This window comes from Burkholderia sp. AcTa6-5 (assembly GCF_017815075.1).
Taxonomy (GTDB): domain Bacteria; phylum Pseudomonadota; class Gammaproteobacteria; order Burkholderiales; family Burkholderiaceae; genus Burkholderia; species Burkholderia sola.
Genome location: NZ_JAGIQE010000009.1, coordinates 1 through 56362, shown reverse-complemented (window position 1 = coordinate 56362; position 56362 = coordinate 1). Strand labels below are relative to the sequence as shown.

52 protein-coding genes and 1 pseudogene (1 of these 53 cut by a window edge) are annotated in these 56362 nt (G+C 69.7%); 37 read left to right on the top strand and 16 right to left on the bottom strand.

Features of this window, described 5'->3' with window-relative positions; translation table 11 throughout:
- Both J8I33_RS14250 and J8I33_RS14245 read left to right on the top strand, forming a co-directional pair.
- Positions 1–230: the 3' portion of a xanthine dehydrogenase family protein molybdopterin-binding subunit gene (locus tag J8I33_RS14250; RefSeq protein WP_209937159.1), read on the top strand. The gene continues 2095 nt to the left of window position 1, outside the view; the window shows 230 of its 2325 coding nt (coding positions 2096–2325); its start codon lies beyond the left edge, outside the window; it ends in the stop codon at positions 228–230.
- A 329-nt stretch (positions 231–559) separates the two neighbouring features.
- The gene (locus J8I33_RS14245) at positions 560–1540 is read left to right on the top strand and encodes an NADPH:quinone oxidoreductase family protein (protein ID WP_050013732.1); all 981 of its coding nucleotides are present in this window, start codon (positions 560–562) and stop codon (positions 1538–1540) included.
- A 159-nt stretch (positions 1541–1699) separates the two neighbouring features.
- Here the strand turns inward: J8I33_RS14245 and J8I33_RS14240 are convergent, their stop codons facing one another.
- Positions 1700–2251, bottom strand: a complete 552-nt coding sequence (locus J8I33_RS14240) for a PadR family transcriptional regulator (RefSeq protein WP_179233129.1) — start codon at positions 2249–2251, stop codon at positions 1700–1702.
- 153 nt (positions 2252–2404) lie between these two features.
- On the opposite strand from J8I33_RS14240, the gene J8I33_RS14235 reads away from it, so the two are divergent.
- The 6 genes from J8I33_RS14235 to J8I33_RS14210 all read left to right on the top strand — a co-directional run bounded on the left by J8I33_RS14235 (position 2405) and on the right by J8I33_RS14210 (position 10165).
- The gene (locus J8I33_RS14235) at positions 2405–4429 is read left to right on the top strand and encodes an NADPH-dependent 2,4-dienoyl-CoA reductase (protein WP_209937151.1); all 2025 of its coding nucleotides are present in this window, start codon (positions 2405–2407) and stop codon (positions 4427–4429) included.
- Between the two features lie 46 nt (positions 4430–4475).
- Positions 4476–4916: a nuclear transport factor 2 family protein gene (locus J8I33_RS14230; RefSeq protein WP_050013735.1), complete on the top strand. Its 441-nt coding sequence runs from the start codon at positions 4476–4478 to the stop codon at positions 4914–4916.
- Positions 4917–5251: 335 nt separating this feature from the next.
- Positions 5252–7342: a TonB-dependent siderophore receptor gene (locus J8I33_RS14225; RefSeq protein ID WP_209937523.1), complete on the top strand. Its 2091-nt coding sequence runs from the start codon at positions 5252–5254 to the stop codon at positions 7340–7342.
- Between the two features lie 20 nt (positions 7343–7362).
- Positions 7363–8139, top strand: a complete 777-nt coding sequence (locus J8I33_RS14220) for an ABC transporter ATP-binding protein (protein WP_050013788.1) — start codon at positions 7363–7365, stop codon at positions 8137–8139.
- Complete coding sequence (locus J8I33_RS14215; RefSeq protein ID WP_209937144.1) at positions 8136–9128, top strand: ABC transporter substrate-binding protein; 993 nt, start codon at positions 8136–8138, stop codon at positions 9126–9128. Before J8I33_RS14220 ends, J8I33_RS14215 begins: the two co-directional genes overlap by 4 nt.
- Positions 9125–10165: an iron ABC transporter permease gene (locus J8I33_RS14210; RefSeq protein ID WP_209937136.1), complete on the top strand. Its 1041-nt coding sequence runs from the start codon at positions 9125–9127 to the stop codon at positions 10163–10165. Before J8I33_RS14215 ends, J8I33_RS14210 begins: the two co-directional genes overlap by 4 nt.
- Positions 10166–10210: 45 nt before the next feature.
- Here J8I33_RS14210 and J8I33_RS14205 read toward each other — a convergent pair whose 3' ends face one another.
- Both J8I33_RS14205 and J8I33_RS14200 read right to left on the bottom strand, forming a co-directional pair.
- On the bottom strand, positions 10211–11593 hold the full coding sequence (locus tag J8I33_RS14205) for an ATP-binding protein (protein WP_209937129.1): 1383 nt from the start codon (positions 11591–11593) through the stop codon (positions 10211–10213).
- Positions 11594–12319: a response regulator gene (locus J8I33_RS14200; RefSeq protein WP_089488636.1), complete on the bottom strand. Its 726-nt coding sequence runs from the start codon at positions 12317–12319 to the stop codon at positions 11594–11596. It abuts the gene before it with no gap.
- 244 nt (positions 12320–12563) lie between these two features.
- Here J8I33_RS14200 and J8I33_RS14195 point away from each other — a divergent pair, with 244 nt between their 5' ends.
- Together J8I33_RS14195 and J8I33_RS14190 are read left to right on the top strand one after the other, a co-directional pair.
- Positions 12564–13310, top strand: coding sequence for a MipA/OmpV family protein (locus J8I33_RS14195; protein WP_209927672.1), 747 nt, complete (start codon positions 12564–12566; stop codon positions 13308–13310).
- A gap of 281 nt (positions 13311–13591) precedes the next feature.
- Positions 13592–13927 carry a hypothetical protein gene (locus J8I33_RS14190; RefSeq protein WP_050013741.1) on the top strand — a complete coding sequence of 112 codons (336 nt, stop codon included), beginning with the start codon at positions 13592–13594 and terminating at the stop codon, positions 13925–13927.
- A 143-nt stretch (positions 13928–14070) separates the two neighbouring features.
- Here the strand turns inward: J8I33_RS14190 and J8I33_RS14185 are convergent, their stop codons facing one another.
- A complete protein-coding gene (locus J8I33_RS14185; protein ID WP_209927670.1) occupies positions 14071–15282 on the bottom strand; it encodes a transglycosylase SLT domain-containing protein in 1212 nt (403 codons plus the stop codon).
- A 405-nt stretch (positions 15283–15687) separates the two neighbouring features.
- The gene (locus tag J8I33_RS14180) at positions 15688–16848 is read right to left on the bottom strand and encodes a porin (RefSeq protein WP_209927668.1); all 1161 of its coding nucleotides are present in this window, start codon (positions 16846–16848) and stop codon (positions 15688–15690) included.
- A gap of 89 nt (positions 16849–16937) precedes the next feature.
- On the opposite strand from J8I33_RS14180, the gene J8I33_RS14175 reads away from it, so the two are divergent.
- Positions 16938–17990, top strand: a complete 1053-nt coding sequence (locus J8I33_RS14175) for an RNA-guided endonuclease TnpB family protein (RefSeq protein WP_209927666.1) — start codon at positions 16938–16940, stop codon at positions 17988–17990.
- A gap of 446 nt (positions 17991–18436) precedes the next feature.
- A pseudogene (locus tag J8I33_RS34460) lies at positions 18437–18646 on the top strand (hypothetical protein); the annotation flags it as partial.
- Here the strand turns inward: J8I33_RS34460 and J8I33_RS14170 are convergent.
- Positions 18619–19509 (bottom strand): LysR family transcriptional regulator, encoded by an 891-nt coding sequence (locus J8I33_RS14170; protein ID WP_209927664.1) that lies wholly within the window; start codon positions 19507–19509, stop codon positions 18619–18621. The pseudogene J8I33_RS34460 and the gene J8I33_RS14170 overlap by 28 nt on opposite strands.
- 119 nt (positions 19510–19628) lie before the next feature.
- Between J8I33_RS14170 and J8I33_RS14165 the strand changes: the two genes are divergently transcribed.
- Complete coding sequence (locus J8I33_RS14165) at positions 19629–20054, top strand: VOC family protein (protein WP_006481570.1); 426 nt, start codon at positions 19629–19631, stop codon at positions 20052–20054.
- Positions 20055–20186: 132 nt separating this feature from the next.
- The gene (locus tag J8I33_RS14160; protein ID WP_050018259.1) at positions 20187–20771 is read left to right on the top strand and encodes a flavin reductase family protein; all 585 of its coding nucleotides are present in this window, start codon (positions 20187–20189) and stop codon (positions 20769–20771) included.
- A 33-nt stretch (positions 20772–20804) separates the two neighbouring features.
- Here J8I33_RS14160 and J8I33_RS14155 read toward each other — a convergent pair whose 3' ends face one another.
- Positions 20805–21701: a LysR family transcriptional regulator gene (locus J8I33_RS14155; RefSeq protein ID WP_050018258.1), complete on the bottom strand. Its 897-nt coding sequence runs from the start codon at positions 21699–21701 to the stop codon at positions 20805–20807.
- Between the two features lie 97 nt (positions 21702–21798).
- Here J8I33_RS14155 and J8I33_RS14150 point away from each other — a divergent pair, with 97 nt between their 5' ends.
- From J8I33_RS14150 to J8I33_RS14130, 5 genes are all read left to right on the top strand, one after another.
- Positions 21799–23097, top strand: a complete 1299-nt coding sequence (locus tag J8I33_RS14150; protein ID WP_209927662.1) for a citrate:proton symporter — start codon at positions 21799–21801, stop codon at positions 23095–23097.
- A 39-nt stretch (positions 23098–23136) separates the two neighbouring features.
- Entirely contained in the window at positions 23137–24498 is a 1362-nt protein-coding gene (locus J8I33_RS14145; protein ID WP_209937121.1) for an acyclic terpene utilization AtuA family protein, read from the top strand.
- Positions 24498–24809, top strand: a complete 312-nt coding sequence (locus tag J8I33_RS14140) for a hypothetical protein (protein WP_050018256.1) — start codon at positions 24498–24500, stop codon at positions 24807–24809. The genes J8I33_RS14145 and J8I33_RS14140 overlap by 1 nt, the downstream gene beginning before the upstream one ends.
- A 138-nt stretch (positions 24810–24947) precedes the next feature.
- A complete protein-coding gene (locus tag J8I33_RS14135; protein WP_348522282.1) occupies positions 24948–25706 on the top strand; it encodes a hypothetical protein in 759 nt (252 codons plus the stop codon).
- Between the two features lie 51 nt (positions 25707–25757).
- Entirely contained in the window at positions 25758–26570 is an 813-nt protein-coding gene (locus J8I33_RS14130) for a topoisomerase IV (RefSeq protein WP_209927657.1), read from the top strand.
- 40 nt (positions 26571–26610) lie between these two features.
- On the opposite strand, the gene J8I33_RS14125 is transcribed toward J8I33_RS14130, so the two are convergent.
- The 3 genes from J8I33_RS14125 to J8I33_RS34455 all read right to left on the bottom strand — a co-directional run bounded on the left by J8I33_RS14125 (position 26611) and on the right by J8I33_RS34455 (position 28557).
- Complete coding sequence (locus tag J8I33_RS14125) at positions 26611–27540, bottom strand: phosphatidate cytidylyltransferase (RefSeq protein ID WP_006481850.1); 930 nt, start codon at positions 27538–27540, stop codon at positions 26611–26613.
- Positions 27541–27578: 38 nt separating this feature from the next.
- Entirely contained in the window at positions 27579–28211 is a 633-nt protein-coding gene (locus J8I33_RS14120; RefSeq protein WP_209937113.1) for a lysophospholipid acyltransferase family protein, read from the bottom strand.
- Positions 28212–28323: 112 nt separating this feature from the next.
- The gene (locus J8I33_RS34455) at positions 28324–28557 is read right to left on the bottom strand and encodes a hypothetical protein (RefSeq protein WP_235356322.1); all 234 of its coding nucleotides are present in this window, start codon (positions 28555–28557) and stop codon (positions 28324–28326) included.
- A gap of 123 nt (positions 28558–28680) precedes the next feature.
- On the opposite strand from J8I33_RS34455, the gene J8I33_RS14110 reads away from it, so the two are divergent.
- The 4 genes from J8I33_RS14110 to J8I33_RS14095 are packed head-to-tail and all read left to right on the top strand — an operon-like array spanning position 28681 to position 32983.
- Complete coding sequence (locus tag J8I33_RS14110) at positions 28681–29286, top strand: CDP-alcohol phosphatidyltransferase family protein (protein ID WP_050018037.1); 606 nt, start codon at positions 28681–28683, stop codon at positions 29284–29286.
- A gap of 57 nt (positions 29287–29343) precedes the next feature.
- A complete protein-coding gene (locus J8I33_RS14105) occupies positions 29344–31113 on the top strand; it encodes a bifunctional alpha/beta hydrolase/class I SAM-dependent methyltransferase (RefSeq protein WP_124556693.1) in 1770 nt (589 codons plus the stop codon).
- Positions 31110–32531 carry a phosphatase PAP2/dual specificity phosphatase family protein gene (locus J8I33_RS14100; RefSeq protein WP_209937105.1) on the top strand — a complete coding sequence of 474 codons (1422 nt, stop codon included), beginning with the start codon at positions 31110–31112 and terminating at the stop codon, positions 32529–32531. Before J8I33_RS14105 ends, J8I33_RS14100 begins: the two co-directional genes overlap by 4 nt.
- A complete protein-coding gene (locus tag J8I33_RS14095; RefSeq protein WP_209937098.1) occupies positions 32531–32983 on the top strand; it encodes a hypothetical protein in 453 nt (150 codons plus the stop codon). The genes J8I33_RS14100 and J8I33_RS14095 overlap by 1 nt, the downstream gene beginning before the upstream one ends.
- 16 nt (positions 32984–32999) lie before the next feature.
- Here the strand turns inward: J8I33_RS14095 and J8I33_RS14090 are convergent, their stop codons facing one another.
- Positions 33000–34022 (bottom strand): sensor domain-containing diguanylate cyclase, encoded by a 1023-nt coding sequence (locus J8I33_RS14090; RefSeq protein WP_209937091.1) that lies wholly within the window; start codon positions 34020–34022, stop codon positions 33000–33002.
- Between the two features lie 476 nt (positions 34023–34498).
- Between J8I33_RS14090 and bcsB the strand changes: the two genes are divergently transcribed.
- The 11 genes from bcsB to J8I33_RS14035 all read left to right on the top strand — a co-directional run bounded on the left by bcsB (position 34499) and on the right by J8I33_RS14035 (position 50659).
- Positions 34499–36835, top strand: coding sequence for a cellulose biosynthesis cyclic di-GMP-binding regulatory protein BcsB (bcsB, locus tag J8I33_RS14085; RefSeq protein ID WP_209937084.1), 2337 nt, complete (start codon positions 34499–34501; stop codon positions 36833–36835).
- A gap of 3 nt (positions 36836–36838) precedes the next feature.
- Complete coding sequence (gene bcsZ, locus J8I33_RS14080; protein ID WP_209937077.1) at positions 36839–38059, top strand: cellulose synthase complex periplasmic endoglucanase BcsZ; 1221 nt, start codon at positions 36839–36841, stop codon at positions 38057–38059.
- A complete protein-coding gene (locus tag J8I33_RS14075; RefSeq protein WP_209937070.1) occupies positions 38044–41952 on the top strand; it encodes a cellulose synthase subunit BcsC-related outer membrane protein in 3909 nt (1302 codons plus the stop codon). Before bcsZ ends, J8I33_RS14075 begins: the two co-directional genes overlap by 16 nt.
- Before the next feature lie 9 nt (positions 41953–41961).
- On the top strand, positions 41962–43941 hold the full coding sequence (bcsE, locus tag J8I33_RS14070; RefSeq protein WP_209937062.1) for a cellulose biosynthesis protein BcsE: 1980 nt from the start codon (positions 41962–41964) through the stop codon (positions 43939–43941).
- The gene (locus J8I33_RS14065; protein ID WP_209927642.1) at positions 43938–44183 is read left to right on the top strand and encodes a hypothetical protein; all 246 of its coding nucleotides are present in this window, start codon (positions 43938–43940) and stop codon (positions 44181–44183) included. Before bcsE ends, J8I33_RS14065 begins: the two co-directional genes overlap by 4 nt.
- On the top strand, positions 44180–44959 hold the full coding sequence (gene bcsQ / locus J8I33_RS14060) for a cellulose biosynthesis protein BcsQ (RefSeq protein WP_050018047.1): 780 nt from the start codon (positions 44180–44182) through the stop codon (positions 44957–44959). Before J8I33_RS14065 ends, bcsQ begins: the two co-directional genes overlap by 4 nt.
- Complete coding sequence (gene bcsA, locus J8I33_RS14055) at positions 44956–47493, top strand: UDP-forming cellulose synthase catalytic subunit (RefSeq protein WP_209937054.1); 2538 nt, start codon at positions 44956–44958, stop codon at positions 47491–47493. Before bcsQ ends, bcsA begins: the two co-directional genes overlap by 4 nt.
- A 27-nt stretch (positions 47494–47520) precedes the next feature.
- A complete protein-coding gene (gene bcsG / locus J8I33_RS14050; RefSeq protein WP_050018049.1) occupies positions 47521–49077 on the top strand; it encodes a cellulose biosynthesis protein BcsG in 1557 nt (518 codons plus the stop codon).
- A complete protein-coding gene (locus J8I33_RS14045; protein WP_050018050.1) occupies positions 49059–49256 on the top strand; it encodes a hypothetical protein in 198 nt (65 codons plus the stop codon). Before bcsG ends, J8I33_RS14045 begins: the two co-directional genes overlap by 19 nt.
- A gap of 196 nt (positions 49257–49452) precedes the next feature.
- Entirely contained in the window at positions 49453–49773 is a 321-nt protein-coding gene (locus J8I33_RS14040) for a hypothetical protein (RefSeq protein WP_050018051.1), read from the top strand.
- 130 nt (positions 49774–49903) lie between these two features.
- Positions 49904–50659 (top strand): hypothetical protein, encoded by a 756-nt coding sequence (locus J8I33_RS14035; RefSeq protein ID WP_050018052.1) that lies wholly within the window; start codon positions 49904–49906, stop codon positions 50657–50659.
- Between the two features lie 43 nt (positions 50660–50702).
- On the opposite strand, the gene J8I33_RS14030 is transcribed toward J8I33_RS14035, so the two are convergent.
- From J8I33_RS14030 to J8I33_RS14015, 4 genes are read right to left on the bottom strand one after another with little or no spacing between them, the layout of a single operon-like run.
- Positions 50703–51584 carry a pirin family protein gene (locus J8I33_RS14030; RefSeq protein WP_209937046.1) on the bottom strand — a complete coding sequence of 294 codons (882 nt, stop codon included), beginning with the start codon at positions 51582–51584 and terminating at the stop codon, positions 50703–50705.
- 44 nt (positions 51585–51628) lie between these two features.
- Positions 51629–52021 carry an OsmC family protein gene (locus J8I33_RS14025; RefSeq protein WP_050018054.1) on the bottom strand — a complete coding sequence of 131 codons (393 nt, stop codon included), beginning with the start codon at positions 52019–52021 and terminating at the stop codon, positions 51629–51631.
- Positions 52022–52069: 48 nt separating this feature from the next.
- Complete coding sequence (locus J8I33_RS14020; RefSeq protein ID WP_209937039.1) at positions 52070–53650, bottom strand: sodium:proton antiporter; 1581 nt, start codon at positions 53648–53650, stop codon at positions 52070–52072.
- Positions 53651–53675: 25 nt separating this feature from the next.
- Entirely contained in the window at positions 53676–53936 is a 261-nt protein-coding gene (locus J8I33_RS14015; protein WP_050018056.1) for a XapX domain-containing protein, read from the bottom strand.
- A 277-nt stretch (positions 53937–54213) separates the two neighbouring features.
- Here J8I33_RS14015 and J8I33_RS14010 point away from each other — a divergent pair, with 277 nt between their 5' ends.
- Positions 54214–54900 carry a hydrolase gene (locus J8I33_RS14010; RefSeq protein ID WP_209937031.1) on the top strand — a complete coding sequence of 229 codons (687 nt, stop codon included), beginning with the start codon at positions 54214–54216 and terminating at the stop codon, positions 54898–54900.
- Positions 54901–54970: 70 nt separating this feature from the next.
- On the opposite strand, the gene J8I33_RS14005 is transcribed toward J8I33_RS14010, so the two are convergent.
- The gene (locus tag J8I33_RS14005) at positions 54971–55894 is read right to left on the bottom strand and encodes a LysR family transcriptional regulator (RefSeq protein ID WP_050018058.1); all 924 of its coding nucleotides are present in this window, start codon (positions 55892–55894) and stop codon (positions 54971–54973) included.
- Between the two features lie 99 nt (positions 55895–55993).
- On the opposite strand from J8I33_RS14005, the gene J8I33_RS14000 reads away from it, so the two are divergent.
- A complete protein-coding gene (locus tag J8I33_RS14000; RefSeq protein ID WP_050018059.1) occupies positions 55994–56161 on the top strand; it encodes a DUF1427 family protein in 168 nt (55 codons plus the stop codon).
- Between the two features lie 19 nt (positions 56162–56180).
- A partial coding sequence (locus tag J8I33_RS13995; RefSeq protein ID WP_148093456.1) for a hypothetical protein occupies positions 56181–56362 on the top strand: 182 nt, incomplete at its 3' end.

Below are 56362 nucleotides of genomic sequence, written 5' to 3'. Positions count from 1 at the left end.
AGCAGAGCAACTTCAACGGCTTCCAGGTGCTGCGGATGAACGAGGCGCCGCGCGACATCCGCGTGCATCTCGTCGCGCCGGACGACTACGCGACGCCGCTCGGCGGCGTCGGCGAACCGGGCCTGCCGCCCGTCGCGCCGGCGCTGACCAACGCGATCTTCGCGGCGACCGGCACGCGCATTCGCAGCCTGCCGATTGCGGATCAGCTTTCGAAGCCGCAGGCGGGTTGACGCGATAGCTGTCCCGCGCCGGGCCGCCTCGTGCGGCCCGGCCCACTTCCCGGATACGCATACTGGCTGGCGTGTATATCGTTGTCGTTTGTGAACGACCGTGCTAAATTCCTGCCAGCACTTGGCGCCACCCAACCCTTCATTCGGCTGACACGGCCGGCACCTCGGGAGGCAGCACGATCAGCCTGTCGATGTCGCGACGCGATCTCGCGTTCTGACGATGTTGCCGATGCCGTAGGGCATCGCATATGCGTCGTGAACCGGCCACGGGGAGATGTCCCGCACACCGTACCGATGCCCGGCCACGCCGCGCAAGGAGACAGAAGCGCATGAAAGCCCTGTTGTGTACCGCATTCGGCCCGATCGACCGTTTGCGCATCGAGGACGTCGCGATTCCAGAACCGGCTGCCGGGCAAGTCCGGATCCAGGTGAAGGCGGCGTCGCTCAACTTCCCCGACGCGCTGATCGTCCAGGGGCTGTATCAGGTGAAACCGGCGCTGCCGTTTTCGCCGGGCGCCGAGTTTGCCGGCGTGATCGACGCGGTCGGCGACGGCGTCACCGCGTGGCGGCCCGGCGATTCGGTGATGGCGTTTACCGGCCACGGCGGGTTCGCGCAGCAGTGCGTGGCCGACGCGCACCAACTCGCCGCGCTGCCGCCGGGCATGACGTTCGAGCAGGGCGCCGCGCTCGTGCTTGCGTACGGTACGTCGCTGCATGCGTTGCAGCAGCGGGCGCGCCTGCAGGCGGGCGAGACGCTGCTCGTGCTCGGGGCGGCCGGCGGCGTCGGCATCGCCGCGATCGAGATCGCGAAAGCGCTCGGTGCGCGCGTGATCGCGGCGGCGTCGAGCGCGGACAAGCTCGCGCTGTGCCGCGAAGCGGGCGCCGACGAGACGATCGACTATGCGACCGAAGACCTGCGCCGCCGCGTCGACGAACTGACCGGCGGGCGCGGCGCCGACGTCGTCTACGATCCGGTGGGCGGCGCATACAGCGAGGCGGCGTTGCGTGCGACCGCATGGCGCGGCCGGTTCCTCGTGGTCGGCTTCGCGGCCGGCGAGATCCCGAAGCTCGCGCTGAACCTCGCGCTGCTGAAGGAGCGCGACATTCTCGGCGTGTTCTGGGGCGATGCGGTGCGTCGCGATCCGGCGCAGCATGCGGCGAACATGCGGCTGCTCGCCGAATGGTTCGCGGCCGGCAAGGTGCGGCCCACGATCACCGAACGCGTGTCGCTGGACGGCGCGGCCGATGCGATCGCGCGGATGGCGAACCGGCAGGTGAAGGGCAAGGTGGTGATTTTGCCGGATGCGTGATCCGGGTTCGCCGCGCGGCGATTCAACGCAGGCTGCGCGGCCTGTGCTTCACGAAAGCGGGCGCGGTGCGACCTGCTGTAAAGGCGTCGCGATTACGTAGTCGGGCGCACGAGGCCGAGCGGCGGTGAAACGACCGCCGGCCGGCCTTCGCCAGCGGCTTCAATCCTTCGGCAAACGCAGCGTGTCGAGCGCGTGCTGCGAAAACTCAACCCAGAACCGTTCGTTTGCGATCCCGGCCTGCAGCACCAGATGCTGCAGGCGCTTCGTGCGTGAATCGCCGTCCGCCGAATCGCCGTCCGCCAAAAAATCACGCGCCTCGATCTGCAAATACAAGTCCAGCTTTTCCTGATGCAGCGCGATGCGCCGCCGGATCTCGTGCTCGAGGCCGGCCGGCCCGAGCACGGCTTCCGCGCGCAGGCGCACCATCAACGCCTCGCGCAGCGGCGTCGGATCTTCCGGTTCGGCGATCCAGCGGCGCAATTCCTTCTTGCCGGCCGGCAGGATCCGGTACGCGCGCTTGCGGCCGCGGCCGGACTCGGCGGGCAGCGATTCGACCCAACCCATTTCCTCGAGACGCCCGAGTTCGCGATAGATCTGCTGATGCGTCGCCTGCCAGAAATAGCCGATCGAGCGATCGAAACGGTCGGCGAGCTCGGACCCCGAACCAGGGCGTTCGGCGAGGGCGGTGAGAAGCGCGTGAGGCAGGGACATGTCGGATCGAGGAAGGCTGCGCAATGAACCGAATCTTGCCATATCGGGGCCGCAGCACAAACGGCGTGGGTATGTTTATGCAACATGTTGCACAAACGAAGTCGACGCGCTACCATCCGTGCAATTTGTTGCATAAAAGATGGAGACGCCCCGATGACCTCCCGTTATCCGCATTTGACGACCCCGCTCGAACTCGGCTTCACGTCGCTCAGGAACCGCGTGTTGATGGGCTCGATGCACGTCGGCCTCGAGGAAGCGCCGAACGGCTTCGAGCGGATGGCCGCGTTCTATGCGGAGCGCGCACGGGGCGAGGCCGGCCTGATCGTCACGGGCGGATTCGCGCCGAACGAGCGCGGCCGTCCGGCGCCGGGCGGCGCGATGCTGACGACCGAAGCGGAAGCCGAACGTCACCGCGTCGTGACGCGTGCGGTGCACGCGGAAGGCGGCAGGATCGCGTTGCAGATCCTGCATTTCGGGCGCTACGCGTATCACCCGGCGCTCGCGGCGCCCAGCGCGCTGCGGGCGCCGATCAACCGGTTCACGCCACATGCGTTGACGAGCGACGAGGTCGACGAGACGATCGCCGATTTCGTGCGATGCGCGGCGCTCGCGCAGCATGCGGGCTACGACGGCGTCGAGATCATGGGGTCCGAGGGCTACCTGATCAACGAATTCATCGCCGCGCGCACGAACCATCGCGACGATGCGTGGGGCGGCGCGTACGACAACCGCATTCGCTTCGCGGTCGAGATCGTGCGGCGCGTGCGCGAGCGTGTCGGCGCGAACTTCATCGTCATCTACCGGCTGTCGATGCTCGATCTCGTCGAAGGCGGCTCGACGCTCGACGAGGTGATCCGGCTCGCGCAGGCGATCGAGGCGGCCGGCGCGACGATCCTCAATACCGGCATCGGCTGGCACGAGGCGCGCATTCCGACCATCGCGACCAAGGTGCCGCGCGCAGCATACGCGTGGGTGACGCGGGAACTGATGGGCAAGGTCGGCATCCCGCTCGTCGCGACGAACCGGATCAATACGCCGGAAGTCGCCGAGCAACTGCTCGCCGACGGCTATTGCGACATGGTGTCGATGGCGCGGCCGTTCCTCGCCGATGCCGAGTTCGTCCGCAAGGCGCGGGAAGGGCGCGCGGACGAAATCAACACGTGCATCGGCTGCAACCAGGCATGCCTCGACCATACGTTCAGCGGCCGGATCACGTCGTGCCTCGTGAATCCGCGTGCGTGTCATGAAACCGAACTCGTGATCCAGCCGGCGCCGCGCCGCAAGCGGATCGCGGTGGTCGGCGCCGGGCCGGCGGGCCTCGGCTTCGCGGTCACGGCGGCCGAGCGCGGTCATGCGGTCACGCTATACGAAGCCGGCGCCGAGATCGGCGGCCAGTTCAATATCGCGAAGAAGGTGCCCGGCAAGGACGAGTTCAACGAGACGCTGCGCTATTTCCGCCGGCAGATCGAATTGCGCGGCATCGCGCTGCACGTCAATACGCGTGCGACCGCCGAGATGCTGTTGCAGGAAGCATTCGATGAAGTGGTGATCGCGACGGGCATCGTGCCGCGCACGCCGCCGATCGACGGCATCGGGCATCCGAAGGCGCTCGGCTATCTCGACGTGCTGCGCGACGACAAGGCGGTCGGTCGCAACGTCGCGATCGTCGGCGCGGGCGGCATCGGCTTCGACGTCGCCGAGTATCTCGTTCATCGCGACGGCGCCGAGCGTGTCGATGCGGACCGGTTCTTCAGCGAATGGGGCGTCGACCGGTCGTATGCGAATGCCGGCGGCCTGGGCCAAGCGCGGCCCGAACCGGCGGCGCGGCACGTGCATCTGCTGCAGCGCAAGGCCTCGAAGGTGGGCGACGGGCTCGGCAAGACCACCGGATGGATACACCGTACCGCGCTGAAGGCGCGCGGCGTCGGGATGTCGTCGTCGGTCACGTACCGGCGCATCGACGACGACGGCTTCCACGTGACGATCGACGGCGTCGACCGGACGTTGCCGGTGGACAACGTGGTGATCTGCGCGGGGCAGGAGCCGTCGCGCGAGCTGGCGGAGCAACTGCAGGCCGCCGGATGCCGCGTGCACCTGATCGGCGGCGCGGACGAGGCCGCCGAACTCGATGCGAAGCGCGCGATTCACCAGGGCACGACGCTGGCCGCGACCCTTTGATACCGATTCGTTTCTGTTCCGTCCCACCACGATGCTGGAGACTTCGATGACACATTCCCCGCTGCATCTTCATCCCGCCGTCGCGAAATCGCTCGACGCATGGCATGCGATGGTCGAACGCAAGGATTTCGGCGCGCTGGAATCGATCGTCCATCCGGACGCCGTGTTCCGCTCGCCGATGGCGTTCAAGTCGTACGGGCCGGCGCCCGCGCTGCTGATGGCGCTGCGCACGGTGATCACGATCCTCGAGAATTTCACGTATCACCGCCAGTTCGCGGCCGACGACGGCAAGAGCGTCGTGCTGGAATTCGGCGCGACCATCGGCGACAAGGCGCTGAAGGGGATCGACATGATCCGCTTCGACGACGACGGGCGAATCGTCGAGTTCGAGGTGATGATCCGGCCGTTCAATGCGCTGCAGGCGCTCGGCGCGGAAATGGGCGCGCGGCTCGGGCAGCAGTTGCCGGCGTTCAAGACCGGCGGTTGAGCGCGGTGGCGGCTAGCGTGCAACCGGCTTGCGGCCGCGTTGCGGGGCCCCGCGCGCGAGGGGGTGCGCAGCGTTGACGAGGCGCGCGGCAACGCAAGCTGTCAAAATCCTGACGGACCAAGTTGATATATTGTATCATCTGACGTTTTCGTCGCCGGTCGGCCGGCTGCCCGGGCCGCTCGCGTGCGACGACATTCAACGAAGATCGATACGACGTGACGAGAATCGGACCCACCCCGGCGCGCGGGGAGCGGCGCCATGCCGCGCCGCGCCGGCACGCGAGCGCCTGGCGCACGCGCGCGGCACGCAGTTGCACGACCCTGGTCGGCTGCGCGATCGCGACCACCGGCGCGCTGGCCGCCGAAGCCGTTGCATCGTCACCGGACGACCGGCACGCGCTGCCGGCGATCAACGTCACGGCTTCGTCCGCACCGACCGACCCGCTGACGCAACCGCTCGAAACCGGCTCGCGGCTCGGGCTCGCGAGCCTCGACACGCCCGCGAGCGTCGAAGCCGTCACGGCCGATACGATAGACGCACGCGGCGATCGCACGGTGCTCGATGCGGTCACGCGCACCGCCGGCTTCGCGAGCGCGATCGCGCCGGGCACCGGCGGCACCGCGTTGAGCGTGCGCGGCTTCAGCGGGCAGGAATCGGTGATGACGCTGCTCGACGGCGTGCGGCTGATGCCGGCGGCCGGCACGAGCACGTTTCCGTTCGACACGTGGTCGGTCGAGCGCATCGAGGTGTTGCGCGGCCCGGCATCGGTGTTGTACGGCGAAGGGGCGATCGGCGGGGTCGTAAACGTGGTGCCGAAGCGGCCGCAGCGCACGCGCGAGACGACGCTGCAGGCCGGCATCGGCCCCGACGGCGCGAAGCGCTTCGCGTTCGATACGACGGGCGCGCTCGGCCCGCGGCTGTCGTACCGTTTTTATGCGAGCGATGCGCGCGCGAACGGTCTCGCCGAGCGGGCCGATACGCATACGACGGCCATCGGCGGCGCGCTGACATTCGACGTGAGCCCACGACTCACGCTGACGCTCGACTACGACTACGGGCGCCAGATGCCCGCGACGTACTATGGCGTGCCCGCGCCGAACGGCGTGCTCGATTCGTCGCTGCGCAAGCTGAACTACACGGTCGGCGACGCGACGATTTCGTACTACGACCAGTGGACGCGCCTGTCGGCGCGCTACCGGCCCGCGTCCGGCGTGACGATCGACAATCAGCTCTACTACCTGACGTCGAACCGCCACTGGCGCAACGCGGAATCGTATGCGCTCGACGCGGCGACGGGGCGTGTCACGCGCGGCGACTATCTCGACATCGGCCACCATCAGCGGCAGATCGGCGATCGGCTGAGCGCGCGCATCGACGGGATGCTGTTCGGTCGCGCGAACCGTTTCGTCGTCGGCACGGAATTCAGCCGGATCACGTTCAGCGGCATCAACAATTCGCCGTACGGCGGCGAAACGACGGTACCGGCGCACGGCTTCGATCCCGGTATGTTCACGAGCCCCGACCCGACCGTGCCGCAGTTCAGCACGCGCGCGCGGCAGGTGGCGGCATTCGCGGAGAACCGGCTCGACGTGCTGCCGCGGCTCGCGTGGGTGAGCGGCCTGCGCTACGACCACATCGCGTTCAGCCGCGAGCAGGCGGCGACCGGCGCGGGCTTCGACAAGCGGTTCGCGAACGTCGGCTGGCGCACCGGTTTCGTGTTCGACGTCGCGCCGACGTTCAGCGCGTATGCGCAGTACACGACGGGCGCGGAGGGCGTCGGCTCGCTCGTGACGCTGTCCGCGTCGCAGGCGGGCTACCGGCTCGCGACCGGCGAACAGTGGGAAGCCGGGCTCAAGCAGACGCTGCTCGACGGTCGCGCGTACTGGACGTTCGCGGTGTACGACATCACGAAGCGCAACCTGCTCAGCACCGACCCGTTCAATCCGGCGCTGCGCCAGCAGGTCGGCCGGCAGTCGTCGCGCGGCGTCGAGCTGACCGGCGGCGCGCGGCTGCCGCACGGTTGGACGATCGATGCGAACGTCGCGCTGCTGCGCGCACGCTACGACGCCTTCAACCAGACGGTCGGCGGCGCGACGGTGTCGCGGGCCGGCAACGTGCCGTCCGGCGTGCCGCAACAGACGGCAAACCTGTGGCTCGGCTGGGCGTTCGCCGAGCGCTGGCACGCGAATGCGGGCGTGCGCTACGTCGGCGCGACGTACGGCGACGACGCGAATCGCGTGCAGGTGCCGTCGTACACGGTGTTCGATGCGTCGCTGCGCTGGCAGCCGACGTCGCGCACCGAGCTCGCGCTGTATCTGCGCAATCTCGCGAACCGCACGTACGCGGTGACGACGTCGAACGGCGGCGAACAATGGCTGCTCGGCCCGTCGCGCTCGGCGGAGCTCGTCGCGACGATGCGCTTCTAGGGCGAGACGAAGTGCGCTCCATCACCCACATGCTCGACATCGAACGCGTGAGCTGGTCTCCCGGCGGCGCGGTGGACGTGCTCGATTCGGTGACGCTGACGGTGGCCGAAGGCGAATTCGTCGGGCTGGTCGGCCCGAACGGCAGCGGCAAGACGAGCCTGCTGCGCTGCGTGTTCCGCTACGCGCGGCCCGACGCCGGCCGCGTCGCGCTCGATGCGCAGGACGTGTGGCGGATGCGGCCGCGCGCGGTCGCGCAGCGCATCGCGGTGCTGCAGCAGGAAACGCCTGACGATTTCGGGCTGACCGTCGACGAACTGGTCGGCATGGGCCGCACGCCGCACAAGCGGCCGTTCGATGCGGAGTCGGCCGACGATCGCCGGATCGTCGAAGCCGCGCTGCACGATGTCGGCCTCGTCGAGCGTCGCGCCCAGCGCTTCGCATCGCTGTCGGGCGGCGAGAAACAGCGTGCTTTGCTGGCGCGTGCGCTCGCGCAACAGCCCGAACTGTTGCTGCTCGACGAACCGACCAACCATCTCGACCTGCGTCACCAGCTCGAACTGCTCGCGCGCGTGCGCCGCCTCGGCATCGCGACGCTCGCGACGATTCACGATCTCAATCTCGCGGCCGCATATTGCGACCGGCTTCATGTGCTCGCGCACGGCCGCGTCGTCGCGTCCGGCGCCCCGGACGACGTGCTGACCGAAGCGCTGCTGCGCGACGTGTTCGGCGTCGCCGCGCTCGTCGATCGCCATCCCGTCACGGGCCGCCCGCGCATCACGCCGCTTCATCCGGAATGACCGCCATGCCATTTGCTGATCTGTCCTCCGTCGTCCGCCGCCTGGTCGCCGCCGCCGTGCTCGGCGGCGCGGCCGTTCACGCGCTCGCCTATCCCGTCACCGTGCGCAGTTGCGATCGCGACGTGACGTTCGAACGCGCGCCGACGCGCGCGGTCAGCAACGACGTGAACCTCACCGAGATGATGCTCGCGCTCGGCCTGAAAGACCGGCTCGTCGGCTATACGGGCATCGGCGGCTGGAAGACGGGCACCGCGCGCGTGCGCGACGCATTGCGCGGCGTGCCCGAACTGGCGAGCCAGTATCCGTCGCTGGAAGTGCTGGCCGCCGCGCGCGCCGACTTCTATCTCGCGGGCTGGAACTACGGGATGCACGTCGGCGGGCCGGTGACGCCGGCGACGCTCGCACCGTTCGGTATCCGCACCTACGAACTGACCGAATCGTGTTCGCACGTGATGAAGCAGTCGGCCGCGTCGTTCGACGACGTGTTCCGCGACCTGACCAATCTCGGCCGGATCTTCGGCGTCGATGCGCGCGCCGCGCAGGTCGTCGCCGGGATGCGCGCGCGGCTGGCGGCGGTGTCGCGCGCGATCGGGCGGCCGGCGCCGCTGCGCGTGTTCGTGTACGACAGCGGCACCGACAAGCCGATGACGGCGGGCGGCCTCGCGATGCCGACCGCGCTGCTCGCGGCGGCGGGCGCGCGCAACGTGATGGACGATCTGCCGCGCAGCTGGACGCAGGTGAGCTGGGAAAGCGTGGTCGCGCGCGATCCTCAGGTGATCGTGATCGTCGACTATTCGGCGGTCACGGCCGCGCAGAAGCGGCAGTTCCTGTCGAGCCAGCCGGCGCTCGCGCGCGTGGCCGCGATCCGCGACCGGCGCTTCGTCGCGATTCCGTACGATGCGGCGACGCCGGGGCCCGAGAACGTCGCGGCCGTCGAGACGCTCGCCCGCGCGCTGTATCCGGCCGCATTCGCGGCAGCGGCACGATGAGCGTGCGCGGGCAGGCGGCGCGGCCCGGTATGCGCGTGGTGCTGCCGGGACTGGCCGTGCTGCTGATCGTGTCGATCGTCGCATCGGCCGCGTTCGGCCCCGCGCCGATCGCGATGCCGGCCGCGGTGCGGATCGTCGCCACGCACGTCGCGTCGGCGGTCGGCGGCGGCGATGCGTTCGCGGCGGCCGCCGGCGACGACAGCATCGTATGGCTGATCCGGATGCCGCGTGCGCTGCTGGCCGCGATCGTCGGCGCGACGCTGGCGGCGGTCGGCGTCGCATTGCAGGCGGCGACCGCGAACCGCCTGGCCGATCCGCACCTGCTCGGCGTGAGCGCGGGCGCGATGCTCGGCGCGATCGCGGTCACGGTGGTGGCCGGCGCCGCGTTCGGCCCGTTCACGCTGTCGGCCGCCGCGTTCGCGGGCGCGCTTGCGGCGACCGCATGCGTGGTCGCGCTCGCTTACCGGAGCGGCCGGCTCGAATCGGACCGGCTGCTGCTCGCGGGCGTGTCGGTGTCGTTCATGATGGCCGCGTTCGGCAATCTGCTGCTGTATCTCGGCGATCAGCGCGCCGCGTCGTCGGTGCTGTTCTGGATGCTCGGCGGCGTCGGGCTCGCGCGCTGGGATCTGCTGCCGGTGCCGGCCGTGTGCGCGGTGCTTGCCGGCTGCGCGCTCCATGCGCGCCGGCGCGAACTGAATGCGCTGATGTCGGGCGACGTCGCCGCCGCGTCGCTCGGCGTGCCGAGCGCGCGGATGCGACGCGAGGTGTTCGTCGTCGCGTCGTTCGCGACGGGCGCGATGGTCGCGGTCAGCGGCGCGATCGGCTTCGTCGGGCTCGTGACGCCGCATCTGTGCCGTCGCGTGGTCGGCGCCGAGCACGGCCGGCTGCTGCCGGTCGCCGCGCTGACGGGCGCGATCCTGCTCGTGTGGGCCGATGTCGCCGCGCGCACGCTCGCGGCGCCGGAGGATCTGCCGATCGGCATCGTGACCGCGCTGTTCGGCAGCCTGTTCTTCGTCGCGCTGCTGCGCCGGCGCTGACGACGCGCGGCCGGCGACGGCGGGCGGGGCCCGCCGCCCGTTTCATCAAAGCGGGACGACGCTAGTCATGCCGCTGCGGCGGCGCGTATCGGCGTGCCGGTTCGCGACGTGCTGCGCGACGTCGAAGAGACTGTCCGGCAGCGCGCGCACGGGCAGCGTGATCACGAAGCGCGCGCCGCCGAGCGGCGAATCCTCGAGCCGCACGTCGCCGCCGTGCACCTGCGCGACGCGCCGCACGATCGCGAGCCCGAGCCCGAAGCCGCCGGTCTGCCGGTCGCGGCTCGAGTCGAGTCGCTGGAACGGCTCGAACACGCGGGCGCGCTCGGCGGGCGGAATGCCGGGGCCATCGTCATCGACGCTCAGCACGAGCGCGCCGGAGCGGTCGCGGGCGGCGGCCAGCACGACCTTGCGCGACGCATAGCGCGCGCCGTTGCGGATCAGGTTCAGCAGCGCGCGGGCGACGAGCTTCGGATCGCAGACGTGGGCCGCGGGCGCGTCGAGCGTCGACACGTCGAGCGCGATGCCGCGATCGGCGATGTCGTCCGCGACGTTGCCGGCGACGCTGTCGATCAGCGCGTCGACGACGACCTCCATCGGCGCGAGCTCGCTTGCCCCCTGTTCGAGCCGGCCGATCGTCAGCAGCTCGGTGACGAGCTCGTCGAGTTCGCGCACGTCGCGCCGCAGCGCGTCGCGGCGCTCGCGCATCCGGCCCGTTTCGTCGGCGTCGGCGAGCAGCGCGAGCCCGAACTCCAGCCGGGCGAGCGGCGTTTTCAGTTCATGCGAGATGCCGTGCATCATTTCGCGCTGCTGCTTGATCGACGCCTCGATGCGTGCGGCCATGTCGTTGAACTGCTGCGACAGCTCGTAGATGTTCGACTTGCCCGACACCTTCACGCGTGTCGACAGCATCCCGGCGCCGAACGCGCGCGCGGCGTCCTGCAGCCGGCGAATGTCGCGCCAGTGATAGTGAATCCACAGCACCACCGCGAACAGCGTCGCGAGCGCGAGCAGCATGTACGCATAGATGCGGATGTCGAGATCCGGCGCCTCGATCGGGCGCGCATGCAGCACCGATCCGTCCGCGAGCGGCATGTAGTAATCCTTGCCGTTATAGCTGATCGCGATTTTGCCGGCATCGAGGTCGCGCAGCGGCGCGCCGCTCAATTGCGCACGCGCGTCGGCCACCGACATGAAGCCGAACCCTTCGCGGCCGTGCAGCGCCAATTCGCGCAAGGCGAGCTCGCGCTGCGCGCCAGGATGGCGTTCGAGGTAGTCGTTCAGCACGAACGAATAGGTCGTCAGCGAGTCGCGTTGCGCCTGCGCGCCGCGCTCGTAGAAGATCCGGTCGAACGACAGCTGGATGAACATGATCGACGCGCCGACGCACAGGATCACGACGAGGTACAACCGAAGCAACGGGCGCAGCATTTATTCGTCCCACGCAGAAGGGCTGAAGAGGTAGCCGCGACCCCAGATCGTCTTGATCTTGTGCGGCTCCGATGACGCATCCTCGAAGCGGCGGCGCAGCTTCGAGATGCCCGAATCGACCGAGCGGTCGAGTCCGTCGAATTCGATCCCGCGCAACTGCTTCAGGATGTCGTCGCGGCTCAGCACGGTGCCGGCCGCGCGCGCGAGGATCAGCAGCAGATTGAATTCGGCGGTTTTCAGTTCGACCGGCTCGCCGCGCCACGTGACGGTGCGGTTCGGCGGCGAAATGGCGAGCTCGCCGAATACGAGCGCGTCGGGCGCGGCCGCGGGCGCTTCCGCCGCGGCCGGCTGCGCGCGGCGCAACAGCGCGCGGGCGCGCGCGACGAGCACGCGCGGCTCGATCGGCTTGGTGACGTAATCGTCGGCGCCCGTCTCGAGCCCGGCGACCTGGTCGTACACGTCCGCCCGCGCGGTCAGGATCAGCACGGGGACGTTGGTGAACGCGCGGATGCGCCGGCAAACCTCCATGCCGTCGAGATTCGGCAGCATCAGATCGAGTATCACGAGGGCCGGCTGGTGCTCGCGCACTGCCGCGACGGCAAGGTCGCCGCGCCGCACGACCGTCACCGCGAATTCATAGCCGTCGAGGTATTCGCGCACGAGCTGCGCGAGGCGGTCGTCGTCCTCGATCAGCAGCACGCGGTATTTGAGTGGAACTTCGTTCATGGTCTCCTCGGACGCACGCGCCATCTCGCACCCGGCAGACCGATGCGCGGCGCGGCACGCGAATTCTATCCGGCGGATCGACCGCCGGGGCAGCGGGGCGACAATCGCGAACAATCGAACACAATTGGGCACACATTTGCCGCACATTCAGGACAGTCTCGGTGCGGGGCGGCACCTAGACTGCGGGCTTCGTCACTCATATCTCAATATTGTGCGCCCATCCCTTCGCCGCTACCGCTATTGCATGCCGCTCGCCGGCCTGACCCTCGCCGCCGCCGCCCACGCGGAAAACCAGTATTCGTTGTCGCTCGGCGGCGGCGTCGCACCGCGCTACCCGGGCAGCAAACAGTATCGCGGCGTCGTTGCGCCGTCGTTTTCCGCCACGTTCGGCAATGGCTTCTTCGTCGACAGCACGCAGGGCGCGGGCTACCGGCTGGACCTGCCGCATGGGGCGTTCGTGTCGGCGGCGGTGAACTACGACGCGGGCCGCGCGGACGAGAACCGCTTCGACCTGCCGGGCTCCGACTACCTGAAAGGCATGGGCCGGATTCCGGGCTCGGTGCTCGTCGGCGTGCGCGCCGGCGTGACGTTCTTCGACACGGCGGAGCTGAGCGTCACGATCGATACGCCGGTGACGCATACGTCGCGCGGCGTGTCGGGGCACGTGGATCTCGCGGTGCCGGTGCTCAAGACGTCGCAGCACGAGATCATCGTGACGGGCACCGTGCACGCGGGTTCGGGCCGCTACATGCAGACCTTCTACGGCGTGACCGATGCACAGTCGATGACCAGCCGGTTCCGGCCGTATTCGGCGAGCGGCGGGATCGACAATGCGTCGATGGCGGTTGCATGGAACTGGACGCTGTCGCGGCATTGGTCGGTGCTCGCGACCGGTGGCGTGACGCGGCTGCTCGGCCGCGCGGGCGACAGCCCGATCGTGCAGTCGCGCAGCAACTACTACGGCATCGCGGGCGTGACGTACAAGTTCTGAGCGGATTGCCGACGCGGGCCGGCGCGCGCGGCGCGCACACGATGCGTCGGCGTCGCGCCGTCGCCGCGAACCGCGTGCGGTAACATGCGGGCGGGTTCGGCGTCAGGCCGGCCTCCGACGCGGCGGCGCCGACGCGGCTCGGCCGGGTCGCAAAAGGCCGCCATGCGCGGGCCGGCTCCGGCAGGAAACGGCCGGCAGCGTGCGGAACCGATCACGCATGCGATGCCCGGTCGTGCACGAATGCCGCACATCGACCGCCGGGCCACGACACGGAGAAACCGATGAAGAACACGATCGCGATGCTCGTTGCACTCGTTGCGGGCGCAACCTTTACTGGATGTGCGGACATGGACACGAAGCACCGCAACGCCACCGCCGGTGGCGCGGCCAGGGCCCCGTTGCAGCCGGGCGCCGCGCAGGCATGCAAGGCGGACGCCGCGCCGGACGAAGCGCTGGTCGGCAAGAACGAGGCCGATGCGAGCGCGCTGCTCGACGGCTGCCTGTGGCGCGTGCTCGAGCGCGACGGCAAGTCGTTGCCGGGCACGATGGATTACCGGGAGGAGCGCCGCAATCTCGGCATTCGCGACGGGAAAGTGATCTGGGTGCGGCGCGGGTGACGGCGGTGTGACGATTCCGCCACCGGCGTCGTCGACGTCGCGCTATCTGCGCGCGTATTTCACGAAGCGCGGCACGGCCGCGCGCGAACTGCCGACGACCGCACGGAAACAATCGCCGCGATGCGCATGCGTTCGGACGTGCGTCACTTCGAGATGTACCACAGTGCGTCCGCGCTGGCGCGCGACGGCTGAGCGGCCGGTGCCTGAGCCGGCGCGGGCGGCGGCGTGTTCGACGTGATGGCCGTCGGCAGCGTGGCGGGAATATTCGCGGTCGACGGCGAGGCCGTCGCCGTGCCCGACGTCGACGGCGTATTCACGTACCACAGCGCATCGGCCGACGCGGTGCGTTTCGCTGGCGTATTGGCCGCCGTGTTCGTCGCCGCGTTCATTGCGGTTCCGGCCGACTTCTTCGATGCCGAGGCCGATGCCCCGGCCGTCGCCGTCCCCGCCTGCGCGGTCATGCCTGCGGCCGCCGCACTGCGCTGCGCCCGCGCTTCGAACGGCCCGAGCTGGAAGATCAACGTTTGCGCGGGACGCGTCACGACGGCATACGGAAACTGCAGCTCCCACGACATCAGCACGCGCCCGGCCGACGTCTCGGTGAAGATCGCCGGCACGTGCTTCATGTCGCTGAACTGCACGTAGACCCGCGCGCCGTCGTCGAACACCTGGGTCGGCTTGGCCTGGTCGGCGCCGGTGACCGTCCAGCCGAAGTTGTACGTGCCGGCCGGGCCGGCGGGGCCGCCCTGCGGCGCCGCAGGCGGCGAGCCCGGCGAGATCGTGCGGGCGCGCGTGACGGGCGGCGCCGACACGCTCAGGCTCGCGAACGGGTTGTACGTCTGTGCCTGTTGCGGCGGCGTAAAGGACGGTGGAAGGATGGGCATGGGAGTATCCGGCGAATCCGGCATGGTCCGGATTGCATCATAGACCTTGCGCGCATACGCGAGGCGCTTGTCGGGCGACGCGGAGTTGTACGCGCCGATCGCGTTCCAGTTGGGGCCGAGCTGGCGGATGTTCTGCGACAGGATCCACGCGCCGACATACGCGTTCGTGCAGGCATCGAACAGGCTTTCCCGCGTGATCCCTTCGCGCGCGAGCGTCGGCAGCCACGTGCTGTTGATCTGCATCAGCCCGATGTCGACCGTGCCGTTGGTATTCGTGTTCACCGCGTTCGGATTCATCCCCGACTCGACCTGCGCGATGCCGCGCATCAGCGCGACGCTCACGTGCTGGAACGCGGCCGCGTCGTCCAGGCAATCGGCCCGTGCGACGCCGGAGAGCGCGCACGACAGCGCGATCGTCGAGGCGAGGGTCAGCGTGTGGCGGCTGAGCGGGCGAGTGGTATGACGCGACATGGCAGGATGGGGCGGAATCCGACCGCCCGGTGCAAGGAAATTACGCAGACGCGAAGTGTGCCATAGCAGGCGGGCAAATGGCTCGCGTCAAACTTTCCTTTGCATTTGCCCGTGCGTGCGCCGCGCATTTTTATCGCGCCGGATCACGGCCCCACGTGCTACGGGATCGGTAAAAATGGCCGAGATTGGTGCGAATGCAGGTGCTATGGCGACGACCCGAAAGCTGACGTATTACGTCACTCGAGCGGCGAAGCTGGCGATAAGCGGAGCGAAAGGGAAAATTCCCCGGCAGCGATTGGCGGGGCGAAAGAAAACGATAAAAAATCGGCGGCCGAAGCCGCCGTCTGCGCAATGCGAATTCGACCTGCCGCGCGGCGCGCGGCAAGCCATCCGCCGGTATCGCCGTCAGAAACGGTGGCGCAGCCCGAGGTTGACCATCGTCTGCGAACTCGTGCCCGCGTAACCGTACGAACCGATCGACGCCTGCGCGGCCATCGAGCCGCCGTTGCCGTCGCCGGTCTGGCCGCTCGCGTGCTGGTACGCGGCGGTCAGGTAGACGTCGGTGCGCTTGGACAGGTTGTAGTCGGCGCCGGCCGATACCTGGTGATAGGTCGCCGACGTGTCGCCGCCCGAGCGCGTGTAGCTGTAGCCGACGCCGACGAGCAGCGCGTTCGTCGCCTGGTAGTTCACGAAGCCTTGCCCCGTGTTGTAGTGCTCGTTCGAACCGAACACGGAGCTTGCGTCGCGGCGGTACTGCGCGTTGCTGTAGCCGACGCCGAACGTGAACGGGCCGGCGACGTACTGGCCCGCGATGCGTGCGATGCCGAACGCGTGCGCGCTCGCATAGCCGCTGTTGATCGGGCCGTCGAACGTGCCGTCCGACGAGCTGGTCCAGCCGTTGCGCACGCCGTTCGACGCGGGGCTGTTGGTCGCGTGGAAGTAGCCGCCCGCGACGCTGAACGGCCCGTTGTTGTACGACACGGCGGCCGAGTAAGACAGCGCGGCGCCGGTGCTGCCGGCGATGCCGCCGAACGAATACATCGCCGCGAACTGCAGGCCCGCATAGACGGCCGACGTGTACTTGACCGCGTTGTCGACGCGGAAGCTGTTGTCGTAGTTGTCGACGTCGCCCGGCGTCGCGAACGCGCTGCCCAGATAGTTGTCGGCGGTGATGCCCTGCACGAGATCGACGAGCGGGTCGTACTGGCGGCCGAACGTGAGCGTGCCGTAGCGGTCGCTCGTCAGGCCGACGAAGGCCTGACGACCGAACAGGCGGCCGCCCTGGCCTTGCCGGCCGTTGCTCGGGTCGAAGCCGTTCTCCAACTGGAACAGCGCCTTGAGCCCGCCGCCGAGATCCTCGGTGCCTTTCACGCCCCAGCGGCTGCCGGCGAGATTGCCCGCGCTGCTGTTGCCGAGCATCCACGCGTTGTCCTTGCCTTGGGCATGGTTCACATAGGTGATCGACGTGTCGATCACGCCATACAGCGTGACGCTCGACTGCGCATGCGCGACGGACGTCGCCGCGAACGACGCGATGGCGAACATTGAGAGGGCCGTGCGTTTCATCAGTTGCTCCGAGAAACCCCGTCCTTCAGGACGGGGAGGAAAGGATTGCTGTTGACAGGCAGCTTTTCCCAGGGGTTAGGATCACCTGCATGATCCTTGTCTACCGCTACCGGGTGAAATCGCTCAACGGACTGCTCAACAAGCAGAGCCGTGCGGTGAACTACGTCTGGAACTTCTGCAACGACACGCAGAAGCACGCGCTCAACTGGGGCAAGAAGTGGCCTACAGGATTCGACTTGAATGTGCTCACGACCGGCAGCAGCAAGGAACTCGGTATTCACTCCGGCACGGTCAACGCAACATGCGAGCAATATGCGAAGTCGCGCAACCAGCACCGTCGGCCGTACCTGCGCTATCGCGGCAGGAAGTCGCTCGGCTGGGTGCCGCTGAAGGGCCGAGACCTGAAGCGCGAGGGCGACGCGTTTCGTTTCGCCGGCAACACCTTTCGCGTGTTCAACAGCCGACCGCTTCCCGAAGGCAAGATCAAGGACGGGAGCAACTTTGCGCAGGATGCGCGCGGCAACTGGTTTCTCAACATCGTGATCGAGATGCCCGACGTGCAGGCCCGCCCGATTCGTTCCGGTGTGGGTATCGATCTCGGCCTGAAAGACTTCGCCACACTTTCGACCGGCGAGAAACTGCCCAATGGCCAGTTCGGTCGACGAGCGGCGGAAAAGCTGGCGAAAGCGCAGCGGGCGCGAAAGCACAGGCGGCATATCGCGAAGCTGCACGCGAAGGCGGCGAATGCCCGCGCCGACTTCCAGCACAAGCTCGCGCTCGATCTGGTGCAGCGCTTCGATTACATCGCGGTTGGCAACGTGTCGGCTGTCAAACTCGCCAGAACCAGGATGGCGAAAAGCGTCTACGACGCATCCTGGTCGTCCTTCCGGAACAAGCTCCGCTACAAAGCGATCGCGCACGGAGCCACGTTCGAGGAAGTCGACGAAAGCGGTTCGACCCAGTCCTGTTCGGCGTGCGGGTCGCAAGCCAGCACGACGCGGCCGAAAGGTATCGCGGGACTGAGAATAAGAGAATGGGCCTGCAGTGACTGTGGTGTCGAGCATGATCGAGATATCAACGCTGCGCTGAACATTCTCCGATGCGGACGTGCATCGCCAGGTGTGGGAATCCTCCGCCTTTAGGCTGGCGTAGGAGGACGTCAATTCATCTCCTTTGCGCATAGGTGTGGGTTCGTGATCCGGAAGAGCAGGAGACTACAGAGCCGCACTGAACGGCAAAAGTGGAATTCTTCGTTGTGGCCTGATGTAGACAGCGATGTTTCCCGGAATTCACCGTTGAGGGATCAGGATTATTGATAAGCGCGTATCAATGGGCTGCCATTCCACCGGTTTTTCAGTGGGCTTTGCGCATGTCGTGATAATTCGGCGTGTTTTGCGGGTGAACTACCGCGATCTCGATATTGTTTTCGATCCGTCAAATCGTTATTTAACGAATTGAATCGGCTGCGCTGAAATGAATGTGATAAATGCGCGTCGCGCGTGAGCGATGACGGCCTCGTCTCGCCACGTCACGAACCGTCGGTGCGTCGTAGCCGCCGCACGTTGAAACTCGGGCCGCGAACTCGCCTTGGCTCGTCAACGCGCCGCATCCGATCGCGGCCGGGCTGCCGGCCGGCACGACGAATGCGTACGGCAAGCAGGCGCCGATGAGCCGTGGCAAGCCGGGGCTCGGCGCGATCACGATCGCGACCGTGTACGGTCAACCCGACAACGCCGCGATCTTCGCGTACGAGAAAGGCGTGACGATGGACTACGAAACGCTCGCGCCCGCGCGCCGCCGCGACGCCGCCTCGATCAGTTGCGCCAGCGCTTGCGCGGGCTCCGACATCGTGCGCCGCGCACGATGCACGAGCCCGATGTCGCGATGAAACGTGTGATGCCCGAGGTCGATCGCGCGCACGCCGGCCGGCCAGCGGCGATACACGGCGGTCTGCGGCACGATCGCGACGCCGACGCCGTTCTCGACCAGCTTGACGATCGCGTCGAGCTCGTCGAGTTCGCAGGTGTCGCGCACCGCGATGTGCATCTTGCGCAGAAAGCGGTCGACCTGGCGGCCGCCGAACGACGCGCGGTCGTAGCGCACGAACGGTTCGTTCGCGAGCAGCGCGGCCCAGTCCTTGCCCTTCACGCCGCGCGGCACGATCAGCCGGAACGGTTCCTGTGCGAGCGTGGTCCAGTGCAGGTCGCTCTGCAGCGCAAAAGGCGGCCGGATGATCGCGGCCATGTCGATTTCGCCCGCGTCGACGCGGTTGACCAGCTCGATCGACAGCCCGGGTATCACGCGCGTGCGGCACCCCGGATGGCGGCGATGGAAATCGGCCAGCGCGGCCGGCAGCAGCGCGCTCTGCACCGATGCGATCGCGCCGATCGTCACGCGCACGGCGGCGGGCGAGCCGGGCGCGGCCGTGCTCAGGTTCTCGTACAGGCCGATCAGCGCCTGCGCCTGGTCGAGCACGTGATGGCCCCGCTCGTTGAGCCGCGCCGATCGCCCTTGCCGGTCGAACAGCGCGAAGCCGAGCTCGGCTTCGAGGCGCTGCATCTGTGCGCTGACGGCCGCCTGCGTGAGCCCGATACGGTTGCCGGCCGCGGCAAAGGTGCCTTCGCGGGCGACGGCGACGAGGGTTTTCAGTTCGCGGATCATTCATCAATTCCGTTTGTGAATCAGCCAATTTTATATTGATTTAATTTTTGCTCGGCGTTGTCTACCATGGTGCCGTCCTCGCGCCACGCGAGCGTTTCTTCACGAGGCCATCATCCATCATGAGTCTTTCCCCGTTTCACCTGGCGATTCCCGTCTACGACCTGCCGGCCGCGCGCGATTTCTACGGCCGCGTGTTCGGGCTGGAAGAGGGGCGTTCGAGTGCGCAGTGGGTCGACTTCAACTTTTACGGGCATCAGCTCGTGATCCACGAGCATCCGAAAACCGCGTCGCAGGAAGGCGCGCATACGAATGCGGTCGACGGTCACGACGTACCGGTGCCGCATTTCGGAATCGTGCTCGACTGGGCGAGCTGGGAAGCGCTGGCCGAGCGGCTGCGCGGGTTCGGCGTGACTTTCGTGATCGAGCCGTACGTGCGGTTCCAGGGGCAGGTCGGCGAACAGGCGACGATGTTCCTGTTCGATCCGTGCGGCAATGCGCTCGAATTCAAGGCGTTCCGCGACATCGGCCAGCTGTTCGCGAAGTGACCGGCCGGGGCGCCAGCGCCGATTGACGCTGGGTGCGAGAATGCGGCATTCAGCCCGACCGCGCGCAGGTGCGACGGCCGGCGCCGCGCCGCACGGCATCCGTCCGTGCGCGCCGTTCTCCAAGGAACCCGTATGGACAGTCACATCGCGCCGGTGGCGCTGAACAAGGCCTACCGTCTGCTCAATCACGGCCCGACCGTGCTCGTGTCGGCCCGCCACGACGGCGTCGACAACGTGATGGCCGCCGCGTGGGCGTGCGCGCTCGATTTCCTGCCGCCGAAGCTGACGGTCGTGCTCGACAAATCCGCGAAGACGCGCGAGCTCGTCGAGCGCAGCGGCACGTTCGTGATCCAGGTGCCGACGGCCGCGCAATTGCAGCTTACGCACGCGGTCGGCAGCCACAGCCTCGCGCAGCGGCCCGACAAGCTGCGCGAAGCGGGCGTCACGCTGTTCGACGTCGACGGTCACGACTTGCCGTTCGTCGCCGGCTGCTCGGGCTGGCTCGCGTGCCGGCTGATTCCGGAACCGCACAACCAGCAGACCTACGACCTGTTCATCGGCGAGGTGATCGGCGCATGGTCGGACACGCGCGTGTTTCGCGACGGCCACTGGTATTTCGAATCGGCCGATCCCGCGTTGCGCAGCCTGCACTACATCGCGGGCGGCAATTTCTATGCGATCGGCGAATCGCTGCACGTCGATCCGGACGCGCAGTAAGCGCCGCACGCCCTTTCCCGAATCGGGCGCGCTTCATGCGCGCTTTTTCAATTCCGCCAGCATGAGGTCGACGAACGCCTGCGCGACGCGCGGCAGCGTGCGCCCGCGCTTCGCGACGAGCGCGATCGGCCGCACGAACGCGGGATCGTCGATCGGCTTCGCGACCAGTTCGGGCTCGGCGCGCACCTCGCGGGCGGTCGCGGGCAGGATCGTCACGCCGAGGCCGCCGCGCACCATCGCGACGGCCGTCATCATGTAGGTCGGCTCGCACGCGATGTCGGGCGTGCAGCCGGCCGCGTCCAGCGCGGCATCGACGACGCTGCGCACGCTCGTGCCCTGCGCGGTGAGCACGAGCGGCACGCCGGCGACGTCGGCGGTGGTGACGCGGCGCTTGCGCGCGAGCGGATGATCCTGCGGGCACACGGCGACGAGCCGGTCGGCGCCCGCATACAGCACCTCCAGCGACGCATCGAACGTATCGCCGCCGGTCAGCCCGAGATCGGCATCCTCGTTGCGCACCAGCGCGGTGACGAGGCTCGCGACGCCGTCGCGGATCTCGAAGCCCGCGCGCGGCACGTCGCGCCGGAACGACTGGATCAGCTCCGGCAGCACACTCGACGCGAAGGTCGGCAGGCACGCGAGCCGCACCGTGCCGCTCGCGCCTTCGCCGAGCGCACGCGCATCGCGCAGCACGCGCTCCATGTCGTCGAGCGAGCGCTGCAACAGCGGCAGCAGTTCGCGCCCGGTCTGCGTGAGCGCGACGCTGCGGCTGTTGCGGTCGAACAGGCGCGCGCCGACGATGTCCTCGAGCCGGCGGATCTGCACGGTCAGCGCCGGCTGCGACAGGTGCAGCCGTGCGGCCGCGCGCGTGAAGTTGCCGGCGTGCGCGACGGTGACGAACGCGCGAATGTCGCGAAGATTCAGATCCATAACGGTTCGTGATTGCTGCGATCAAATCATTTCAATTGTGCTATCGCTGCGCCGACCTTACGCTCGTCTCCCACAAAAGACAAGGTAGGAGACACGGATGCTGCCGTTACTCGGGCTGGGCACGATCGTCGTGCTGCTGGCCGCCATTCTGTCGAAGCGGATGTCGCCGCTCGTCGCGCTGATCATCGTGCCGATCGCCGCGTCGCTGATCGGCGGCTTCGGGCTGCACACCAGCAAGTTCGTCATCGACGGGCTGAAGGGGCTCGCGCCCGTCGTCGGGATGTTCGTGTTCGCGATCCTGTACTTCGGGACGATCACCGACGCCGGCACGCTCGACCCGATCATCGACCGGATCCTGCGCGCGGTCGGCACGCGGCCCACGCGCATCGTGATGGGCACGACGCTGCTCGCGTTGCTGATCCACCTCGACGGCTCGGGCGCCGTGTGCTTTCTCGTGACGATTCCTGCGGTGCTGCCGCTGTACGACCGGCTGAAGATGGACCGCCGCGTGCTGGCCGCTGCGGTATCGATGGCCGCGGGCATCAACTTCCTGCCGTGGACGGGGCCGATGATCCGCGCGTCCGCGTCGCTGCACCTGCCGGTGTCGGCGCTGTTCAATCCGCTGATTCCGGTGCAGGCGATCGGGCTCGTGTTCGTGTTCGGCGTCGCGTACTGGCTCGGGCGGCGCGAGGAGAAGCGGCTCGGCCTGTCGCGCGACGATGCGTCGATCCCGCTGCCCCGGCGCGAACTGACGCCCGACGAGCAGGCGCTGCGCCGGCCGCACCTGTTCTGGTTCAACCTCGTGCTGACGCTCGTCGTGCTCGGCACGATGGTCGTGATGGGCGAGAAGATTCCGCCCGCGATCATGTTCATGGTCGGGCTGTGCATCGCGCTGATGGTGAATTACCCCGACGTCGACATGCAGAGGAAGCGCATCGACGCGCATGCGCGTGCCGCGCTGATGATGGCCGGCATCCTGCTCGCGGCTGGCGTGTTCACCGGGATCATGCAGGGCAGCGGGATGCTGAAGGCGATGGCGCAGGCGGCGGTCGGCTTCGTGCCGCCGTCGATGGCAGGCCATATCCCAGTCGCGCTCGGCCTCGCGTCGATGCCGCTCAGCATGCTGTTCGATCCCGATTCGTTCTACTTCGGCGTGCTGCCCGTGATCGCGGAAGTGGCCGGCCAGCTCGGCGTGCCGGCCCTGCAGGTCGGACAGGCGGCCCTGCTCGGCCAGATGACGACGGGCTTTCCGGTCAGCCCGCTCACGCCAGCGACGTTTCTCGTCGTCGGGCTGTGCGGAATCGAGCTGGCCGAGCATCAGAAATTCACGTTTCCGCTGCTGTTCGGCGCGTCGATCGTGATGACGATCGCGTGCGTCGTGCTCGGCGTTTTTTGATATTTGCCGGCGATGCGTTCGCCGGACGACGGTACGGACATGACAGCAAAGCCATCACACGAACGGCGCGTGCGCATCGGCGCGGGCGCCGGCTACTCGGGCGACCGGATCGAGCCCGCGGTCGAGCTGGCCGAACACGGGCGGCTCGACTATCTGGTCTTCGAATGCCTGGCCGAGCGCACGATCGCGATCGCGCAGCAGGCGCGCCGCAAGGATCCAGCGCTCGGCTACGATCCGCTGCTCGACGCGCGGATGCACGCGGTGCTGCCGATTGCGGCGGCGAAGCGCGTGCGCATCGTGTCGAACATGGGTGCGGCGAACCCGCGCGCGGCCGCGCGGCGTACCGCGCAGATCGCGCAGTCGCTCGGCATCGCGGGGCTGAAAGTCGCGGCGGTCGAAGGCGACGACGTGCTCGACGTCGTGCTGCGCGGCGCGTTCCGCTTCGAGGAATCGGGCGACGACGTCGCCGCGTATCGCGACCGCATCGTGTCCGCGAACGCGTATCTCGGCGCCGCGCCGATCGTCGACGCGCTCGCGGCCGGCGCGGACGTCGTGATGACCGGGCGCGTCGCCGATCCGTCGCTGTTCGCCGCGCCGCTGATCCATGCGTTCGGCTGGCGGATGGACGACTGGGACGCGCTGGGGGCGGCGACCGTCGTCGGCCATCTGCTCGAATGCGCGGGGCAGGTGACGGGCGGCTATTTCGCGGATCCCGGCTACAAGGACGTGCCGAATCTGGCGCGGCTCGGCTTCCCGATCGGCGAGGTCGCGGCCGACGGCACGGTCGTGATCACCAAGGTGCCGCACGCGGGCGGCCGCGTGAGCGCGGCGAGCTGCAAGGAACAGCTGCTCTACGAGATTCACGACCCGGCGCGGTATCTGCAGCCGGACGTCGTGGCGGATTTCACGCGCGTGGCGGTCGCCGAGGAAGCGGCCGATCGCGTGCGCGTGACGGGCGGGCGCGGCACCGCGCGGCCCGATACGCTGAAGGTATCGGTCGCGTATGTCGACGGCTGGATCGGCGAAGGCCAGATCTCGTACGGCGGACCGGGCGCGCTCGCGCGTGCGCGTCTCGCGCTCGACATCGTGCGCGAGCGGCTCGCGCTGACCGACGTCGCGGCGAGCGAGCTGCGCTTCGACCTGATCGGCGTCGACGCGCTGTATGGCGACGCGACGCCGGCCGTGCGCGGCGAGCCGGCCGAGGTGCGCGTGCGGGTGGCCGGCCGCGCGGCGAACGCCGCCGAAGCCGCGCGGATCGGCAACGAAGTCGAGACGCTCTATACGAACGGGCCGGCCGGCGGCGGCGGCGCGTTCAAGTCGACGCGCGAGGTGATCGCGGTGCAGTCGGTGCTGCTGCCGCGCGCGGCCGTGACGCCGTCGTTTTCATTCGTGGAGGCCTGATGCAACTGCGTGAACTCGCGCATGCGCGCACCGGTGACAAGGGCAATACGCTGAACGTGTCGGTCATCTGCCGCGATCCGCGTCATTACGACCATCTGCGCACGCATCTGGATGCGCAAGCGGTGAAGAGATGGCTCGCGGGCATCGTGCACGGCGACGTCGTGCGCTACGAGTTGCCGGCGCTCGGCGCGTTCAACTTCGTGCTGCGCGATGCGCTCGGCGGCGGGGTGACGCGCTCGCTCGCGCTCGACGCGCACGGCAAGTCGGTCAGTTCGGCGCTGCTGGCGATCGAGGTGCCCGAGCCGGCGTGACGCAGGTGTCGCGGCCGGCGAACTGGACGATGTCGAGCTTCAGTTTCATGGGCGGTGTCGGTGGATGAGGTCCGTCGCGCATGCGTGTACGCTACGGCCTCGCGGGTCGATTCCCGCGCGTACCGAACGGAGCCTGAAGTGAACGACAAGATCGTAACGCCGACCGGCGTGAATGGCGAGACCGGGTGGCGCAGCCGGCGCGCGGCCGTCGCCGTGCGCGTCGCGCTCGCGTGTGTGGGTGCGCTGGTCGTGCAGGCCACCGCCGCCGCCGCGCCGACGGCGTCGTGCAACCAACGACTGACGGCACTGATCGTACCTGCGCTGCAGCAGACCGCGTTCGCCCGGCGCGACATCCATGCCGCGGTGGACGAGCGCAACGGCGACGTCTACCGGATCCGCCTGTTCACGACGCCCGACCATCCGGGCACGCCGAATCGCGAAGCGACGGTCGGCTGGGTGATGCTCGATACGCGGACGATGCAGGTGCTCGACGTCACACGCGATCCCGACCGGCCGGACGTGCTGAAGATTGACCGGGGCGCGCTGTCGCGTTTCGTGTCGACGTGCGCGGTATCGGTCGCGCCGGTACACAGTGCCATCGATTGCGATGCGCTGAACCGCCGTGCTCAGACGCAAGGAGATTACGTGATGGGCAGCGATGCAGGGCGCGTCGTCATCGGCAACGGGCGGCTGCCGTTCTTTTCCGCACCGGACGATGCATGCAGGATCGACGGGCTGTTCATCGTCGAGCACGACCACGTCGATGCGCGGACCGAGTACGGCCGCTTCACGTCGGTCGTCTACCTGAATCCGCGTACACGCGGCATCGCCGAAGGGTGGGTGCGCACCGCGCGGCTGAAGCCGGACGGCACCGGCATCGCGCCGCGGCAACCTTGATCCGTCGAGTCTGCAACAATCCGCCACACACCAGTCCGAACCGATTTCGTCATGACCATCCAGAACTGGAACCGACGTCTGAAGCCGCTCGCCGCCCTTGGCGCGTTCACGGCACTCGCGGCGCTCGCCGCGCTGTCGCCCGTTCATGCCGCCGAGCCGGCCCAACCCGACCGTCAACTGAAAACCTTCATCCACGACACGTACGGCGACTGGCGTGCGGACCGCAAGGGCTGGCAGGCGGAAGAGGGCGATTTCATCCATTCGCCGTGCGGCGTGCTGCGCGTGGCGACCGCGGACGGCCCGCGCATGCTGCTCGCGATGTGCGGCGAGACCGACGCGGCGGTGCAGAACGGGATGCCGGGCATGGATTCGGATGCGACGCCGGGCGCGATCGACCTGTACGTGCTGAAGCCTTCGCCGGACGGCAGGACGCTCGAGCCGGTCGCGAAGAAAACGGAGATCGCATCGGGCGAGCGCGGCGAACCGGGCACGGTGCGCATCGAGCGGCTCGGGCCGCACCTGTTCGGGTTCGTGATCGGCGAAAGCGATACGCGGCAGGGCTACACGCAACGCTTTCGTTCGATCTGGCTGCCGTACGGCAACGCGCTGGTGCATGCGGCGGCGCGCATCGACGAGGCGCTCGACAATGCCGAGTCGACGGAATGCGCGCATGCTCGCGCGCGTTGCGAGGAACGCCGCTTCGAGATCGCGCCGGACACGACCGGCTCGGGCGACGTCTACCCGCTGACGGTCACGGAAACGGGCACGCGCGGCGACAAGGCGATCCACGCACGCTACACGGTGAAGTTCGACGCCGCGCGCGGCCGCTACGTCGTGCCGAAGGCGCTGCGCGACGGATACTGATCCGCCGCGCGGGAACGGGCGGCATGGCGCCGCCCGCGCATCACACGTACAGGTAGCGCACCAGGTGGAAGAACACCGGCGCGGCGAAGCAGATCGAATCGACGCGATCGAGCATCCCGCCGTGGCCGGCGATCATCGAGCCCCAGTCCTTCGTGCCGAGCGAGCGCTTGACGGCCGACAGCACGAGCCCGCCGACGAAGCCCGCGATCACGATCGCGAGCGAGATCCCGAACGCGGCGCCGAAGCTGAACGGCGTCACGCGATACAGCGATGCGCCGCACAGCGTGGCGAGCAGGCCGCCGCCGACGAAGCCCTCGATCGTCTTCGACGGCGACAGCTGCGGCGCGATCTTGCGGCGTCCGAACAGCTTGCCGACCACGTATTGCAGCACGTCGCTGATCTGCACGACGAACAGGAAGAAGAACAGCAGCAGCGCGTTCTGCCCGGCGTAGCGCGGGATGTCGAGGATCAGCACGGCCGGCGCATGGCTCAGCCCGTACACGCACACCATCAGCGCCCAGTTGATCTTCGCGTTGCGGCTCAGGAATTCGCGCGTGTCCTGCGTGAGCGCCGACACGAGCGACATCGCGAAGAACAGGTGCACGGGCACGAAGATCGAGTACATCCCGTACCAGTTGATGCCGAGCAGCAGGTACTGCACGGGGATCGCGACGAAGAACGCGATGAAGAGCGTCGTATGGTCGCTCGCGGTGGTCGGCGTGAGCGTGATGAACTCGCGCAGCGTCAGGTACGACAGCAGCGCGAATACCAGGTACGTGACGTTGTTGCCGAGGCCGATCGCGACGGCCATGATCGCGATCATCGCCCACCATGCGCGGATGCGCTGGTTCAGGTTGACGATGGTCGCGCTCGTGCCGCCGCTGCGCGCGCCGAGGATCGCGCCGATCACGGTCGCGACGACGAGCACGCCCGTGACGCCCGCGACCAGTTCCCAGAAGAGGGTTCGCATGGTTGGTATCCGGAAAAGGGAGAAGGGGCGCGCCGCGTTCAGCCGGCCGGCCGCTGCGGCGGCGCGAGCGCGATGACCGCGTCGCGCATGCGGGCGAGGAATGTCGGCTTGTCTTCCTGGGCGCCGAGCGCTTCGTTCGCGCCGAAATGCACCTTGCAGATCAGCGGCACGGGCCAGATCGCGCCCTTCGGCATGATGCGCTGCAGGTTCTCGAGATAGACGGGCGCGAGCGCGACCTCCGGGAACTCGGTCGCGAGATGGAACAGCCCGCTCTTGAACGGCTGCGGCAGCACGTCGGCGCCGCGCGTGCCTTCCGGGAAGATGATGATCGAATGACCCTGCCGCAGCGCATCGCGCACCGGGTCGAGCGGATCGCCGCCCGATTCGCGATGACGGTCGATCAGCACGACGTTCAGCAGCTTCTGCGCGATGTGGCGCTTCAGGTCGCTGCTGTCCCAGTAGTCGCGCGCGGCGACCGGCCGCACGACCGCGCGCACGTCGCGCGGCAGCGCGGCGAGGATCGCGAGCGTGTCGATGTGGCTCGTGTGGTTCGAGAAATAGATCTTCTGCGTCGGGGACGGCGGCGCCTGATGCCAGACCGGATACGCGCCGGCGACGAGCCGCATGATGGACAGCAGGAAGTCGCGCTGCCAGACGTTAAGGATGTTCATCGGCGCGCGGCCTCCTGCGTGCATGCCCGGCCCGCCGCGCACGCGCGGCGGACGGAACCCCGGAATGCCGGCGCGGCAGGATGCGCGCCGGACGGCTCTTGTTTAAATTTTTTCAAAGTTCGTGGCTGCCTGTCGCAGGTCCGCGATAATCGGACGATTCGCCGTCGCACGCGGTTGCGTCGCGGCGAATGCGCCGGTCGGCGGCGTGATAATCGGCTGTTGCACGAGTGCCCGTCTGCAGTTCGAATGGATCTCGCGGCGATCGGGCCAGCGGATTATCGCGAGTTTCGCCGAAAAACGCCAGATTGGCGCCACGCGGGCCGGCCGGGCCGCCTGCTTGACGCATCGGGGCGGCTCGGCGACGATGGGGGCCGTTCAATCCAGGCCGACGACGGCCGTTTCGCCGCCCGGGGCATGGCGGCGGGAAACGCATCCAACCGTGCCGCGCGAATAATACGAATACGAAACGATGAGCCTCTACGCACTCAAACCCAAATTCCAGAACCGTCTGCGCCCGTTCGCGAATTCGCTGGCCGAACGCGGCGTCACGGCCAACCAGGTCACGCTGTTCGCGGCCGGCGGCTCGATCGTCGTCGGCGCGCTCGCCGGGCTCGGCGTATTCGCCCGCGCGCTGTTCCTGCTGATTCCGCTGTGGCTGTTCGCGCGGATGGCGCTCAACGCGATCGACGGGATGCTCGCGCGCGAGCACGGGCAGAAGAGCACGCTCGGCGCGTACCTGAACGAGCTGGGCGACATCGTGTCCGACGTCGCGCTCGTGCTGCCGTTCCTCGCGATTCCCGCGTTCGCGCCGGCGGACGTCTGGCTGTTCGCGCTGACGGCGGTGATCGTCGAATGCGCGGGGCTGATCGGCCCGCTCGTCGGCGCGACGCGCCGCTACGACGGCCCGTTCGGCAAGAGCGACCGGGCGCTGGCCCTCGGCGCGTTCGCGCTGTGGATCGGCCTCGGCTTCCCGGTCGGCGGTGTCGCCGCGTGGCTGTGGCGGCTGTTGATCGTGCTGTCGATCGTGACGGCGGTGCGGCGCGTGCAGGCCGGCGTCGCCGAAGCGGGCCGCTGACGGGCCGCGCCGGAGGGCGGCGCCACATGATTCGAATAACGAAACGAGAGAGATCGCATGAACGCACGCACGGCCCGTGAGGCCGACTTCATCACGCACGACGGCGCAACGCTGTTCTATCGCCACTGGCCCGCGACGGGCCCGCGCTGCCGAGGCGCGATCGTGCTGCTGCATCGCGGCCACGAACACTCGGCGCGCGTCGCGCACCTCGTCGACGAGCTCGACCTGCCGGATTTCGCGTTTTTTGCGTGGGACGCACGCGGCCACGGCCGCTCGCCGGGCGCGCGCGGCTACAGCCCGAGCGCGGCCGCGTCGGTGCGCGACCTGCAGACCTTCGTCGAGCATATCCGCGACACGCACGGCATCGCGATCGAGGATATCGCGGTGATCGGCCAGAGCGTCGGCGCGGTGCTCGCGGCGACCTGGGCGCACGATTACGCGCCGCCGATCCGCGCGCTCGTCGTCGCGTCGCCGGCCTTCCACATCAAGCTCTACGTACCGTTCGCGCGGCCGGGGCTGAGGCTGATGCACAAGCTGCGCGGGCTGTTCTACGTGAACAGCTACGTGAAGCCGACATTCCTCACGCACGACCCCGAGCGGATCGCGAGCTACGCGTCCGATCCGCTGATCACGCGGCCGATCGCGGTCAACATGCTGCTCGACCTGCACGATACCGCGCAGCGGATCGTCGCCGACGCGGCCGCGATCACCGTGCCGACCCAGTTGCTGATCTCGGGCGCCGACTGGGTCGTGCATCGCGGCCCGCAGGACCGTTTCTTCGAGCGGCTCGGCTCGGCGCGCAAGGAGCGCATCGTGCTGCCGGGCTTCTACCACGACACGCTCGGCGAGCGCGACCGCGCGCAGGCGCTCGCGCCGCTGCGTGCGTTCGTGCTGCGCGAGTTCGATGCGCCGAGCCCGCGCGTGTCGCTCGCCGATGCCGACCGCCGCGGCGCGTTCCACGACGAATACGCGGCGCTCGGCCGGCCGCCGGCCAATGTGTTCGCGCGGGCGTACTGGGCGCTTACGCGCGCCGGCCTGAAAGCCGGCGGCGCGCTGTCCGACGGCATCGCGCTCGGGTTGCGGCTCGGCTTCGATTCGGGCTCGACGCTCGACTACGTGTACCGCAATCGCGCGCAGGGGCGGTTCGGCATCGGCGCGCTGATCGACCGCACGTATCTCGATTCGCCGGGCTGGGTCGGCATCCGCCAGCGCAAGGTGCATTTGCAGGAACTGATCGGCACGGCGATCGGCCGCCTGCGCGGGAACGGCACGCCGGTGCGGATCGTCGACATCGCGGCCGGCCACGGGCGCTACGTGCTCGACGCGATCGCGATGGCCGCCGAGCGCGACGGCGCGGCGCCCGACGACATCACGCTGCGCGACTACAGCCCACCGAACGTCGAGGCCGGCCGCGTGCTGATCGCGCAGCGCGGCCTCGAGCCGATCGCGCGCTTCGAGCGCGGCGATGCGTTCGACGAGGCGTCGCTCGCGACGCTCGAGCCGCGGCCGACGCTGGCGATCGTGTCGGGCCTGTACGAGCTGTTCGGCGAGAACGCGCTGATCGAGCGCTCGCTGCGCGGGCTCGCGCAGGCCGTGCCGCCGGGCGGCTATCTCGTCTATACGGGGCAGCCGTGGCATCCGCAGCTCGAATTCATCGCGCGCGCGCTGAACAATCACCGCGGCGAGTCGACCTGGGTGATGCGCCGTCGTTCGCAAGCCGAAATGGACGAGCTCGTTGCGCGGGCGGGCTTCCGCAAGCTCGACCAGCGCATCGACGAGATGGGCATCTTCACGGTCAGCCTCGCGCAGCGGGTCGACGCGTCATGAGCGCGCTCGGCGGCGGCGCGGGTGTGGATGCGGACGCGAGCGGCGGTCTGGCCGAGCCGGCAGCCGGCGCGCGCGACGCGTCGTTCGCGCTGCGCTTGTGCTGGCTCGCGGCGATGGGCGCCGTGTTCTTCTCGACGTACGGCTTCGCGAACTGGCTCGCCGCGCGCCGCGAAGCGGTGCCGACGTTCGCGTTCGGCTGGGAGCACGCGATCCCGTTCGTGCCGTGGACGATCGTGCCTTACTGGTCGATCGACCTGCTGTATGCGCTGTCGTTCTTCTTCTGGACGCGCCGCGACGATCTGCTCGATCACGTGAAGCGGCTGCTGACCGTGCAACTGGTGTCGGTCGCGTGCTTCGTCGCGTGGCCGCTGCGCTTCGGCTTCGAGCGGCCCGACGCGGGCGGCTTGGCCGGCGCGCTGTTCACGCTGCTGATGGGCTTCGACAAGCCGTTCAACCAGGCGCCGTCGCTGCATATCGGGTTGCTCGTCGTGCTGTGGGCCGTCTATGCGAAGCACCTGCGCGGCACGTTCGCGCGCGTCGTGCTGCATCTGTGGTTCGCGGCGATCGGCGTGTCGGTGCTGACGACTTATCAGCATCATGCGATCGACGTGCCGACCGGGGCGGCCGTCGGCTGTCTCGCGCTGTTCCTGTTTCCGCTGCGCGATGCCGCAGGCCGCTTGCCGGGCGCCGATGCGTCGCCGTCCGCCGCCGGTCGCGCGCTCGCGCGCCGCTATGCGTTAGGCGCCGCGCTGGTCGCGCTCGCGGCGCTGGCGTGCGTGGCGCGCGCGCCGGGCTGGGCGCTGGCGGCAGGGTGGGTCGCGCTGGCGCTCGCCTGCGTCGCATGGGCGTACCGGCGCGGCGCGCCCGGCGCGTTCCAGAAGGATGCGGACGGGCGGTTTCCGGTCTTCATGGGCTGGCTGCTCGCGCCGACGATCGCCGGCGCGTTCGTCAATTCGCGGCTGTGGACGTTCCGGCGGCCGGCGCCGGTGCGGATCGACGAGCGCGTGTCGATCGGCCGGACGCCGACGACGCGCGAGATCCGGCGCCACGGCTTCACCGCGCTGGTCGACCTGACCGCCGAGATGCCGCGCTGGGCGGCGGCCGATGCGTCGCTCGCGTATGCGCCGGTGCCGCAGCTCGACCTCGTCGCGCCGACGGCGGCGCAGCTCGCGCAGGCCGTCGCGGCGCTCGAGCGGCTGCACGGCGACGGGCGCGACGTGCTGGTCTGCTGCGCGCTCGGCTACGGACGCAGCGTGCTGTGCGCGGCCGCGTGGCTCGCGGCGCGGCGCGGGCTGACGGATGCGCGCGACGCGCTGGCCTCGGTGCGCGCGGTCCGGCCGCGCGCGGTGTGGTCGGATGACGGCGTGGCCGTGCTGCAGCAGTGGATCGATCGCCGTCGCGATGCGGGGCCCGTGTGATGCGCGATCCGTCCGGCCCGTTCAGGATCGCCGCCGCGCGCGGGGCGCTCGATGCGGGTGCGTGGGCGATCGCGGCCGCGCTGGCCGCGGCCGGCGCGGGCGGATGGATCGCGGCGGGCTGGCCGCCGGCGACGCTCGCCCGCGTGCTGCTGGCCGTCGTCAGCACCGGATCGGGGATCGCGGCGCTGTGGTACGCGGTGCGCATCGAGATTGATCGGCGGCTGTTTGCCGCGCTGGCGCGGGCGGCGGACGGCGACGGGGCGGTCGACGACGGGCTTGTCGCCCTCGACCGCGCGCTCGCCGATCTGGGCTGGATCGACGCGACAAAGGTCGGGCGCACGCTCGACGCGCGCGTGCGCGGCGCGGTCGGGCTGTGCCGGGCCGCCGTGCTCGTCGCGGTCGTGCAGTGGCTCGTCGTCGGTATCGCGATCGCGGTGTCGCCGATCGGCTAGCGATGCATGCGATGCGTCATGCGCGGGACGTCCGTTGCGTCCGCGTGCGCTTGGCCTCGTACATCGCCTGGTCCGCATGCTCGATCAGCGCATTCATGTCGGTACCGTCGTCCGGCAGCATCGCGATGCCGACGCTGACGCCGAGCCGCAGCGGACGCCCGTCGAATTCGAACGGCTCGCCGACCTGCCGCGAGAGCCGCATGCTCTGCGTATGGGCATCGTCGCGGGTGCCGAGGTTCGGCAGGATCACCGCGAATTCGTCGCCGCCGACGCGCGCGACCGTATCCGAGCGACGCACCGCGGCCTGCATCCGCATGGCGACCTCGCGCAGCGCGGCGTCGCCCGCGCGGTGGCCGAATTCGTCGTTGATCGGTTTCAGCCCGTCCATGTCGATGTTGAGAATGCCGAGCCGGCCGCTCGCGCGCAGCGTCGTGTGCATCGACTGGCGCAGGCGGTCGTAGAACAGCGCGCGGTTCGGCAAGCCCGTCAGCGCGTCGTGCGTCGCCCGCAGATAGAGTTCGTTCGCTTCGTTGCGGGCCGCGTGGAACATCGCGGCGGCGATCAGGTCGGCCATCAGCCGCAGCGTGGCCGCGTCGGCCGGCGAAAAGCCGTCGACGTCCGGCGACATCACCTTCAGCACGCCGACCGTCGTGTCGGCGTGCGTGAGCGGCATCACGAGCATCGAGCGCAGGCCGACCCGGCGGCACGCATCGCGATCGACGCGCGGGTCGGCTTCCGAATCGACGCAGTGCAGCAACTTGCCCTGCTGCACGCACAGGCCCGACAGGCTGCCCGAGCGCCGCAACCGTAGCCCGAGCATCCCGGCGGCCGTGCCCGACGCGGCGCGGTACACCATGTCGTCGCCTTCGGCGAATTCGACCGCGGCGGCGCTCGCGCCGGTGAGCTGCGGCACCTGCTCGGCCACGTAGGCCATCACGCTGCCGAGGTCGAGGCCGAGTTTCGCGATTTCGGCTTGAGCGGCGATGATGCGCAGCAGCGTCCCGGCGGACGGGGTGGCGGCGTCGGCGATTTGATCCAAGTCAGTTTTCCGTGAAGAAAGTACGTCGTGCGGCGCGTACTTGCGGTAGCATACGCGCCGCTTGCGGCAGCGCATTCCGGGCGGTCCGCACGGAATGCAGGCGATGCCCGGCCAGCCGTATCGCGCCGGCAGTATGCCGTTCCAGCCGTCCGGCTGGCAACGGCGCAACTCTTGCCATTCACTCTTCCTGCTCGGCATTTCCGACCGAATTGAGATTTTTTCGCCTCTCAGTCGCGAATCACGGTAAGTTTTGTTCTATTTTTGAGATGGTGTGGCGAATGATGGGCGCCGGTGCCAGGCGTCCCTCAGCGCGACGAACCGGTCATTGAAGCATCCGCCGCGTCGTACCGATAAATGCAATCAAGCCAGATATGAGGGGAAGCAGAGGGGATGTGCACTCACGGGCATAGCTGCTTTGCGCGCGTCGGTTGCGACGCGCAGGATGATCGGACGATCGTGACGACGCGGGGCCGCGCATGAAGCCGGCCGTGTCGCTGTTCGTCCTGGCGGCCGCGATGACCGGCGCTTTCCATACGGCCGCGCTGTCGGCCGCGCCGCTGCCGGCGGTGCCGGCCGCTGCGTCGACGGCCGCGGCCGCTCACGCGGCGGCGCCCGATGCGGCGCCAATCGCGGTGCCCGCGGCCGCGCCGGCGGCGGCCAGCGTCCCGGCCGCCGGCCTGCCGGCGACGACCGTGCGTGTGCCGTTCGCGTCGCTCGGCGCGTTCGATCCGCTGCGCCTGCGCGGCGCCGACGACGCCCGCACGATCAACGCCGGCGTGCGGCTCGACCGCGTGATCACCGGCGCACGCTTGCGCCTGACCTACGCGTATTCGCCGTCGCTGGTCTTTGCGCTGTCGCACCTGAAGGTGTCGGTGAACGGCGAGGTGGTTGCGACCGTCCCGTTCGACGCCGCGCGCGCGGGCCGCACGGTCACGCAAGAGATCCCGATCGATCCGCGCTACTTTTCCGATTTCAACCAGATCGGCCTGCGCCTGATCGCGCATTACACGCTCGACCATTGCGAGGATCCGACGAACTCGGCGCTGTGGGCCGACGTGAGCCCGACGAGCGAGCTGATCCTCGACGAATCGCCGGTGCGCCTGCCGAACGATCTCGCGCTGCTGCCCGCGCCGTTCTTCGACCGGCGCGACAACGGCCGCGTGCGGCTGCCGTTCGTGCTGCCGGCCACGCCCGATTCGGCGACGCTGCGCAGCGCGGGCGTGCTCGCGTCGTGGTTCGGCGCGCTGGCCGACTACCGGCATGCGCGCTTCCCGGTGTCGACCGCGCTGCCGGCCGACGATCAGGCCGTCGTGGTCGGCACGGTCGCGACGCTGCCGGCCGGTCTCGCGCTGCCGCCCGTGAACGGCCCGCTGCTCGCGGTCGCCGACAGCCCGGCCGCGCCGAGCCGCAAGCTGCTGGTCGTCACGGGCCGCACGGCGGCCGAGGTCGACGACGCGGTCGCGACGCTCGTGCTCGGCCGCGCGGCGCTGTCGGGGCCGGCGGCGACGGTCGCGCACGTCGATCTCGGCGCGCCGCGCAAGCCGTACGACGCGCCGCGCTGGCTGCCGGTGAACCGGCCGATCGCGTTCCGCGAGCTCGTGAACGACCCGCGCCAGCTGGAAGTGCGCGGCACGACGCCCGACGCGATCCGGCTGAACCTGCGCGTGCCGGCCGATCTGCATTCGTGGAACGGCGCGGGCGTGCCGATCACGTTGCGCTACCGCTACACGGCGCCGACCGTGCAGGACAATTCGACGCTCGCGGTCGAGATCAACGATCAGCTCGTGAAGTCGTACCGGCTCGGGCCGGCCCAGGCGGAGGACGCGCACGGCCGCATGCAGCTGCCGTTGCTGTCGGTGCCGGAAGGGCGCGTGACGAGCGACGTCGACATTCCCGCGTTCCGCGTCGGAAGCGGCAACCAGCTGCAGTTCCGCTTCACGCTCGATTCGCAGAAGACGGGCCTGTGTTCGAGCACGGCCACCGAGCCGCAGCGCGCGGCGATCGATCCCGATTCGACGATCGACTTCTCGCACTTCGTCCATTACGCGCAATTGCCGAACCTCGCGTTCTTCGCGAACAGCGGCTTCCCGTTCACCCGCTTCGCCGACCTGTCGCAGACGGCCGTCGTGATGCCCGACCGGCCGTCGCCGCAGGAGCTCGAGGCCTATCTGACGATGCTCGGCCACATGGGCGAATGGACCGGCTTCCCGGCGCTGCGCGTGCAGGTCGCGCGGCCCGGCGACGTCGCCGCGCTGTCCGGGCACAAGGACCTGCTCGTGATCGACGGCTCGCCCGCGTCGCCGCTGCTCGCGCAGTGGCGCACGGCGCTGCCGCTCGCGATCGGCGAGCAGGGCGCGGCCGACGGCGCGGGCACGACGCGCGTCGCGTTCACGGTGAAGGAGCGCTGGCGCAACGGCGTGGGCGTCGCCGACGGCGGTGCGCACATCGAACAGGCGGGCCCGCTCGCGGCGCTCGCCGGTTTCGAGCTGCCGGGCAGCCGCGGTCGCAGCGTCGTCGCGCTGACCGCGACCGGCCAGCCGCGCCTCGGCGATCTGCTCGACGTGTTCGAGAACGCCGGGCTCGTGTCGCAACTGCAGGGCGACCTCGCGCTGGTGCGGCCGGGGCAGGTCGACAGCCTGCGGGTCGGCGAGCCTTACGTGGTCGGCTTCGTGCCGTGGTATGCGCGCGTATGGACGGAGGCGGCGCGGCATCCGGTCGTGCTCGGCGCGGTCGGCGTCGTCGCGGGGCTCTTGCTCGCGCTCGGCGTGTTCAGCGTGCTGCAGCGAATCGCCGCGCGTCGACGGGGGATGTAACGGATGGCGCGGGCAATGACGAAGCGACGGGCAACGCAGCCGGCGCGGCGTGTCGGCGCGATGCTCGCGCTGGCGGTTGCGGTGACGTGCGCGGCGGCCGGCATGGCCACGCGCGCGCACGCCGCGCCGGCCGATGCGGCGGGCGCGGGATGCGGCGCGGCGTGGCCGCGCTGGGACGCGTTCAAGCGCGATTTCATCTCGGCCGACGGCCGCGTGATCGACGTCGGCTCGGCCGATTCGCGCACGGTATCGGAGGGGCAGGCGTATGGACTGTTCTTCGCGCTGGTCGCGAACGACCGGCGCATGTTCGACACGATCCTCGCATGGACCGAGAACAACCTCGCGCAGGGCGACCTGAGCGCGCACCTGCCCGCGTGGCTGTGGGGCCGTGCGCCCGACGGTGCGTGGCGCGTGCTCGACGCGAACGCGGCGTCGGACGCCGACCTGTGGATCGCGTATGCGCTCGTCGAGGCCGGGCGGCTGTGGCGCGAGCGCAGCTATACGGCGCGCGGTGCGCTGCTCGCGAAGCGCGTGCTCGACGACGAGACGGCGACCGTGCCGGGCCTCGGCCTCACGCTGCTGCCGGGGCCGACCGGGTTCAAGCTCGCGAACGGCCAATGGCGCGTGAATCCGAGCTATTCGCCGCCGCAGGTGATTCGCGCGCTCGGCGCGCGGCTGCCCGACGACCGGCGCTGGGCCGCGCTCGCCTCTAGCACCGCTCGCGTGCTGCTCGACACCGCGCCGAAGGGCTTCTCGCCCGACTGGGCGCTGTATCGCGCGGGCAAGGGCTTCGGGCCCGATCCCGACACGCACGCGGAGAGTGCGTACAACGCGATCCGCGTGTACCTGTGGGCCGGCACGCTGGACCGCGCCGATCCGCTTGCCGCGCCGCTGCTCGCGAAGTTCGCGCCGTTCGCCGACCATATCGCCGCGCATGGCGCGCCGCCGGAGAAGGTCGATACGACGACGGGCGTCGCGGGGCCGAACGACGGCAACGGCGGTTTCTCCGCGGCGGCCGTGCCGTTTCTCGACGCGCGCGGCCAGCATGCGCTCGCGGAGGCACAGGCGGCCCGCGTCGATACGCTCGCGCGCCAGTCGGCGCCTGGCTATTACACGAGCGTGCTGACGCTGTTCGGCCTCGGCTGGCGCGACGGCCGTTACCGGTTCGGGGCGGACGGCACGCTCGACACCCGCTGGGGAGGCCGTTCGTGCGCCGCCCGCTGAAGCGCGCCGCGCCGCACGTCGCGGGATTCGCGTGGCTCGCGTCGTCGGTGTGCGCGGCGGCGCCGGGCGCTGCGACGGGCACGGCGATCGCGAACCCCGCGACACCGGCGACCTCGGCCGCCGCCGATGCGCGGCGCGAGCTCGACACCGCGCGGATGTGGGGCACCAAGCATCGCGACGATCTCGCCAGCGATGCGTTGCGCAAGGGCCTGCTGATCGCGCCGGGCGACCCCGAACTGCTGGCCGAACAGGTGCGCGTGCTGCTGCGGCTCGGCGACGCGAAAGGCGCGCAGGCGTCGCTCGCGCGGCTGCAGGCGCAATCGCCGAATGCGCCTGCCACGCGGCGGGTGGCCGACGAATACCGCGTCGCGACGAGCGGGCGCGGCGAGATGGCGCAGATTCGACTGCTCGCACGCAGCGGCCGCGCCGACGAGGCGGCCCGGCGCATCGTCGCGCTGTTTCCGAACGGCGCGCCGTCGGGCGCGCTCGGCGCCGAGTATTACCAGATCGTGTCGAACGCGCCGGGCGGGCGGGAGCCGGCGATCGCCGCGCTGCGCCGCGCGATCGCCGCCGATCCGCGGGACACGAGCGCGTCGGTCGCGCTCGCGCGGCTGTTGAACCAGCGCGACGACACGCGCGCGGAAGCGAACCGGATCGCGTCGTCGCTCGCGAAGCGCGCCGACGCGGACCATACGGAAGCGATGGCGCTGTGGCGGCGCGTGCTGCAGTCGGCCGGCAGCGACCCCGCGTATCTCGATGCGCTGCATGCGTATCTCGCGCTCGCGCCGGACGACACCGAATTCCGCGATCGTGCGGCCGGCCTCGACCGGCAACGCGACGCGCAGCGCAGGCTCGAACGCGATCCCGACTACATCGCGCAGCAGCGCGGGCTGCAGGCGCTCGCGCGCGGCGACCTGGCCGCCGCCGATCCGCTGCTCGCGCGCGCCGCGCGGGCGCGCTCGGACGACGCCGACGCACTGGGCGGGCTCGGCCTGCTGCGTCTGCGCGAAGGGCGGCACGACGAAGCGCGCGCGCTGTTCGCGCGGGCGGCGGCGCGTGCGACCGACCAGCGCGGCAAATGGCAGGGCCTCGCGCGGACCGCGCAGTTCTGGGGGCTGCTCGCGCAAGGCCGCGAAGCGGCCAGCGCCGGGCGAGCGCAGGATGCCGAGCGCGCCGCGCGTGCGGCGCTCGCGATGCAGCCCGACAACCCCGACGCGAAGCTGCAGCTCGCCGATGCGCTGCTCGCGCAGCGCGACTGGGCGCAGGCGGAGCCGTTGCTGCGCGGCTTGCTGGCCGCGCGTTCGCCGAGCGTGTCGGCCGTGCGCGACACGGCCACGCTGTATGAAAACACCGGCCGCGCGGACCGGATCGGCCCGCTGCTCGACGCGCTGCAAGGGCGCGTGACGGGCGCCGACGATCGCCGTACGCTCGACGGCCTGCGCGGCGACGTGCTCGCGAACGAAGCGCGTGCGCTGGCCGACAAGGGCGCGCGCGGGCCGGCCGCGCAACGCTACGAGGCGGCCGTGCGCGCGGCGCCCGACGCGCCGTGGACGCGCTTCGCGCTCGCGCGCCTCTATCGCGACATGGGGCTGCCGCAGCTTGGCCGCACGGTGATGGACGACGGGCTCGCGCGCAGCGACACGCCCGAGATGCGCTACGCGAGCGCGCTGTACCGCAACTCGATCGACGATGTCGCGGGCGCGCAGGCCGCGCTGGCGCCGGTCGACGATGCGCACCGGTCGGACGGGATGCGGGCGCTGGCGCGCAAGCTCGATGCGCAAAGCGCGCTGGCCGACGCACGAAGCGCGCATGCACGCGGCGACCGCGCGGCCTTTGCCGCCACGCTCGCGCACGCGCACGCGAGCGCGCCGGACGATCCCGACATGCTCGCGGCGATCGGCGCCCAGTGGATCGACGCGGGCGAACCGGAGCGCGGCCTCGCGCCGCTGCGCGACTGGATCGCCGCGCATCCGCGCGAAGCCGACGCGGACGTGCGCTTGCGCTACGGCGACCTGCTCGGCAGCGCGGGGCGCGACGAGGCGCTCGCCGCGTGGCTCGACATGCTGCGTCGCGACCCGTCGCTGACGCCCGCGCAGACGGCGCGACTGGAGGACCAGTCGCTGCGGCTCGTGCTGCGGCAGACCGACGACGCGATCGCACGACAGGACTATGCACGGGCGCGCACGCTGCTCGATCGCGCGAGCCCGGCCGGCCGCGCGGACAAGCGTTACGCGCTCGAACGCGCCGATCTCGAACGCGCGCAGGGCCATTACGACGCGGCGCGCGACGCGCTCGCGCCGGTCGTCGCGCGTACGCCGGACGATGCCGATACGCAGCTCGCGCTCGCCCGGATCGACGAGGACAGCGGCAACCGAGCCGCCGCACGTGAGCGCGTGCAGGCCGTGCTGGCGCGCACGCCGGACGACGATGTCGACACGCAATTGTCGGCGGTGCGCCGCCTGAACGCGCTGCGCCGCCCGGACGAAGCCGCGCAGGTGACCGACCGGCTGCAGGCCGCGTATCCGGCGCGCGCCGACGTGACGGTCGCGGCCGGGCGCGTGGCCGAGGCGCAAGGCCGCTACGACGATGCGGCGTCGCTGTACCGGCTGTCGCAGTCGCAGGAACGCGCGACGGGCGTGAGCCCGGGCCGCGACGGGCTCACGCCCGCACAGGCCGCGTTCGCGGACCTCGCACAGCGACGCAATCCCGAGATCGAGACCGGCTGGATACCCGCGTACAAGTCGGGCGACGAAGGCATCTCGTCGTATCGCGCGCAGCAGGTGCCGATCTACATGCAGATGCCGATCCGCTACGACGGGCACGTGTTCGCGCAGATCGACACCGTGCATCTCGATCCGGGTACGCTCGATACGAGCGACCCGAACGCGTATTCGCTGAAGACGTTCGGCACGTATGCGGGGCTCAGGGTGCCGAACGGGCTGCCGCCGCCGTTCCAGCCGAATCCGCAGGCCGCCGCGCTGCTCGCGAATCCGTCGGGCTCGCTGCACCAGTCGACCACGGGCGTCGCGCTCGGCGCCGGTTACCTGTCCGATGCATGGCGCTTCGATCTCGGCACGTCGCCGCTCGGCTTCCCGGTGCATTACCTGGTCGGCGGCGTGCGCTACCGCTTCGACGCGGGCCCCGCGAGCTTCTCGGTGAACGCGTCGCGGCGGCCGGAAACGAGCAGCGTGCTGTCGTACGCGGGGATGCGCGACCCGTGGACCGGCGCGGTGTGGGGCGGCGTGCGCCGCGACGGCGTGAACCTGCGCGCGTCGGTCGACGTCGGCCGCACGAACCTGTTCGCGGAACTCGGCGCGGGCGTGCTGTCGGGCCGCAACGTCGAACGCAATGCGGAAGTCACGCTGCGCACCGGCTTCACGGTGCCCGTCTACGAGCGCGCGACGATGAAGGTCAGCACCGGGCTCGTCGGCAATGCGTGGCACTACGCGCAGAACCTGCGCTACTACACGTACGGGCAGGGCGGTTACTACAGCCCGCAGCGCTATCTGTCGCTCGGCGTGCCGATCGAATGGGCGGGGCGGCACGATGCGCTGTCGTGGGACCTGACCGTCACCGGCGGGATCTCCAACAGCTACGAGAAGGATTCGCTGTATTACCCGACGCTCTCCGGCCAGCGCGCCGCGCAGGTCGCGGCCGGGTTCGTGTACGCGGGCAGTTCGACGCGCGGCGTGTCGTTCTCGTACGGCGTGAACGGCATCGTCGAGTATCGCGTGAACCCGCACCTGAGCGTCGGCGCGCAGTTGCAGATCGACCGGTCGCACGACTATGCGCCGAGCTCGGCGCTCGTGTACCTGCGCTATGCGTTCGATGCGCGCGCGCCGCGCAACTGGCTCGTGACGCCGACGCCCGTGCGGCTTTATTCGGATTACTAGGGGACTGCCGTGAATACGGAATTCGATGCCACCCGCTCCGCGTCCGGCGCTGTCAGCCTGGTCGATCGCCTGCGCGCGCTGCTGCGTGTGGGGTCGGCGCGCGGCCGCGCCGGCGCATTGAGCCGGCTCGCGATCGACAGCCTGCCCGATACCTGGACGCAACTGGAGGCCGGCGGTCTTTACGCGATCTACGCGGCCGGCGGCACGCCGGGATGCGACGCGCTGGTGTGGGAAAGCGCACGCCAGGCGCGCACGCGCGACGTCACGATCGTGCTCGCGCGCGATCCGGCGCGCGTCGCCGCGCAAATGGAATCGCTCGGCTTCGCGGGCGGCGCGCAGCCGGCCGGCTGGCCGCGCAACCTGAACGTGCTGGCGATGCCGCCGGCGGCCGAGCCGGCCGACGCCGGTGCCGACGCCGGTGTGATCGCCGCTGCGCCGCGCGGCGTGGCGCCGGGCCCGTTCGCGCGGCTGACCGGCGGCTTGCGCGCGATGAAGCGCTACGGGCTGCATGCCCGTTCGCTGTATTTCGTCGAAGGCGCGCAGCGCTGGTTCAGCTGGGACGATCCGGTCGCGCTCGCGGATGAAGCGCACGCGCTGGCCGACTGGTGCCGCACGCGCCGGATCGCGCTCGTGCTGCTGCTCGATCCCGAAGCGACCCGGGCGGGCGACGCCGCGCGCGCCGACGATGCGCCGCTCGTGCGCGACGCGGATCGTACGCCGCGCAGCGGCTTCCACGGGATCTGCTCGGGCGTCGCGCAGTTGCAGCGCACGCACGGCGAGCTGCTGTGGGTCGTCGATTTCTGGCGCGCGGGCGACACGCTCGCGGCCGGCGAGGTGCGCCCGCTGCGCTTTGCGCCGGGCGGCCGGCTGTCGGCGAGCGTCGATGGCGGCGCGACCGAACCGGCGCGCCGGATGAAGCTCGCGAGCGACGAGGATCGCGTGGTGGTCAGCCGCGCGGTGCTCGACGGCGCGAGCCGCGTGCCGGACGGCTGGGAGATCGTCGACGACAACGCGGCCGTCGTCGCCGCGTGCGCGAGCGCGCAGGCCGCGACCGCGGTGCTCGTGTTCCGCTCGCACGCGCAGCTCGAAGCGCTGTGCGCGGACGTGCACGCGCTGCGCCGGCAGTGCGGCGGCGCGCTGAAGATCGCGGTCGTCGAGCGTGGCGAGGTGCTGCGCCACCAGTTCGAGGTGCTCGTGCTGAGCGTCGGCGCGAACCGGGTCGTCGCGCGCGACTTGCCCGTCTCGCGGATGCAGGCCGCCGTGCATGCGCTGCGCGGCCAGCTCTACGCGCGGCCCGTCGCGGCCGACTATCGCGCGGCGCTCGCCGCCGCGCTCGGCGATTCGGTGCTCGGCTATCTGCCGGTCGGCACGTTCTGCCAACGGATTCGCGCGGTGCTCGACCGCGGCGCGGTGCTCGCGCTGCCGCACGCGCTCGCGAAGCTCACGCTGCTGCCGGGCGTGTCGCACGTCGACGCGCTGCGGCACTGCCGGCCGCGCCGCGCGGGCGACGTCGTGACGGCCGATGCAGGGCATCTGTTCGTGTTCCTGTTCGCTTGCGAGCCAGTGGACGCCGACGATGCGCTCGCGCGGATCTTCGACGTGCCGGTCGATACGCTGTCCGATCGCGTCGTGTGCCTCGGCCAGGGCAGCATCGACACCGAGCTCGACGCGCTGAAGGCCGAGAACCGGCGCGCGCCGATCGCCGACTACAGCGACCTGTTCGCGGCGCCGCAACCGGCCGCCGCCGCGCGCGCGGCGCCTGCGCCCGCTGGTCCCGGCACGGCGTTGCCCGACGCGAGCGAGGTGAGCGACGCGATCGAGGCGATCGATACCGTCGTCGCGCTCGACGCGATCGGCGTGCCGCAGGCATCCGCGTCCGGCGCCATCGACGCCGTCGACGCGTCGCCGCCGCAACCCGTCATTCCCGCCGCGCGTGCGCGCGGCGCCGTCCGCAGCGCGATGCCGCTGCGCAAGCAGGAGGACGCATGATCGCCGAACTCGTCATCGGCTTCATCGTCGGTATCGCGATTGCGGTGCCGGTGTGGATCGTCGCGCAGCACCTCGGCATCGGCCGCGGCTTCCACGCGCCGCGCGGCATCGACCGGCGCGACGCGGTGCCGTGCGAGCTCGTGCCGGTCGCGCTGCGCGGCCGCCTGCTGCCGGATGTCGGCGGCGAAGAGGCCGACGAACGCCACGAACGCCACGAACGCGACAGCGAGGCGGCACGATGAAGACGATCGCCCTCACGTCGACGACGGGCGGCGCGGGCCGCACGACGCTGGCCGCCGCGCTCGCGGTGCTGCTCGCGCGCCGCGGCCGGCCGGTCGTCGCCGTCGAATTCGATGCACAGAACCTGATGGGCGCGACGCTCGGCCTCGATACGCTGGCCGAACACGGTCTCGCGCACGGCCTGCTCGGCGGCGCCGAACCGTGGCACGCGCACACGTGGCGCAACGCCGACGGCGTGCTGTTCGTGCCGTACGGGCAGGTCGATGCGGCCGGCGCCGCCGCGTGCGATGCGCGGCTCGCTGCCGATCCGGCCTGGCTGTCGCGCGCGCTCGACGAGATCGCGCTGCCGGCCGACGGCGTCGTGCTGGTCGACACCGCGCGCTATCCGTCGCCGCAGGCCGAGCAGGCGATTCGCCGCGCGGACCTGACGCTCGTCGTCGTGCCGCCGGAGCCGGTCGCGTGCGCGACGACGGCCGCGCGGCTCGGCGCGCTGCGGGCCGGCCGCGGCGAACTGCAGATCGTCGTGAACCGGCTGAACCCGGCGCGCGACATGCAGCGCGACGCGCTGGCGATGCTGCGCGCGGTCGCGGGGTCGGCGTCGATGCTCGAGCAGCGCATCCACGTCGACGCGGCGGTGCCCGAAGCGCTCGCGCGCGGCAGCTGGATCTTCGACGATGCGCCGTATTCGCAGGCGTCGCACGACCTGAACGGCGTCGCGAACTGGGTCGACACGTGGCTGACGGCGGCCGTCGCCGGCCGCGCGGGAGGCGTGCGATGAAGGCCGCGCTCGCGTCGCGACTGCGCGCGTTCGGCCGTCGCGCGGCCGACTGGTGCGCGCGCGGCATCGGGCTGCCGGCGGAACGCACGCGGGTGGACTGGTTCGTGCGGCTGTTCTTCCACGCACCGCCGCCCGGCCGCCCCGATCATGTGCGCCGCTGGGTGCGCGTCGCGTTCCTGCGGCTCGCGTACGACTGGGGCGTGCTGCAGCCGCTCAGCGTGCGCGAATGGCTGTGGCGCGCGATCGTGCGCGCGCCGCGTGCGGCCGACGGCCGGCCCGCGCGCGATCCGCTCGCGTGGTTCGATACGTTCGTCGTGCCCGTCTACGTGGCCGGCCGTGCGGTCGGCCGGCGCCTCAATGCGCTGCTCGAGCGCCTGCCGTGGGGGCGCTGGGGCGGCTGGCTCGATGCGCGCGCGAACGGCGTCGGCCGGCGCCCGTGGCTCGCGCCGCTGCTGCTCGTCGCCGGCGCGGTGCTGTGGGCCGCGGCCGGGATGTCGCCGCTGATGCCCGGCGCGCAGTTCGCGTTCTTCGCGATCGTCGCGGTGCTCGCGCTCGCGCTGCGCCGCCTGCCGGGCCATCTGCCGACCCTCGCGCTCGCGTCGCTCGCGCTGCTGGCCACGCTGCGCTACGTGTGGTGGCGCACGACGCAGACGCTCGACTTCCGCAGCCCGGTCGAGGCCGTCGCCGGCTACCTGCTGTACGGCGCCGAAGCCTATACGTGGATGATCCTGCTGCTCGGCTTCGTGCAGACCGCGTGGCCGCTCGACCGGCCGATCGTGCCGCTGCCCGACGATCCGGACACCTGGCCGACCGTCGACGTTTATATCCCGACCTACAACGAGCCGCTGTCGGTCGTTAAGCCGACCGTGTTCGCCGCGCAGAGCATCGACTGGCCGAGCGCGAAGCTGCGCGTGTACCTGCTCGACGACGGCCGGCGCCCCGAGTTCGCGGCATTCGCGGCCGAGGCCGGCATCGACTACCTGACGCGCGACGACAACCTGCACGCGAAGGCCGGCAACATCAACCGCGCGCTGCCGAAGACGCATGGCGACTACATCGCGATCTTCGACTGCGATCACGTGCCGACGCGCTCGTTCCTGCAGACGACGATGGGCGTGTTCCTGCGCGACCCGAAATGCGCGCTCGTGCAGACGCCGCACCATTTCTTCTCGCCCGATCCGTTCGAGCGCAATCTCGGCACGTTCCGCGAGGTCCCGAACGAGGGCAACCTGTTCTACGGCCTCGTGCAGTCGGGCAACGACCTGTGGAACGCGACGTTCTTCTGCGGATCGTGCGCGGTGCTCAAGCGCAGCGCGCTGGAGGAGGTCGGCGGCGTCGCGGTCGAGACCGTGACCGAGGACGCGCACACCGCGCTCAAGCTGCATCGGCGCGGCTATACGTCGGCGTACCTGCCGACCGTGCAGGCGGCCGGCCTCGCGACCGAAAGCCTCGCCGGCCACGTGAAGCAGCGCACGCGCTGGGCGCGCGGGATGGCGCAGATCTTCCGGATCGACAACCCGTTCCTCGGGCGCGGGCTCGGCTTCATCCAGCGGATCTGCTACGGCAACGCGATGCTGCATTTCTTCTACGGGATTCCGCGGCTGGTATTCCTGACGATCCCGCTCGCGTACCTGTTCTTCCACCTGTACTTCATCAACGCGTCGTCGTTCGCGCTCGCGAGCTACGTGATCCCGTATCTCGTGCTCGCGAACGTCGCGAACTCGCGGATGCAGGGGCGCTACCGTCATTCGTTCTGGGCCGAGGTCTACGAATCGGTGCTCGCGTGGTACATCGCGCTGCCGACCACCGTCGCGTTCTTCAGCCCGAAGCACGGCAAGTTCAACGTGACCGACAAGGGCGGCAAGATCGACGAAGGCTACGTCGACTGGTCGACGTCGAAACCGTATCTCGTGCTGTTCGCGCTGAACGTGCTCGCGATCGTCGCCGGCCTGTGGCGGCTCGTGGCCGACCAGGGCGACGAGGCGTCGACGATCCTGATCACGCTCGGCTGGACCGTCTACAACCTCGCGATGCTCGGCGCGGCGCTGGCCGTCGCGCGCGAGGCCAAGCAGGTGCGCGTCACGCACCGGATCGCGATGCGCGTGCCGGCGATGCTGCTGCTCGCCGACGGCTCGACCGCCGCGTGCTTCACGAGCGACTACTCGACCGGCGGCCTCGGGCTCGAAGCGGTGCCGGGGCTGCCGCTCGCCGTCGGCGACACGCTGACGGTGTGCGTGACGCGCGGCGACCGCGCGTTTCCGTTCCCGGTGCGCGTGACCCGTGCGACGCCGACCCATGTCGGCGTGAGCTTCGAGGCACTGACGCTCGAGCAGGAGCGCCAGCTCGTGCAATGCACGTTCGGCCGCGCGGATGCGTGGCTCGACTGGCACGAAAGCGCGCGGCCCGACACGCCGCTCGGCGGGCTCAAGGAAGTGCTGCGGATCGGGCTGGACGGTTATGTACGAATGTGGAAGGGTGCGGCGCGCGGCGTGCAGGCCATGCTCGCGCCGAAACTCGATCGCGCGCGCGACTGACGCGGCGCGCATCATGGAGTGGGTTAGATGACGTTCTGGAATCTGTATTTCATCCTGAAGTTCGCGCTGTTCGCGACCGGGCGCCTGCAGCCGTTCTGGCTCGCGAACCTCGCGTTCGCGGTGGCGCTCGTGGCGAGCGCGCCGATCCGGTCGCGCGCGTGGCGCATCGTCCGGCAGGTCGTGGCGATCGCGATCGCGGTGCCGCTGCTCGCGCGCGAGCTGCATGCGCCGCCGCTCGCCCGTCTCGCGGAGGCCGCGCGCGAGGTCAGCACGTTCCGTCTCGACTACTGGATGGAGCTGTTGCCGCGGCTGCTGCCGCCCGTGCTGGCGCTGACGATCGTCGGCGTGCTGATCGTCTATTTCATCGTCAATCGCTGGCTGCGCGTCGCGACGTTCGTGGTGGCCGTGCTGATCGTGATGCCGCTGTGGCAGGCCGGCAGCGGGCTGATGGCGCGCGTCGCCGCGCCGGCGCAGCCGCAGGCGAACGCGGCGGGCGCCACGCGCGTCGACCAGCCTGAGGATCACAACGCGGCGCTCGCGACGTTCCGCGCGCAGGAGTCGCAGCGGCAGGTCGCGTTCGGCCATCTCGGCAGCGATCCGGCCGCGCAGTTCGACGTGATCGTGCTGCACATCTGCTCGCTATCGTGGGACGACCTCGATGCGGCGAAGGTGCGCAACCATCCGATGCTGAGCCACTTCGACTACCTGTTCACGAACTTCAGCACGGCCGCGAGCTACAGCGGCCCGGCGGCGATCCGCGTGCTGCGCGCGAGCTGCGGGCAGGAAGCGCATGCCGACCTGTACAAGAGCGCGCCGCAGCAGTGCCATCTGTTCTCGCAACTGGCGGGCGCCGGCTACACGGTGCAGTCGCTGCTGAACCACGACGGCCATTTCGACAATTTCCTGCAGGTGATCCACGACAACATCGGCGTGGCCGATGCGCCGATGATCTCGAACGCGGCCGCGCCGGTCGCGATGCATGCGTTCGACGGCTCGGCGATCAAGGACGACTACTCGACGCTCGCGAACTGGTACGCGCAGCGCGCGGCGGTGCCGGGGCCGGTCGCGCTGTACTACAACACGATCAGCCTGCACGACGGCAACCGTGTCGTCGGCAGCGCGCTGACGAGCATCGACTCGTACCCGCAGCGCGCGACGAAAATGATGACCGACTTCGACCGTCTCGCCGACCTGATCGCGCAATCGGGCCGCCGTGCGGTGATCGTGTTCGTGCCCGAGCACGGCGCCGCGTTGCGCGGCGACAAGAACCAGGTCGCGGGGCTGCGCGAGATTCCGACGCCGCGCATCGTGCACGGGCCGGTTGGCGTGCGGCTCGTCGGCTTCACGGGCAACCACGGCGCGACGACCGTGATCGACCAGCCGACCAGTTTCCTCGCGCTCGCGCAGTTGCTGTCGAATCTCGTGTCGAACAGCCCGTTCAAGCCGGGCGCGACGCTCGCGCAATACGCGGCCGATTTGCCGCGCACGCGGATGATCGGCGAGAACGAGGGCACGGTGACGATGCAGACGGCCGCGGGTTACGCGGTGAAAACTCCGGACGGCGTATGGATCGACGAACAGTGACGATTTCCGGCGAAGGCGACGACGATCGCCTGTCGCAACCGAACGACGTGATCGGCCTCGCGCGGCATCTGCCCGCGCTCGACCCCGAGCGCTACGTCGACGAACAGGCGCGTCGCGCGTTCGACGCGTCGCTCGATCGCTGGCCGACGCTCGCGAAGCTGATGGGATTGAAGGCCTGAAGGAACAGCGGCCCGGCGGGAGATCCCCGATTTTAATCAGGCGTGGTTGACACGAGACTAGACCGATCTATATCATTTGGCGCAGTCCATCGGGCATACGTTCCAGGCTGTTTCGGCTATTCCATCGAATAGCCGCGCGAGCAGCGCGTATGTTTATTCGATAAACGGGCGATAAAAGTCAAATAATGGAGGGTTTATGCGTTCGGCAAGCGCTATTCTCGTCGGGCTGACGGTATTGCTGGTGTCCGGCTGCGCGGGTATCGCCGGCAGCACCAACATGCTGACCGACGACAAGATCAAGTCCAGTACGGCCGGCACGCTGGGGTACTCGCCCGATGAACTCGTCATCGTCAATCGCCGCACCGAAGGGACGAATACCTACGTCAACCTGAAAGCCAGGGACGGCAAGGAGTTCGCGTGCACGATCAACGGCGGCAATCTGCTGTCTTTCGGCATGACGAACCCGCCGGTTTGCAATCGCAAGGGGCAGCCGCGTCAGGGTGGCCCGTTCTCTTGAACGTAAAGGTCGTACGGTCGGGCTCTGACCGGCGCCGTCGCCAGGGCGGTCCGGCGATCCGCGTCGCAGCTGCCGGTGCCGGTCACCGCAGATTCATTGGGTGTTTGTCTCGTATCGGTTGGGGGCTGCCATGTCGTATCACATTCGGATCGCGTTTCGAACGGCAGGGCTGTGCGCGGCCATGGTCGCCGCGCTGTCGGGGTGCGCAGGGATGTTGAACGCATCGTCCGGCCCGCAGCCGGAACGCGTGGCGGCGCAGAAGGAAGACGGCGCACGCTATACCCAGACGCTGACGTCGTTCATCGCGCTGGTGTCGAGCGCCCAGGCCTCCACGCCCGACAGTCGCGCCAGAATACTCGACGCTTACCAGCGCGTCCTGTATCAATACTCGGTGGCCGCCGTGAGCTGGGTGCGGCTCGTCCATCCGTCGCTGCAGCCGCTGCCGCCGTCGCTGCAGCCGCTTCCCGCGCCGACGGGCACGCCCACGACGGCCGAGGTCGATCGCGGCTATGAACACGCGCTCGAGATGCGGGTGGCGATGTGGGATATCGGCGAGGCGGCGATCTGGGGGAAGACCTCGAAGATGTCGATCCCCCGCTACCGAGGCACCGCGCCTGCCGTGCCGGTGCCGCCGCCGCTGCCGCCATTCCAGGACGCGCGCGATCCCCGGTATGCGAGGCTGGTTGCGCTGACGAAGCAGGCGGACGACGCGCAGCGCGCGTCGATCGAGCAACAGCGGCAGGTAGAGTCCAAAGCGTTGGCCAACGCGCTTGCCATGGCGAGGGCCGTGCCGTACTCGCCGCCGCAAGCGCAGGCGCAGCCTCGGCAGGAACAGCGCTGGTGTACGCAGTCGGGTGGCGGGGTCGTGGGCCTCGTGCCATGCTGAGCGCGCATCGCCGGGCGGCCGTGGCCGCCCGTTGCGCGTGGCGTCATACCCTGCGTTCCGGCTGGCGCGTCCATTCGTTTTCTTCGCCCGGCACCTTGCCGAACGTCTGATCGGCCCACGCGGCACGCGCCGCATCGATCTTCGCGCGTTCGCTCGACACGAAATTCCATTCGATGAAACGCTCTCCCGGCAGGTGCGCGCCGCCGAGCAGCATCACGCGTGCGCCGTTCGTGCTGGCCAGCGCGACGGTCGCGCCCGGTTCGAGCACGGCCATCGTCGCGGGGGCGAGCGGCGTGCCGTCGATGCCGAGGTCGCCGTCGACGAGATATACGCCGCGTTCGTCGTGCTCCGCATCGAGCGCGAGCTGCCCGCCCGGTGCGAATTCCGCATACGCATAGAGCGTCGGCGAGAACACGGCGACCGGCGACGCGCGCCCGAACGCGGTGCCCGCGATCACGCGCACGGTCACGCCGTCGCGCGTGAACGACGGCAGCGTGTCGGCCGCATGGTGAACGAACGCGGGCGTGGTGTCTTCGTGCTCGACCGGCAGCGCGACCCAGGTCTGGATCCCGTGCACCGGCTGCTCGCGCGGCCGATCCTCGTCGGGCGAGCGCTCCGAATGCACGATGCCGCGGCCGGCCGTCATCCAGTTCACGTCGCCCGGCACGATCTTCTGCCGGAAGCCGAGGCTGTCGTGATGCATCAGCGAGCCGTCGAACAGGTAGGTGACGGTCGCGAGCCCGATGTGCGGATGCGGCAGCACGTCGATGCCGCGGCCGGCCGGCAGCACGGCCGGGCCCATCTCGTCGAAGAAGATGAACGGGCCGACGAGGCGCGCGGCGCGCGCGGGCAGCACGCGGCGCACGACGAGGTTGCCGATGTCGCTTTCGCGCGGCGTGAGCAGGGTCTTGATCGAGGCGGACATGACGGGAATCTCGTGACGGGGGCGGTGGCGGTGACGGGAGGTACTCAGGCGATCGCCGTGTCGATCGCGATCGGGTGCGTGAGGATCTTGTGCACCGGGCACGCGTTCGCGATCTGCAGCAGGCGTTCACGCTGCTCGTCGGTCAGGTTGCCGTCGAGCGTGATGCGGCGCACGATCGTGCTGCCCGCGCTGCCCGATTCGTGCGCGAGCTTCACGTGCACTTCGGCGAGCGGCCAGCCTTTTCGTTGCGCAACCATCTTCAGCGTGATCGCCGTGCACGCGCCGAGGCTCGACAGCAGCAGGGCGACGGGCGTCGGCGCCGTATCGCCGCCGCCGAGCGACGCGGGTTCGTCGGCGCGCCACTGGTGGACGCCGTCGGTGAAGTGGACGAGGTAATCGACCGGGCCGATGCTCGCTTCGACGGTGAGTTCGCTCATTGAAATTCCAGGTGGGGAAAGGGGGCGGGCCTGCCGGCAGGCCGGACGTCAGGGTTCGAGCAGGCGCTGCAGCCGCAGCTCCTCGAAATCCAGTTCGGATTCTATGCGGTGCAGCACCGCGTCGTCGACCCGGCCGTCGCGATGCAGGCCGAGCAGCGCGTCGCGCGACACGCCGACGAGTTCGAGCTCGACGCGCAGCATCCGCGCGCGCACGTCCGCGGGCTCCGCGCCGTCGCGGTGCGCGCGTTCGTTGAACGCGACGCGGCTGCGGTATTCGGTCAGCAGCCGGTCGAGCGATGCGCGTTCGAGGCCGGCGCCGCGCTGCTCGCGCGCGGCGAGCTCGGCAAGCGCCGCGCCGAACGTGTGCGCGCGCACCGCGTGTTCGGACATCGTGCGGCGCGCGGCCGGGCGCAGTTTCAGCACGCGGATCAGCGGCGCGAGCGTGCCGCCCTGCACGACGAGCGTCGCGATGATCAGCAGGAACGTGCTGAACAGGATCAGGTCGCGGCCCGGGAAATTGGCCGGCAGCGCGATCGCGGCCGCGAGGCTCACGACGCCGCGCATGCCCGACCAGCCGAGCACGACGGCTTCGCGCCACGACCACGCCGCGTGGCCCGCGCGCCGCGCGCGCAGGCGGCCCGGCAGCCACATCGCGACGAACACCCACACGATGCGCGCGCTGATTGCGGCGGCCGTCGCCGGCAGCGCGACCCGCAGGCCGGCCATCAGCACCGCGCCTTCGTGGTTCACGCCCGCGAGGATCGCGTGCAGCGCGAGGCCGATCAGGATGAACACGAGCGCGTCGAGCACGAACACGATCGCTTCCCACGTCGCCTTCGCCTTGATCCGCATGTCGGCGCCGAACACGCGATGCTGGCGCACGCCGAGCACGAGGCCGCAGGTGACGACCGACAGCACGCCGGAGCCGTGGACGGCTTCCGCGATCCCGTAGCTGCCCCATGCCATCGCGAACGTTACGACGATGCCGAGCATCGGCTCGCGCAGGCGCTGCAGCACCCAGCACATCGCATGGCCGCACGCGAGGCCGACCGCGATGCCGATCAGCGTGAGCGAGAAGAACAGGCCGGTCGCGCTCGCCGCCGTGATCGATACGGCGAGCGCGGCCGACACGGCCATCTGGTACAGCAGCAGGCCCGATGCGTCGTTGACGAGGCTTTCGCCTTCCAGCACCGCGACGAGCCGCGCGGGCAGCGGGTGGCGCTGCAGGATCGCCTTCGCGGCGACCGCGTCGGGCGGCGACACGATCGCGCCGAGCGTGAAGCACGCGGCCCACGGCAGCGCGGGATTCGCCGCATGCACGGCGAGCGCGACCGCGACGGTCGTGAACGCCACGGCCCCGAGCGCGAGCGACGCGATCGAGGCGAGCTCCTGCCGGAATTCCTTCCAGGCGGTATAGAACCCGCTCGACATCAGCAGCGGCGGCAGCACGGCCGCGAGCAGCAGCGCCGGGTCCATGTCGGGCACGCGCTTGCCGGCGACGGCGACCACGCAGCCGCCGAGCAGCAGCACGACGGCCGGCGGAATCGAGATTCGCTCGGCGAGCCAGGTGAGGGCGCCCGCGCCGCAGATCAACAGCAACAGGTAATGGAACAGCTCGACGTTGGTCATGCGTGGCCGGCGGCGATGGGGTGGATCAAGAAGGCTTGCGGTCGTTCGCGGCGCCGCCCGGCAGCGCGCCGAACATGTGCTGGCTGCACTTCGCATCGCGCCATGCGGTGTTCAGACGATGGCCGGACAGCATGCGCCGCGCGACGGGCAGGATCTGTTCGCCGGCCAGCATGCCGAGCAGGCCGACGAGCGCGATGACCGGCGGCGCGGGCGAGTTCACGCCGATCGCGCCGTAGATGACGCCGGCGAGGATGCCGGCGAGCAGCGACAGGACATACGGTTTCATGGTGGTGCGCCTCGTGATGGCCGAGCGGCACCGGAACGGCGCCGTCAGAGTCTTGAAAGCGTATCGGGTTTGCGTGAAGAAAAAAAGGGCGGGCGGCCCCGAACGGACATCCATTCGGGAATCGGATCGATTCCATTCCTTGGGTGTTCGCGCCGCGCGTTTGCGGCTTAAATGTGTCGGCCCGGATGATGACGATCCGGCGCCGACGCATTCCGGGCGCCTCCCGTTTTCACGGTCGAGGCGGGCCCCCTTTTTCCGTTCACAGGACCCATCCGCCATGAGCAACCCGAAACTTGAGGTACTGACGCCGCAGAACAGCCAGCTGATCTTCATCGATCAGCAGCCACAGATGGCGTTCGGCGTGCAGTCGATCGATCGCCAGACGCTGAAGAACAACGTCGTCGGGCTCGCGAAGGCCGCGAAGGTCTTCGACATCCCCACCACGATCACGACGGTCGAAAGCGAGAGCTTCTCGGGCCACACGTATCCCGAACTGCTCGACGTGTTCCCGAACCAGAAGACGCTCGAACGCACGTCGATGAACTCGTGGGACGACCAGAAGGTACGCGACGCGCTCGCCGCGAACGGCCGCAAGAAGGTCGTCGTGTCGGGCCTGTGGACCGAAGTCTGCAACACGACGTTCGCGTTGTGCGCGATGCTCGAAGGCGACTACGAGATCTACATGGTCGCCGACGCATCGGGCGGCACGACGCAGGCCGCGCACGACTTCGCGATGCAGCGCATGGTGCAGGCCGGCGTCGTGCCGGTCACGTGGCAGCAGGTTCTGCTCGAATGGCAGCGCGACTGGGCGCGCCGTGACACCTACGATGCCGTGGTTGCGATCGCCAAGGAGCATTCCGGCGCATACGGGATGGGCATCGACTACGCGTACACGATGGTCCACAAGGCGCAGCAGCGTACCGCGACGCCGCACGAGTCGATTCCGGCCGTGCCGGCGAAGTAACGGGCCGCCGGCCGGCCGCGCTTGCCGCGACGGTTACTGCGGCGATCGCGTGCCGTCGGCCGTCACGCGTTCAGGCGGCGGGCAGCGCCCACGGCGCGCGCGAAAAATGTTCGGCGAGGAAATCGAGCAGCACCGTCACGCGCGCGGCGCGCAGCATGCCGGGCGGCGTGACGAGGTTCACGTTGATGTCGGCGATCTTCCAGTCGCTCATCACTTCCTCGAGCGCGCCGCGCTGCAGTTCGTCCCACACCAGGAACTCGGGCTGCAGCGCGAGGCCGTGACCGCCGACGAGCGCGGGGAGGATCACGTCCGCATTGTTCGTGCGAATGCGACCATGCACGTTCACCCCGACATCCTCGCCGGATGCCGAATGGCGGAAGCGCCAGTGCTCGGGCGTCGGCAGGTTCGTATACGTGAGGCACACGTGCTGTTCGATGTCGCGCGGATGCGTGGGGCGGCCGCGCCGGTCGAGATACGCGGGCGACGCGACGAGCGGCCGGCGCACCGCGCAGAGGCGACGCGAGCGCAGCGTCGAATCGCTCAACTCGGCGATGCGGATCGCGACGTCGAAGCCGCCCGATACGATGTCGACGATGTGATCGGTGAGCACGAGATCGATGTCGACGCGCGGATAGCGCTCGAGAAACGCGGGCAGCACCGGCGACAGATGGTGCAGCCCGAACGACATCGGCGCGTTCACGCGCACGAGGCCGTGCGGTTCGAGCGCTTGCGCGGTGGCCTCGTTCTCGATCAGTTCCGCGTCGGCGAGCAGGCGGATCGCGCGGTCGCGCAGCAGTTCGCCGGTCGGCGTGAGCGACAGCTTGCGCGACGTGCGGTACAGCAGCATCGCGCCGAGGCGCTTTTCGAGGCGCGCGATCGCTTTCGACACGGTCGGTTGCGAGACGCCGAGCAGCTCGGCGGCTTTCGCGAACGAACCGGTCTCCGCGACGCGCGCGAAGATGGCCCAGGCCTCGAGATCAGGAAGGTGTTGCATGGTCGGAACGGATGGCAGGGAAGCGAAACGGATGCGAGGGGAGCGTAGCATGCGGCCGATGCGATGCGGATCATTCTAATCCGGCCGGGAGAAATCGTTATGGAATCTTATCTAGTTTCATTGGGCGCCGGCGTGCTGATCGGCGTCGTGTACAGCGTGATCAAGGTACGCTCGCCTGCGCCGCCGCTGATCGCGTTGGTGGGCCTCGCCGGCATGCTGGTCGGCGTGCAGGCCATCGCGCCCGTTCGTCACTGGCTCGGCTTCTGACCGCATTGAGGAGATGTCAATGAGCGCAACCGATACTCAACCCGATCTGATCCTGCACAACGGGCACATCACGACGCTCGACCGCGCGAACCCGGTCGCGACCGCCGTCGCGATCAAGGACGGCCGCTTCGTCGCGGTCGGCAGCGAAGCGGACGTGATGCCGCTCGCGGGCCGCGCGACGAAGGTGGTCGATCTCGGCGG

What these genes read in the sequence shown, in the direction of transcription:
- J8I33_RS14245 (WP_050013732.1), top strand. Translation starts at nt 560, where the DNA reads ATGAAAGCCCTGTTGTGTACCGCATTCGGCCCGATCGACCGTTTGCGC.
- J8I33_RS14240 (WP_179233129.1), bottom strand. Translation starts at nt 2,251, where the DNA reads ATGTCCCTGCCTCACGCGCTTCTCACCGCCCTCGCCGAACGCCCTGGT.
- J8I33_RS14235 (WP_209937151.1), top strand. Translation starts at nt 2,405, where the DNA reads ATGACCTCCCGTTATCCGCATTTGACGACCCCGCTCGAACTCGGCTTC.
- J8I33_RS14230 (WP_050013735.1), top strand. Translation starts at nt 4,476, where the DNA reads ATGACACATTCCCCGCTGCATCTTCATCCCGCCGTCGCGAAATCGCTC.
- J8I33_RS14215 (WP_209937144.1), top strand. Translation starts at nt 8,136, where the DNA reads ATGACCGCCATGCCATTTGCTGATCTGTCCTCCGTCGTCCGCCGCCTG.
- J8I33_RS14210 (WP_209937136.1), top strand. Translation starts at nt 9,125, where the DNA reads ATGAGCGTGCGCGGGCAGGCGGCGCGGCCCGGTATGCGCGTGGTGCTG.
- J8I33_RS14205 (WP_209937129.1), bottom strand. Translation starts at nt 11,593, where the DNA reads ATGCTGCGCCCGTTGCTTCGGTTGTACCTCGTCGTGATCCTGTGCGTC.
- J8I33_RS14200 (WP_089488636.1), bottom strand. Translation starts at nt 12,319, where the DNA reads ATGAACGAAGTTCCACTCAAATACCGCGTGCTGCTGATCGAGGACGAC.
- J8I33_RS14195 (WP_209927672.1), top strand. Translation starts at nt 12,564, where the DNA reads ATGCCGCTCGCCGGCCTGACCCTCGCCGCCGCCGCCCACGCGGAAAAC.
- J8I33_RS14190 (WP_050013741.1), top strand. Translation starts at nt 13,592, where the DNA reads ATGAAGAACACGATCGCGATGCTCGTTGCACTCGTTGCGGGCGCAACC.
- J8I33_RS14185 (WP_209927670.1), bottom strand. Translation starts at nt 15,282, where the DNA reads ATGTCGCGTCATACCACTCGCCCGCTCAGCCGCCACACGCTGACCCTC.
- J8I33_RS14180 (WP_209927668.1), bottom strand. Translation starts at nt 16,848, where the DNA reads ATGAAACGCACGGCCCTCTCAATGTTCGCCATCGCGTCGTTCGCGGCG.
- J8I33_RS14175 (WP_209927666.1), top strand. Translation starts at nt 16,938, where the DNA reads ATGATCCTTGTCTACCGCTACCGGGTGAAATCGCTCAACGGACTGCTC.
- J8I33_RS14170 (WP_209927664.1), bottom strand. Translation starts at nt 19,509, where the DNA reads ATGATCCGCGAACTGAAAACCCTCGTCGCCGTCGCCCGCGAAGGCACC.
- J8I33_RS14165 (WP_006481570.1), top strand. Translation starts at nt 19,629, where the DNA reads ATGAGTCTTTCCCCGTTTCACCTGGCGATTCCCGTCTACGACCTGCCG.
- J8I33_RS14160 (WP_050018259.1), top strand. Translation starts at nt 20,187, where the DNA reads ATGGACAGTCACATCGCGCCGGTGGCGCTGAACAAGGCCTACCGTCTG.
- J8I33_RS14155 (WP_050018258.1), bottom strand. Translation starts at nt 21,701, where the DNA reads ATGGATCTGAATCTTCGCGACATTCGCGCGTTCGTCACCGTCGCGCAC.
- J8I33_RS14150 (WP_209927662.1), top strand. Translation starts at nt 21,799, where the DNA reads ATGCTGCCGTTACTCGGGCTGGGCACGATCGTCGTGCTGCTGGCCGCC.
- J8I33_RS14145 (WP_209937121.1), top strand. Translation starts at nt 23,137, where the DNA reads ATGACAGCAAAGCCATCACACGAACGGCGCGTGCGCATCGGCGCGGGC.
- J8I33_RS14140 (WP_050018256.1), top strand. Translation starts at nt 24,498, where the DNA reads ATGCAACTGCGTGAACTCGCGCATGCGCGCACCGGTGACAAGGGCAAT.
- J8I33_RS14130 (WP_209927657.1), top strand. Translation starts at nt 25,758, where the DNA reads ATGACCATCCAGAACTGGAACCGACGTCTGAAGCCGCTCGCCGCCCTT.
- J8I33_RS14125 (WP_006481850.1), bottom strand. Translation starts at nt 27,540, where the DNA reads ATGCGAACCCTCTTCTGGGAACTGGTCGCGGGCGTCACGGGCGTGCTC.
- J8I33_RS14120 (WP_209937113.1), bottom strand. Translation starts at nt 28,211, where the DNA reads ATGAACATCCTTAACGTCTGGCAGCGCGACTTCCTGCTGTCCATCATG.
- J8I33_RS34455 (WP_235356322.1), bottom strand. Translation starts at nt 28,557, where the DNA reads ATGCGTCAAGCAGGCGGCCCGGCCGGCCCGCGTGGCGCCAATCTGGCG.
- J8I33_RS14110 (WP_050018037.1), top strand. Translation starts at nt 28,681, where the DNA reads ATGAGCCTCTACGCACTCAAACCCAAATTCCAGAACCGTCTGCGCCCG.
- J8I33_RS14105 (WP_124556693.1), top strand. Translation starts at nt 29,344, where the DNA reads ATGAACGCACGCACGGCCCGTGAGGCCGACTTCATCACGCACGACGGC.
- J8I33_RS14100 (WP_209937105.1), top strand. Translation starts at nt 31,110, where the DNA reads ATGAGCGCGCTCGGCGGCGGCGCGGGTGTGGATGCGGACGCGAGCGGC.
- J8I33_RS14095 (WP_209937098.1), top strand. Translation starts at nt 32,531, where the DNA reads ATGCGCGATCCGTCCGGCCCGTTCAGGATCGCCGCCGCGCGCGGGGCG.
- bcsB (WP_209937084.1), top strand. Translation starts at nt 34,499, where the DNA reads ATGAAGCCGGCCGTGTCGCTGTTCGTCCTGGCGGCCGCGATGACCGGC.
- bcsZ (WP_209937077.1), top strand. Translation starts at nt 36,839, where the DNA reads ATGGCGCGGGCAATGACGAAGCGACGGGCAACGCAGCCGGCGCGGCGT.
- J8I33_RS14065 (WP_209927642.1), top strand. Translation starts at nt 43,938, where the DNA reads ATGATCGCCGAACTCGTCATCGGCTTCATCGTCGGTATCGCGATTGCG.
- bcsQ (WP_050018047.1), top strand. Translation starts at nt 44,180, where the DNA reads ATGAAGACGATCGCCCTCACGTCGACGACGGGCGGCGCGGGCCGCACG.
- bcsA (WP_209937054.1), top strand. Translation starts at nt 44,956, where the DNA reads ATGAAGGCCGCGCTCGCGTCGCGACTGCGCGCGTTCGGCCGTCGCGCG.
- bcsG (WP_050018049.1), top strand. Translation starts at nt 47,521, where the DNA reads ATGACGTTCTGGAATCTGTATTTCATCCTGAAGTTCGCGCTGTTCGCG.
- J8I33_RS14045 (WP_050018050.1), top strand. Translation starts at nt 49,059, where the DNA reads ATGGATCGACGAACAGTGACGATTTCCGGCGAAGGCGACGACGATCGC.
- J8I33_RS14040 (WP_050018051.1), top strand. Translation starts at nt 49,453, where the DNA reads ATGCGTTCGGCAAGCGCTATTCTCGTCGGGCTGACGGTATTGCTGGTG.
- J8I33_RS14035 (WP_050018052.1), top strand. Translation starts at nt 49,904, where the DNA reads ATGTCGTATCACATTCGGATCGCGTTTCGAACGGCAGGGCTGTGCGCG.
- J8I33_RS14030 (WP_209937046.1), bottom strand. Translation starts at nt 51,584, where the DNA reads ATGTCCGCCTCGATCAAGACCCTGCTCACGCCGCGCGAAAGCGACATC.
- J8I33_RS14025 (WP_050018054.1), bottom strand. Translation starts at nt 52,021, where the DNA reads ATGAGCGAACTCACCGTCGAAGCGAGCATCGGCCCGGTCGATTACCTC.
- J8I33_RS14020 (WP_209937039.1), bottom strand. Translation starts at nt 53,650, where the DNA reads ATGACCAACGTCGAGCTGTTCCATTACCTGTTGCTGTTGATCTGCGGC.
- J8I33_RS14015 (WP_050018056.1), bottom strand. Translation starts at nt 53,936, where the DNA reads ATGAAACCGTATGTCCTGTCGCTGCTCGCCGGCATCCTCGCCGGCGTC.
- J8I33_RS14010 (WP_209937031.1), top strand. Translation starts at nt 54,214, where the DNA reads ATGAGCAACCCGAAACTTGAGGTACTGACGCCGCAGAACAGCCAGCTG.
- J8I33_RS14005 (WP_050018058.1), bottom strand. Translation starts at nt 55,894, where the DNA reads ATGCAACACCTTCCTGATCTCGAGGCCTGGGCCATCTTCGCGCGCGTC.
- J8I33_RS14000 (WP_050018059.1), top strand. Translation starts at nt 55,994, where the DNA reads ATGGAATCTTATCTAGTTTCATTGGGCGCCGGCGTGCTGATCGGCGTC.